The following is a 54976-nucleotide window of genomic DNA, read 5'->3' as shown; positions in this document are numbered from 1 at the left end:
CGAGCTGCATGTTCAGTTCACTACTTTCCGTACTAGTTGCGGCCGCGCAGCGCGCGGTACGTGCTGACCAGGGACTGGGTCGAGGCGTCGAGGCCGGGGACCTCCGCGCCTTCGGTGAGGGCGGGCTCCACGCGCTTGGCGAGGACCTTGCCGAGTTCGACGCCCCACTGGTCGAAGGAGTCGATGTTCCAGATGGCGCCCTGGACGAAGACCTTCTGCTCGTAGAGGGCGATGAGCTGGCCGAGGACGGACGGGGTCAGCTCGCGCGCGAGGATCGTCGTCGTCGGGTGGTTGCCCTTGAACGTGCGGTGGGCGACCTGCTCCTCGGCGACGCCCTCGGCGCGCACCTCCTCGGCGGTCTTGCCGAAGGCGAGGGCCTGGCCCTGCGCGAACAGGTTGGCCATCAGCAGGTCGTGCTGGCCCTTGAGGTCGTCGCTCAGCTCGTCGACCGGCTTCGCGAAGCCGATGAGGTCCGCCGGGATCAGCTTCGTGCCCTGGTGGATGAGCTGGTAGTAGGCGTGCTGCCCGTTGGTGCCGGGGGTGCCCCAGACGACCGGGCCCGTCTGCCACTCCACGCCGCGGCCCTGGCGGTCCACGGACTTGCCGTTGGACTCCATGTCGAGCTGCTGGAGGTACGCGGTGAACTTGGACAGGTAGTGGCTGTACGGCAGCACCGCGTGCGACTGGGCGCCGTGGAAGTTGCCGTACCAGACGCCGAGGAGGCCGAGCAGCAGCGGCGCGTTGGCCTCGGCCGGGGCCGTGCGGAAGTGGTCGTCGACCAGGCGGAAGCCGTCGAGCAGCTCGCGGAAGGCGTCCGGGCCGATCGCGATCATCAGCGAGAGGCCGATGGCCGAGTCGAAGGAGTAGCGGCCGCCGACCCAGTCCCAGAACGCGAACATGTTGGCCGTGTCGATGCCGAACTCGGAGACCTTCTCGGCGTTCGTCGACAGGGCGACGAAGTGCTTCGCGACCGCCGCGTCGTCACCGAGCGCCGCGAGCAGCCAGGAGCGCGCCGCCTTCGCGTTGGTGATCGTCTCGATCGTCGTGAAGGTCTTGGACGCGATGATGAAGAGCGTCTCGGCCGGGTCGAGGTCGCGGACGGCCTCGTGCAGGTCGGCGCCGTCGACGTTCGACACGAAGCGGAACGTCAGGTCGCGGGCGGTGAACGGGCGCAGCGCCTCGTACGCCATGGCCGGGCCGAGGTCCGAGCCGCCGATGCCGACGTTGACGACGTTCTTGATCCGCTTGCCGGTGTGGCCGGTCCACTCGCCCGTACGGATCTTGTCCGCGAAGACGGCCATCTGGTCGAGGACCTCGTGCACCTTCGGCACGACGTTCTCGCCGTCGACCTCGATCACGGCGTCGGCCGGGGCGCGCAGGGCCGTGTGCAGGACGGCGCGGTCCTCGGTCGTGTTGATCTTCTCGCCGCGGAACATGGCGTCGCGCTGCCCGAACACGTCGGTGGCGGTGGCCAGTTCCTGGAGCAGGGCGAGGGTCTCGTCCGTGATCAGGTGCTTGGAGTAGTCGATGTGCAGGTCACCGACGTCGAGCGTGTAGCGCTCGGCACGGGCCGCGTCCTTCGCGAACAGGTCGCGCAGGTGCGTGCCGTTGAACTTCGCGCGGTGGTCCTCAAGGGCCGTCCACTGCGGGCGGCGGGTGAGGAACGGGTTGCTGTCAGGCATGTTGAACGGACTCCTTGGTGACTTTGCCGTGGGCGGCTGCCTGCAGGGCCACGGCGTACATCTCGTCGGCGTCGAGGCGGCGGAGTTCCTCCGCGATCAGCTCGGCGGTGGAGCGGACCTTGAGGGCGAGGGTGCGCTCGGGCTGGCCGGGGAGGGTCAGCTTGGCGAGCGGCCCCTCGGGGCGGTCGATGCGGATCTCGCCGGTCGGCGTGCCGAGGCGGACCGCGGTGACGACGGGCCCGTCCGTGGTGACCCGCTCGACCTTGACGCCGAGCCGGGCGCCGAGCCACCGCGCGAGCAGTTCGGCGCTGGGGTTGTCGGCCTCGGACTCGACGGCCGCGGAGACGATCTCGGCGCGGGCCTGGTCGAGCGCGGCGGCCAGCATGGAGCGCCACGGGGTGAGCCGGGTCCAGGCCAGGTCGGTATCGCCGGGCGCGTAGGACGTCGAGCGCTGGGCGAGCGCGGCGACCGGGTCCTCGACGGCGTACGCGTCGGTGATCCGGCGCTGGGCGAGCGCGCCCAGCGGGTCCTTGGCGGGGTTCTCCGGCGCGTCCACCGGCCACCACACGACGACCGGGGCGTCGGGCAGCAGGAGCGGCAGGACGACGGAGTCGGCGTGCTTGCCGACCTCCCCGTACAGGCGCAGCACCACGGTCTCGCCGGTGCCGGCCTCGGAGCCGAGGCGGACCTCGGCGTCGAGCCGGTTGCCCTGGCGGTCGCGGGGCAGCCGCTTGGTGCGCCGGATGACGACGAGGGTGCGCGAGGGGTGCTCGCGGGACGCCTCCTGGGCGGCCTTCGTCGCGTCGTACGCGTTCTCCTCGTCCGTGACGATGACCATCGTCAGGACCATGCCCACGGCGGGGGTCCCGATGGCGCGGCGCCCTTCGACGAGCGCCTTGTTGACCTTGCTTGCCGTGGTGTCGGTCAGGTCGATCCTCATGGCCTGCGCCAGCTCCGTCCGTCTCGTGCGAGCATCTCGTCCGCTTCCTTCGGGCCCCAGCTGCCCGAGGCGTACCGGGCGGGCCTGCCGACCTTGTCCCAGTGTTCCTCGATGGGGTCGAGGATGCGCCAGGACTCCTCGACCTCTTCCGTACGGGGGAAGAGGTTGGCGTCGCCCAGCAACACGTCCAGGATCAGCCGCTCGTACGCTTCCGGGCTGGACTCGGTGAACGACTCGCCGTAAGCGAAGTCCATGGACACGTCGCGGATCTCCATCGACGTACCCGGCACCTTGGATCCGAAGCGCACCGTCATGCCTTCGTCCGGCTGAACGCGGATGACGATCGCGTTCTGGCCGAGTTCCTCGGTGGCGGTGTGGTCGAACGGGGAGTGCGGGGCGCGCTGGAAGACGACGGCGATCTCGGTGACGCGGCGGCCGAGGCGCTTGCCGGTGCGCAGGTAGAACGGGACGCCCGCCCAGCGGCGGTTGTCGATACCCAGCTTGACGGCCGCGTAGGTGTCGGTCTTCGACGCCCGGTCGATGCCGTCTTCCTGGAGGTAGCCGGGGACCTTCTCGCCGCCCTGCCAGCCGGCCGCGTACTGCGCGCGGACCGTGGACTTCTCCAGGTCGTCGGGGAGCCGTACGGACTTGAGGACCTTGAGCTTCTCGTTGACCAGCGACTCGGCGTCGAACGCGGCCGGCTCCTCCATCGCCGTGAGGGCGAGCAGCTGGAGCAGGTGGTTCTGGATGACGTCGCGGGCGGCGCCGATGCCGTCGTAGTAGCCGGCGCGGCCGCCGATGCCGATGTCCTCGGCCATCGTGATCTGCACGTGGTCGACGTACGAGCGGTTCCAGATGGGCTCGTACATCTGGTTGGCGAAGCGGAGCGCCAGGATGTTCTGGACGGTCTCCTTGCCGAGGTAGTGGTCGATGCGGAAGACCTGCTCGGGCGAGAACACGTCGTGCACGATCGCGTTCAGCTCGCGCGCCGACTCCATGTCGTGGCCGAACGGCTTCTCGATGACGGCGCGCCGCCACGAGCCCTCGGGCGCGTCCGCGAGGCCGTGCTTCTTGAGCTGCTGCACGACCTTGGGGAAGAACTTGGGCGGTACGGAGAGGTAGAACGCGTAGTTGCCACTGGTGCCGCGCTTCTCGTCGAGCTCGTCGACGGACTCACGCAGCTGCTTGAACGCGGTGTCGTCGTCGAAGTCGCCGGGGATGAAGCGCATGCCCTCGGCGAGCTGCTGCCAGACCTCCTCGCGGAACGGGGTGCGGGCGTGCTCCTTGACCGAGTCGTGGACGACCTGCGCGAAGTCCTGGTCCTCCCACTCGCGGCGGGCGAAGCCGAGGAGCGAGAAGCCCGGCGGCAGCAGTCCGCGGTTGGCGAGGTCGTAGACGGCCGGCATCAGCTTCTTGCGGGACAGGTCGCCCGTGACGCCGAAGATGACGAGCCCGGAGGGGCCCGCGACGCGCGGCAGACGGCGGTCGCGGGGGTCCCTCAGCGGGTTCTGCCAAGCGGTGGAGCTCACTTGGACTCAGCCTCCGTCAGACGCGAGGAGACGGTGGAGAGCAGGTCGTTCCAGGCGATCTCGAACTTGGCGACGGCCTCGTCCTCGAGCTGCTGGGTGACCTCGTCGAGCGAGATGCCGAGCGCGTCGACGGCGGCCAGCTCGGCGCGGGCCTGCTCGTAGCGGCCGGTGATGGTGTCGCCGGTGATCTCGCCGTGGTCGGCGGTCGCCTTCAGGGTGCCCTCGGGCATCGTGTTGACGGTGCCGGGCGCGACCAGCTCGTCGACGTACAGGGTGTCCTTGTACGCGGGGTCCTTGACGCCGGTGGAGGCCCACAGCGGGCGCTGCTTGTTGGCGCCGGCGGCCTCCAGCTTGGTGGCGCGCTCGGCGGCGAAGACCTGCTCGAAGGCCTCGTAGGCGAGACGGGCGTTGGCGAGGGCGGCCTTGCCCTTGGCCGAAGCGGCCTCGTCCGTGCCGATCTTGTCGAGGCGCTTGTCGATCTCGGCGTCGACGCGGGAGACGAAGAAGGAGGCGACCGAGTGGATCGTGGCGAGGTCGATGCCGCGCTCGTGGGCCTTCTCCAGACCGGCCAGGTAGGCGTCCATGACGGCCTTGTAGCGGTCGAGCGAGAAGATCAGCGTGACGTTGACCGAGATGCCGAGGCCGATGACCTCGGTGATCGCCGGGAGGCCCGCGAGGGTCGCCGGGATCTTGATCATCACGTTGGGGCGGTCCACGAGCCAGGCGAGCTGCTTGGCCTCGGCGATGGTGGCCTCGGTGTTGTGGGCGAGGCGCGGGTCGACCTCGATGGAGACGCGGCCGTCACGGCCCTGCGTGGCGTCGTACACCGGGCGCAGGATGTCGGCGGCGGCGCGCACGTCCTGCGTGGTCATCATGCGGACGGCCTCGTCGACGGTGACCTTGCGGACGGCCAGGTCGGCGAGCTGCTCCTCGTAGCCCTCGCCCTTGCCGATGGCGGCCTGGAAGATCGAGGGGTTCGTGGTGACGCCCACGACGTGCTGGTCCGCGATGAGCTCGGCGAGGTTGCCGGACTCGATGCGGGTGCGGGACAGGTCGTCCAGCCAGATGGAAACGCCTTCGTCGGACAGCGACTTGAGGGGTGCGACGGCGTTGCTCATGTTCTGCTTCATCTTCTTTCGGTGTGGCTCGGTACGAAGGGGTCAGGCGCGGGCGGCGGCGAGCGACTCGCGGGCCTTGTCGGCGACGTTCTCGGCGGTGAAGCCGAACTCGGCGAAGAGCGTGCCCGCGTCGGCGGAGGCACCGAAGTGCTCCAGGGAGACGATGCGACCGGCGTCACCGACGTAGCGGTACCAGGTCAGACCGATGCCGGCCTCGACCGCCACGCGGGCCTTCACCGACGGCGGCAGGACGGAGGCGCGGTAGTCGGCGTCCTGCTCCTCGAACCACTCGACGGACGGCATGGAGACGACGCGGGTCGCGATGCCCTCGGCCTCCAGCTGCTCGCGGGCGGCGACGGCGAGCTGGACCTCGGAGCCGGTGGCGATGAGGACGACCTCGGGAGTCTCCTTGGACGCCTCGACCAGGACGTAACCGCCCTTGGCCGCGTCGTCGTTGGCCTCGTACGTCGGCAGGCCCTGACGGGAGAGCGCCAGGCCGTGCGGGGCCGGCTTGTCGGTGCCGCGCTTGAGGATCTCGCGCCAGGCGATGGCGGTCTCGTTGGCGTCGGCCGGGCGGACGACGTTCAGGCCGGGGATGGCGCGCAGCGCGGCGAGGTGCTCGACGGGCTGGTGGGTCGGGCCGTCCTCGCCGAGACCGATGGAGTCGTGGGTCCAGACGTAGGTGACCGGGAGCTGCATGAGGGCGGACATGCGGACTGCGTTGCGCATGTAGTCGGAGAACACCAGGAAGGTGCCGCCGTAGATGCGGGTGTTGCCGTGCAGCGCGATGCCGTTCATCTCGGCGGCCATCGAGAACTCGCGGATGCCGAAGTGCACGGTGCGGCCGTACGGGTCGGCCTCGGCCAGCGGGTTGCCCTTCGGGAGGAAGGACGACGTCTTGTCGATGGTGGTGTTGTTGGAGCCGGCGAGGTCGGCGGAGCCGCCCCACAGCTCGGGGACGACCGGGCCGAGCGCCTGGAGGACCTTGCCGGACGCGGCGCGCGTGGCGACCTTCGTACCGGTCTCGAAGGACGGCAGGGCGTCCTCCCAGCCCTCGGGGAGGCGGCCCGCGAGCACGCGGTCGAGGGTCGCGGAGCGCTCGGGGTTGGCGTTCCGCCACTCGGCGAGCTGCTTGTCCCAGGCGGCGTGCGCCTCGGCGCCGCGGTCCAGGGCCTGGCGGGTGTGGGCGATGACCTCGTCCTCGACGATGAAGGACTGCTCCGGGTCGAAGCCGAGGACCTTCTTCGTGGCGGCGATCTCCTCGGCGCCGAGCGCGGAGCCGTGGGAGGCCTCGGTGTTCTTCGCGGTCGGGGCCGGCCAGGCGATGATCGTGCGCATCGCGATGATGGACGGCTTGTCGGTGACGGCCTTGGCGGCGGCGAGCGCCTCGTACAGGGCCTTCGGGTCGACGTCGCCCTCGGCGGTCGGCGTGACGCGCTGCACGTGCCAGCCGTACGCCTCGTAGCGCCCCAGGACGTCCTCGGAGAAGGCGGTCGCGGTGTCGCCCTCGATGGAGATGTGGTTGTCGTCGTAGACGAAGACGAGGTTGCCGAGCTTCTGGTGGCCCGCGAGGGACGAGGCCTCGGCGGAGACACCCTCCTCCAGGTCACCGTCGGAGACGATCGCCCAGATGGTGTGGTCGAAGGGGCTCTCGCCCTCGGGGGCCTCCGGGTCGAACAGGCCGCGCTCGTAGCGGGCGGCCATCGCCATGCCCACGGCGTTGGCGACACCCTGGCCGAGCGGACCGGTCGTGGTCTCGACACCGGCGGTGTGGCCGTACTCGGGGTGGCCCGGCGTCTTCGAACCCTGCGTGCGGAACGCCTTCAGGTCGTCCAGCTCCAGCTCGTAACCGGAGAGGAAGAGCTGGGTGTAGAGGGTGAGGCTGGTGTGGCCGGGCGACAGGACGAAGCGGTCACGGCCGGTCCACTCCGGGTCGGCCGGGTCGTGCCGCATGGCCTTCTGGAAGATCGTGTACGCGGCCGGGGCCAGGCTCATGGCGGTACCGGGGTGTCCGTTGCCGACCTTCTGCACGGCGTCCGCCGCCAGGAGGCGCGCGGTGTCGACGGCACGCTGGTCGCGGTCGGTCCACTCGAAGGGCTTCTCGAAGGGGTCGAGTCCGTTCGGTGTCTGCGTGCTCATCTGTCCAGCTTCCTTCACATCCGTTGTCCTGCCGAGGTACCAAAAGGCACCGCCCGACCGGGACCAAAGTCCCAGGTCGAACCACCTACGAATGTAAAGGTCATACTTTTCGCTCGACAGGTGCCCCCGTGCCAGCGTTCGGTGAAAATGGGACACGCACATCGGTCGAAGTCAAGGAAAGTGGATGACGGAGCAGGACCCCTCACAGACGAGCGCACATCTGCGGGCGCCCGGCGAAAATCGAGCGCACATCCGCACCTATCCGTTCGACCCGAGCGCGAGCCTGTCCGGCGTCGGGATACAGGTCGGGCCGATGGGCTCCGAGGGTCCGTGGGCGGGTGGCGTCGGCCTGTCGCGGCGCGTGCACCGCATCGACTTCCACGTGCTGCTGTTCTTCCGCGAGGGCCCCGTCCGCCACATGATCGACTTCACCGAGTACGAGGTGGGGGCCGGGGACATCCTGTGGATCCGGCCGGGGCAGGTGCACGGGTTCTCGACCGAGGACGCCTATGTCGGCACGGCGTTGACCATGCAGCCGGGGTTTTTGCCCCGTGCGATCGTCGAGGCGACCGGGCTCTACCGGTACGACCGGCCGCCGCTGCTGCACCCCGATCCGGATCAACTCGCCGCGCTGGACGCCTCGTTGGAGCAGCTGCGGCGCGAGTACCTGGACACGGTCACGCTGCCGCTGAGCCTGCACACGTCGGTGCTGCGGCACACCCTGACGGCACTGATGCTGCGCGTGGCACATGTGTCGGCGCAGGCCGCGGCGGAGGCGGAGGACGGGAAGCCGCAGCAGGACACGACGTTCACGCGGTTCCGCACGGCGGTCGAGCACGGGTTCACGTCCAACCACAGTGTGAGCGCGTACGCGGATGAACTGGGTTACTCGCGGCGGACGTTGGTGCGGGCGGTGCGGGCGGCGACGGGGCTCACGCCGAAGGCGTTCATCGATCGGCGGGTGATTCTGGAGGCGAAGCGGATGCTTGCGCATACGGAGTTGCCGGTGGGGCGGATCGGGGTTGCGGTCGGGTTCGCGGACTCGGCGAACTTTTCGAAGTTCTTCCAGCAACACGTAGGGGCTACGCCGGCCGGGTTTCGTGAGGGCACGCTCGGCCGTGGTTGACGACTCGGGGCTCTGCCCCGGACCCCGCTCCTCAATCGCCGGAGGGGCTTAATTTGCTCGATCGCCGCCGAGGGTTGAAGCATTGGCAGAATAAGGGGATGTCACGTAACACCCCCACCTGCCCCTGCGGGCTCCCCTCCCCCTACGAAACCTGCTGCGGTCGCTACCACCGCGGTGACGCGGCGGCGCCCACCGCCGAAGCGCTCATGCGGTCGCGGTATGCCGCGTTCGTGCGGCAGGACGGGGCGTATCTGATGCGGACCTGGCACCCGGACACCCGGCCGCCGGGCATCGACTTCGCCGATGCCCCCCGGTGGACCGGGCTCGAGATCGTGGAGGCGGTCGACGGGTCCGCGTTCCATCAGCACGGCACCGTCACCTTCCGCGCCCGCTACAAGGGCGGCGAGCTGCACGAGCGCAGCCGGTTCTCCCGGGCGGACGGGGCATGGGTGTACGTCGACGGGGACTTCATCGAGTAACCCCGACGCGTAACTCCCCACCCGCACAAGGCGGTTCAGGGCGCCAGGATGTCCAGCTCGTGCAGCGCGCCCACCGCGATCTCGCGCGTGAGTTCCTCCGCGCGCTCCGCGTTCCGCTCCCGTACCGCCTCCGCGACCTTGACGTGCAGGCTGACCGCCGCCGGGTCCGGGTCCTCGAACATGACCTGGTGGTGGGTGCGGCCCGCGAGGACCTCCGCCACCAGGTCACCCAGGTGGGCGAACATCTCGTTGCCGGACGCGTTCAGGACGATCCGGTGGAACTCGATGTCGTGACCGAGGTACGCCTCCAGCTGCTGGCCCCGTGACGTCGCCACCATGCCGAGCGCGCACTCGGTCAGCGCCGCACACTGCTCCGCGCTCGCGCTCCGCGCGGCAAGACCCGCGGCGACCGGCTCGACCGCCGAGCGGAGCACCGTGAGCGAGCGCAGCTGGCGGGGGCGGTCGGCGCCCGCGAGGCGCCAGCGGATGACCTGCGGGTCGTAGACGTTCCACTCCTCGGCGGGCCGCACCGTCACGCCGACCCGGCGCCGCGAGGCCACGAGGTGCATCGACTCCAGGACGCGCACCGCCTCCCGCATGACCGAACGGGACACCTCGAAGCGCTGTGCGAGTTCATCCGTACGCAACACGCTGCCCGCGGGGTACTCGCCCGCGGTGATCGCAGGACCGAGGCTTTCCAGTACGCGGGCGTGCAGGCCCCGGCCCATTGTGGTCATGGGACAACCCTAGCCCGGAGCCCAATGGTCTGACTTATATGTCACACCCTCTTGAATTAATCAGACCTATTGGGTTTCAGTGTGGTGTCACAGCGATGTCGACGAAGACAGCGAAGCGAGGCAGTACCCGATGAGCACCCCCCACGTCGTCGTGGTCATGGGCGTCGCAGGAACCGGCAAGACAACGATCGGTCCCCTGCTCGCCGAACGGCTCGGCGTTCCCTACGCCGAGGGCGACGACTTCCACCCCCAGGCCAACATCGACAAGATGTCGGCCGGCACCCCCCTGACGGACGAGGACCGCTGGCCCTGGCTCGACGCCATCGGCCGCTGGGCGCACAGCCGCGCGGGGCTCGGCGGGGTGGTCTCCAGCTCCGCCCTCAAGCGCAGCTACCGCGACCGCCTGCGGGCCGAGGCCCCCGGCGCCGTCTTCGTCCACCTCACCGGCTCGCGCGAGCTGATCGAGGACCGGATGGGGCATCGCGAGGGCCACTTCATGCCCACGTCGCTGCTCGACTCGCAGTTCGCCACGCTCCAGCCGCTCGCGGCGGACGAGGCGGGCGTGGCCGTCGATGTCGCGGGATCGCCCGAGGAAATCGCGGACCGGGCCACCGCGGCCCTGGCCGAGCTCGACTCCCCCGCCGCGACCGCGTAACCCCCCACACCGGCAAGTTCTCCCCCGTCCCCCCACTCGTTCAAGGGATAAGACCGTGACCAGACTCAGCGTCGAGATGCTGGCAGCGGACACCGTCGAGCCGATCACGTCCGCGGGCCATGCCCAGCTCGGGATCGCCGTGCTCGCGGGAATCGCCGTCATCGTCCTCCTCATCACCAAGTTCAAGATGCACGCCTTCCTGGCGCTGACCATCGGCTCGCTCGCGCTCGGCGCGTTCGCCGGTGCGCCGCTGGACAAGGTGATCGAGAGCTTCAGCGCCGGACTCGGTGACACCGTCGCCGGCGTCGGCGTACTGATCGCGCTCGGCGCGATCCTCGGCAAGCTGCTCGCCGACTCCGGCGGCGCCGACCAGATCGTCGACACGATCCTCGCCAAGGCCGGCAAGTCCGGCGGCAAGGCCATGCCGTGGGCCATGGTGCTCATCGCGGCCGTGATCGGCCTGCCGCTCTTCTTCGAGGTCGGCATCGTCCTGCTGATCCCCGTCGTCCTGATGGTCGCCAAGCGCGGCAACTACTCGCTGATGCGGATCGGCATCCCGGCCCTCGCCGGTCTGTCCGTCATGCACGGCCTGATCCCGCCGCACCCCGGCCCGCTCGTCGCGATCGACGCGGTGGACGCCAACCTCGGGCTCACGCTCGCGCTCGGCATCCTCGTCGCCATCCCGACGGTCGTCATCGCCGGCCCGGTCTTCTCGAAGTACGCGGCCAAGTGGGTCGACGTCCAGGCCCCCGACAAGATGATCCCGGCCCGCGCCTCCGACGACCTGGAGAAGCGTCCGAGCTTCGGCGCCTCCGTGGCGACGATCCTGCTGCCGGTCGTGATGATGCTGTCCAAGGCCCTGGTCGACGTCATCGTGGACAACCCGGACGCCACCGTCCAGCGCGTCTTCGACGTGGTCGGCAACCCGATGATCGCGCTGCTCGCGGCCGTCGTCGTCGCCATGTTCACCCTCGGCCGCCCGGCCGGCTTCACCAAGGGCAAGGTCCTCTCCACCACCGAGAAGTCCCTCGGCCCGATCGCGGGCGTGCTGCTCATCGTGGGCGCGGGCGGTGGCTTCAAGGGCACCCTGGTCGACTCCGGCGTGGGCCAGATGATCATGGATGTCTCCAAGGACTGGTCGATCCCGACGCTGCTGCTCGCCTGGCTCATCGCGGTCGTCATCCGCGTCGCCACGGGTTCGGCGACGGTCGCCACGGTCTCCGCCGCCGGTCTGGTCGCGCCCCTCGCGGCCGACATGACCGACACGCACACGGCGCTGCTCGTCCTGGTGATCGGCGCGGGTTCGCTGTTCTTCAGCCACGTCAACGACGCCGGTTTCTGGCTGGTCAAGGAGTACTTCGGGCTCACCGTCGGCCAGACCGTCAAGACCTGGTCGGTCATGGAGACCATCATCTCCGTGGTCGCGGGTGCGCTGGTGCTGCTGCTGTCCTTGGTGATCTAGCCGAGGACCGACTGACAGCTTCATGCGAAGAGGGCGCCCCCGCCGGTCGGCGGGGGCGCCCTCTTCACGTGGCACGGTCAGGGCTCGTCGAGCCACTCGCCGTGTTCCCGCGCGGCCCAGTCCCGGTCCACGTATCCCGTACGCAGGCCCCTGCGCGCCTCGGGGTCGCCGACCGCCATGCCGATGTGCCCGGCGAGCACGATGCCGAGGGCGAGCGCCAGCCAGTCGTGCACGAAGGTGCTGCCGGTGCGCACGGTGAGCGGGGCGAGGTGCGTGAACCACATGAGCAGGCCGGTGCCGAGCATCACCAGGACGGCGCCTGCGAGCCAGGCCGCCCACAGTTTCTGCCCGGCGTTGAACTTGCCCGCCGGGCGGTGGCCGGGGCGCCGGTGCAGGACGGCGCGGAGCCACGCCTTGTCGTGGAGGTCGAACCGGTTGAGCCGGCCCAGGTCCGCGCGGAAGGCGCGGGAGACGAGGCCGACCAGGAAGGGCGCCGGCAGCAGCAGGCCCGACCACTCGTGCAGCGTGACGACGAGGTCCCGGCGGCCGACGAGTTCGGCGAGCTGCGGTACGTACAGGCAGGCGGCCGTCACGACGCACACGCCCATGAGGACGGCCGTGGCGCGGTGCACCCAGCGTTCGGAGCGCGTGAAGCGGCGGACGGACGCCGTGAGTTGCTCAGTTCGTGGGCTCATCGTCGCGTCCGTTCGAGCGGCCGACCCAGGCGTCGATGTCGTAGCCGCGCTCCTCCCAGTAACCCGGCTGTACGTCGTCGGTGACGGTGATCCCGGAGAGCCACTTCGCCGATTTGTAGAAGTACATGGGGGCCGCGTAGAGGCGGACCGGGCCGCCGTGGGCGTGGGTGAGGTCCTTGTCCTGCATGCGCAGCGCCACCAACACGTCGGCGCGGCGCGCCTGTTGGAGCGTGAGGCTCTCGCTGTACGTGCCGTCGAAGCAGGTCAGGCGTACGGCCCTGGCGGTGGGGCGCACTCCCGCGGCGTCCAGGATCCGCGAGAGCCGTACGCCCTCGAAGGGCGTGTGCGGGACCCGCCAGCCCGTGACGCATTGGACGTCGCGGACGAGGCGGGTCTGGGGCAGCGCGCGCAGTTCGGGGAGGGTGTACGTCGACGGGGTCTCGACCAGGCCGTCGACCTTGAGGCGGTAGGTGTCCGCGCTCTTGTGGGGGACGGAAGCCGCGACCGAGTAGTAGCGGAAGCCGCCGCCGTTGGGCAGTACGCCCGTGAGGCCGGTGGGGTCCTTCTGGGCGACGCGCTCGAAGGCGTGCTGGAGGGCGGGGGCCGCGGCCACGGTGAGCGCTCCCGCGCCCAACATGCCGAGGACCAGCCTTCGTCCTACCGGGGGGCCTTGGTTCGGGGTCACGTTGTGATTCGAGCACCGCGGCGGGCCGGAAGCCAGGGTTTCCGGCCCGCCGTCAGGCTTTCGTCACTTGTGGCCCCGCCCTCGGGGCTCCGTCCGGGACAGAGCCCCGTGAGCGGGGAGCGGGGGGCCTCAGCTGCCGGAGGTGGTGGAACGCTGATCCAACTGGAAGGCCTCGTTGCCCAGGCCGATGCGGGCGTGGGCCTGGGGGGCGCGGCGGCGGAGGATCAGGCCCCACGTCGCGCCCGCCACCGCGGCGAGGACGATGATGCCGGGGAGGATCCAGTTGAGTGGGGAGTCCGGGCCCGAGCCGACCAGGACGTCGAAGTCCTTGACCGTGTAGCCGGCGATCACGAGGAGGGCGAGTCCCGCCACGCCGGACGCCACGAGGCGCCAGGCCTGCGCCGCCGCGGCCCCGCGGCGCGCGAAGAACACGATGACCGCGAGGGACGCCGTGGCCATGAGGAGGATGACGCCGAGCGCGCCCACGTTGCCGCCCCACGTGAACAGGTGCAGGACCGGCGCCGTCGGGTCGCCGAACGGGCCGTCGTCGGCGATCGCGAAGCCGACGACCGCGATCAGCGAGATCACCGACTGCAGCACCGAGCTCTTGCCGGGCGCGCCGGTCGCCGTGTTCGTCCGCCCGAACCCGGCGGGCAGCAGCCCCTCGCGCCCCATCGCGAACGCGTACCGCGCCACCACGTTGTGGAAGCTGAGCAGCGCCGCGAACATGCCCGTCACGAACAGGACATGGACGACGTCCGTGAACGCGCCGCCCAGCCGGTCCTCCGTCAGGCCGAACAGCAGACCCGCCGACTGCTTCTGCGCCGCGCCCACGATGCCCGAGGGCCCCGTCGCCACCGTCATCGCCCACGAACTGAACGCGAAGAACAGGGCGACGCCGCCGACCGCGAGGAACATCACGCGCGGCACCAGGACGTGCGGCCTGCTGGTCTCCTCCGCGTACACGGGGGCCTGCTCGAAGCCGGTGAACGCGGCGATGCAGAAGCACAGCGCCGTGCCGAGCCCGACGCCCGACAGCGTCTCCGGGTTGAAGGCGTGCAGGGACAGACCCTGGGCGCCGGGATCGCCGATGGCCGCGATGTCGAAGACGACCACGACGGCGACCTCGATGAGCAGCAGCACGCCGAGGACCTTCGCGTTCACGTCGATCTTCAGCAGGCCGAGCGCGCCGACGGCGAGTACGGCCACCAACGCCGGTATCCACCACGCCAGTTCGAGGCTCAGATACTGGTCGGCGAGGCCCGCGACCTCGTAGCCGAACAGGCCGAAGATGCCGACCTGGAGCGAGCTGTACGCGACGAGCGCGACGAGGGCCGCCGCGGCGCCTGTGGTCGGGCCGAGGCCGCGGGCGATGTACGCGTAGAACGCGCCGGCGTTGTGCACGTGCCGGCTCAACTCCGCGTAGCCGACGCTGAAGAGGGCGAGCACGACGCCGAGCAGCAGGAAGAGGAGCGGCATCCCGACCACTTCCATCACGGCGAACGTCGTCGGCATGACACCCGCGACGACGAGCAGCGGCCCGGTCGCGGCGAGCACGGAGAGCAGCAGCCCCGCCGTACCGAGCCGCCCGGCGCGCAGGGCGCTCGTCTCGCCCAGATACGTGTGAATGGCCGGATCCGCCGTGGCCTCGGGCGGTCGCTCGCTCGCGCTCATTGGGGGACGTCCCTTCCTTCGTGCGGTGGGGGCTTGGTTGACGACTGCTCTACGCCGAGCCGAGCGCGGCGCTGCGCGCGACCCGGAACGCTTCGTACGGGTCCCGGTCGGGATACGACCAGGGGTACGGCGTGCTGTGCCGGCCGATCCGGTGGAACAGGGCGGCCGCTTCCGCGGGCCGGCCCTCGCAGTACTTCGCGTGCGCGAGGTAGTTGAGGTCGATGCGGCCACGCGGGTGCGAGGCGCCGGACCGATCGCGCGCGGCGCCCCACTCCAGCCACCAGTCGAACGCGGCCTTCAGCACGAGCCGGGCGCGCCGCCCCGACCAGTGCCCGGACGCCTTCGGGTCGCCGGAGAGCACGCCCACGCGCGCGAGCACCCGGTAGCGCTCGGCGTGCGCGACGACCGGGAGCAGCGCCAACGGCGAGTCGGGCGTGACCTGTTCGGCCGCCCAGGACGCGAAGTCGTACACCTCGTGCAGCGGGTCCTGACCGACGTCGGCGCGCCGCTCGGCGAGCCGCGCGACCATCAGGTGGTGCGCGTGGTGGTGCCCGGGATGCCGCAGCCGCACCTCGTCGAAGAGGCGGACGACGTCCTCCTCGCTCCCCAACTCCCGCTCCAGGAGCATGAGTCCGAGCAGGGGCGTCGGATCGTCGGGTACCAGCTCCGACGCCTCGGCGCAGGCCGCGCGTGCCTTCTCGGGGCGGTCGTGGCCCTCGACGGCGCGCAGCACTCTCGCGCAGGCGAGCAGGACGACGGCGTCCGTGGAGTCGGGTTCGGCGAGCAGCCAGTCGCGGGCCCAGACCCGGGCCGTGGGTTCGCCCGCGAGGCCCAGCATGCGGTGGCCGCGCAGGTCCCAGTCGGAGCCGGTGGCGCGGAGCAGGGACCTGACCTCGGTCCAGCGGCCGCGGGCGAGTGCGGAGCGGGCCGCGACGAGTTCGGCGTCGTCGAGTGCGGGGTCGCCGAAGGGAGGGGTGTGCGCGGGCTTCTTGCGGGAGCGCCCGAGCGGAGGCGGAGGTGGGGGCACCGCGGCGGGGTCCTTACGACTGTTCAGATGTGGGTGAGATGGACGGCAAGACGATGATCAAGCACAGCAAACCGGTACGGAGGTGTCCGCGTCAAGGGCCGCCCGTGACGCACCTCACCAACTCGCCGAACCAGCAGGTGAGTTCGGACAAGCGGAAGGTGGGCGCAAGGAGGTGGCGGTCGCTCGCGCGCGGGTGGCCGCGCGGGCCGCTATCGTCGTCAGCGTGTCGGTTGTCGTCCTCGTCCTCTCCGTGAGCGCGGCGTTCTGTCTGGGCATCGGTTTCGTCCTCCAGCAGAACGCGGCGGTGCGGGCCCCGCTCAGCGACTTCCTCTCGCCCCGGCTGCTGCTCGACCTGATGCGCGTGCCGCGCTGGCTCGGCGGGATCGGCCTGATGGTGTGCGGGATGGTGCTGGGCGCGATGGCCCTCGGCCAGGGCGAGGTGACCCTCGTAGAGCCGCTGCTCGCCACGAACCTCCTCTTCGCCCTGCTGCTGTCCCGCCGTCAGACGAGATCGCCGCTCGGCCGGCAGGGCTGGGCCGGACTGCTGCTGCTCGCGGGCGGCGTCACGGCGTTCATCGTGGCCGGTCAGCCGCACGGCGGCAGCGCGGTCACCGATCCGCTGCGGCACTGGCTGATCATCGGCGTGATGGTCGGCGGGGCGCTGTTCCTCGCGGCCCTCGCGGGGCGCTCCCGGCTGAGCGCGGGCCCCGCGCTGCTCGCGGTGGCGGCAGGGCTGCTGTACGGGGTGCAGGACGCGTTGACGCGGGTGAGCGGTCAGCGGTTCTCCGCGGGCGGCTGGCCGGAGCTGTTCACCGGCTGGCAGCCGTACGCGGTGGCGGTGCTGGGGGTCACGGGGCTCGTCCTGGTGCAGAGCGCGTTCGAGACGGCGCCGCTGCGGAGGTCGCTGCCCGCGCTCACCGCGGCGCAGCCGCTGGCCGGGATCGCGTGCGGCGTGGGCTTCCTTGGCGACCGGCTGCGGATGGACACGGGGGCGCTCGCGTGGGAGGCGGTGGGCCTGGCGGGGATCGTGGTGGGCGTGGTGCTGCTCGGGCTGCACCCCGCGATGCCGGGCGCCGCCGCGACCGGGCGGGACCGGGTGGGAGCGCCCCTCTAACCTGCGGGGCATGAACCCCGCTGAGGAAATTCTCGACATCGTCGACGAGCACGACCACGTCGTCCGCCAGGCACCGCGCGGCGAGGCCTACGCGAAGAACCTGCGCCACCGGTGCGCCTTCATCCTCGCCAGGAACCCGGTCGGCGAGATCTTCGTGCACCGCCGCACCCCCACCAAGCTCGTCTTCCCCTCCCACTACGACATGTTCGTCGGCGGGGTGGTCGGCGCCGGAGAGACGTACGACGAGGCGGCGCTGCGCGAGGCGGAGGAGGAGCTGGGGGTGAGCGGACTCCCGCAGCCCACCCCTCTGTTCAAGTTCCTGTACGAGGGCGACGCCGGCCAGTCCTGGTGGTCGTACGTCTACGAGGTCACCTTCGATCTGCCGGTGCGCCCGCAGGTCGAGGAGATCGACTGGCACGCCTTCCTGAGCCCCGAGGAACTGGAGCGGCGGATCGGCGAGTGGGACTGGACGCCCGACGGGCTCGCGGCGTACGAGCGGTGGAAAGCGCACGGGTAATGTGCCGCGGGTGATCGAATTTGTACGCAGTATCCGTCTCTGGTTCGCGCCGGAGCGGATCAGGGACGAGGGTGACACCCCCGACTACCGCTTCTCGCTCGCCAACGAGCGCACCTTCCTGGCGTGGGTGCGCACCGCGCTCGCGCTGATCGGTGGCGGTTTCGCCGTGGACCAGTTCCTGCCGGACCTGCGCTGGGGCTGGCGCGTCGGGCTCGCGCTGGCGCTGCTCGCGGCGGGCGCGCTGTGCTCGCTGCGGGCCGTGGGGCACTGGGTGCGCTGCGAGCTGGCGATGCGGCGCGGTGAGGACCTGCCGGTGTCGAGGTTCCCCGCGGTGCTCGGCGTGGTGGTGGCGCTCGTCTCGGTGGCCATGGTCGTCATCGTGTTCGTGGGGTGGGAGGGGTGAGCGGGGCGGGCGCTCCCGTGCGCGACCCCGGGCTCCAGCCCGCGCGGACGCGGCTCGCTTGGCGGCGTACGACGCTGTCGGGCACGGTCGCCGCGGTGCTCGCGGTGAAGGCGACGCTGAACAGCGGCGTCGGGCCCGCGCGGTTCGTGGCCACGGCGCTGTGTCTGGTGCTGTGGCTCGGCTTCGTGGCGGTCGCCCACCAGCGGATCACCGGGCTCGCCCGGAACGAGGCCGCGCCGCCCGTGATGACCCGGCGGCAGGCGGCGGCCGCCGCGCTGTGCACGGTGGCGATCACGCTGTGCGCGGCGGTGCTCATCGCGTGAGGGCGCGGGGCGCTCCCTCCAGTACATGGGGGCGCTGCGTCACTCGTCCCCGTACATGAGGGCGCGGGGTCACTCGTCCCAGTCGACCGTGACCACCACTTTCCCGCGCGTGCGGCCCGTTTCGATCAACTCGTGGGCCCGCGCCGCCTGCTCCAGCGGGAGCGCCTCGTCCACGTGCACCGTCACCACGTCGGCCTCGGCGAGCTCCGTGAGGCGGGCGAGGTCGGCGGCGTCGGGCCGCACCCAGCAGTACCGGCCGCCGAGCCCGACCACGTCGCCGTCGGCGATGGAGGCGAGCCGGCCGCCGGGGGCCAGCAGTTCCGCGGAGACCCGGAGCGTCTCGCCGCCCACCGTGTCGAACGCCGCGTCGACGCCCTCCGGGGCCAGCGCCCTGACCCGCTCGGCGAGGCCGTCCCCGTAAGTGACCGGCTCCCCGCCGAGTTCCCGTACGTAGTCGTGGTTGCGCTCGCTCGCGGTGCCGATGACGCGCGCGCCGAAGTGCCGGGCGAGCTGCACGGCGAACGAGCCGACGCCGCCGGCCGCCGCGTGCACCAGGACCACGTCCCCCTCCTGCACCTCCAGGCCGCCGGTCAGCACCTGGAGCGCGGTGAGCCCGGCCAGCGGCAGGCCCGCCGCCTCCTCGAAGGTGAGGTTGCGGGGCTTGCGGGCGAGGGTGCGCACGGGCGCGGCCACGTACTCGGCGAAGGTGCCGCGCGACAGGAAGTCCTCGCGTACGTAGCCGATGACCTCGTCGCCCGGCGCGAACTCGGTGACGGCGACGCCGGGTTGGACCACCACGCCCGACACGTCCCAGCCGGGGATCACCGGGAAGACGGGGTCGAGCAGCGCGTCCAGGTGCCCGGCGCGGCAGTGCCGGTCCACGGGGTTCACGGCGGCGGCGCGCACCTTCACCAGGACCGAGTCGGGACCGACCTTGGGGTCGCGGATCTCGCCGTATTCGAGGACTTCGGGGCCGCCGTACGAGCGGTAACTGATCGCCTTCATGGCCGGAGGCTCCCATAACCAAGGATATGGGGCATTCCGGACTAGCCTGGGAGGGTCAGCCCAGGCCGTCCGTCACCGAAGGTGAGCGTCATGACCACCCTCCACCAGGAACACCCCGCCCACGAGCACACGCACGGCCCGTCCTGCGGCCACCAGGAGGTGCCGCACGGGGACCACGTCGACTACGCGCACGACGGGCATCTGCACGCCCAGCACGGCGGACACTGGGACGAGTGCGAGCCCGCGCGGCACGTCGCGCACGAGGGGCACGAGCACCGGCACGGCGCGGACTGCGGCCATGAGTCGGTGACGCACGGCGACCACGTCGACTACCTCCACGACGGCCACCGGCACGCCGAGCACGAGGGGCACTGGGACGACCACTGATCCCGTGCACCGTGCACCACCGAAAGGGTCCGGCGTGTACCGCCGGGCCCTTCGGTCTGCCCGCGCAGGCACGGCGCCGTTGCCCGCGCGGCGCGGCGCCGTAAGAACGATCACGTTTCCGAGAGGCCCTGGACGCCATACCGACTGGTCGGCATGATGGGGCGCACTGTTGGCGGAAGTAGCCCCGGACGCTGCCCGGATTCGCTGCCCGGATTCTCGGAGGACCGCAATGAGCCATCCCCCAGGCCTCGATCTCGACCAGCTGCGCGCCCACCTCGACCGGGAGCGCCCCGGACTGGTCGCAGGGCCGCTGACCGGGCGGCTCATCGAGGGCGGGCGCTCGAACCTGACGTACCAGGTGAGCGACGGCGCCACGAAGTGGGTGGTGCGCAGGCCGCCGCTGGGGCACGTGCTCGCGACCGCGCACGACATGAAGCGCGAGCACCGGGTGATCGCGGGGCTGCATCCCACGAACGTGCCGGTGCCGGAGCCGGTGCTGCTGTGCGAGGACGAGAACGTCATCGGGGCGCCGTTCTACGTCATGGAGTTCGTGGACGGGACGCCGTACCGGACCTCCGACGAGCTGGCCCCGCTCGGGCCCGAGCGCACGCGCGCCGCGGTGCTCGGCCTCGTGGACACGCTGGTGGATCTGCACGCGGTGGACCCCGCCGCGGTCGGGCTCGGTGACTTCGGCCGGCCCGAGGGCTTCCTCGACCGGCAGCTGCGCCGCTGGGGCAAGCAGCTGGACGCGTCCCGCAACCGCGAGCTCCCCGGGATCGACGAGCTGCAGGCGGCGCTCGGCCGTGAGCTGCCGACCTCGCCCGCGCCGACGATCGTGCACGGCGACTACCGGCTCGACAACGTGCTCGTACGACAGGATCCCGACGGCGTCGACCGGATCAAGGCGATCCTCGACTGGGAGATGTCGACGCTCGGCGACCCGCTCACCGACGTGGGCCTGCTGGCGATGTACAGCGCACAGCTCGACATGCCCGACTCGCCCATCTCCACGACCGCTTCGGCGCCCGGCCACCCCTCGCCCGCCGAGCTGATCGAACGCTATGCCGAGCGGTCGGGGCGCGACGTGTCGGCGATCGCCTGGTACACGGCGTTCGCCTGGTTCAAGCTCGCCGTGATCCTCGAGGGCATCCACTACCGCTACACGCTCGGCCAGACCGTCGGCGCGGGCTTCGACCGCATCGGCGAACTGGTCCCGGTCTTCATCTCCCACGGCCTGAACACCCTCAAGGAGGGCTGAGCCGGCACGCCTTACGGCCGGAGCGCCCGCAGCAGCAGGTCCGCCAGTTGGTCGGCCAGTTGCTGCGGGGTCAGGGGGCCGTCGGGGCGGTACCACGTGGACAGATGGTGGATCGAGCCGAAGTGGTAGTCGACCACCAGGTCGGCCGGCGTCTCGGTCGTGAAGACGCCGGTCTTCTGGCCCTCCTCGATCAGCGCCCGGAAACGCTCGTGGTAGCGGCGCCGCTCGGCCCGTACCTGCTTGTTCTTCTCCGGGCTCAGATGGTGCATGGACCGGAAGAAGATCGACGCGTCGTCGAGGTTGTCGATCGTCGTGACGACGACGTCCGCGGCGGCCTCCCGCAGCCGCTTCTCGACCGGCTCATCCCGGTCGGCGAACGCGTCGAGCCGCTCCTGCTGGAGGCGCAGCACGCGCGCGTACACCTCGTGCAGCAGATCGTCCTTCGAGCCGAAGTAGTGGTAGAGGGCGCCCTTCGTGACGCCCGCCGCCTCCACGATCTCCTGCACCGACGTGCGGTCGTAGCCACGGTCGGCGAAGAGCCGGGTGGCGGCCGCGAGGAGTCGTTGCGGGACGGGCGTGCCGTCGCCGTCGGTCGTCCTGGGCACTGCCGCCACCTGCCTTTCCGTCGTGCTCAGCGTTGTCCGTAGGGGGAACGCCGCCCCCTACGGAGGATCTTCCCACTCACCGCCCGCGTCACGGCCTCACTGCCGCAGCTCCCTGCGCAGGATCTTGCCGCTCGCCGTCTTCGGGAGCTCCCCCAGGACCTCGACCTCGCGCGGGTACTTGTACGCGGCGAGGCGCTCCTTGCAGTAGGCCGACAGCTCCTCGGGGCTCGCCTCGGCTTCCGGGCGCAGGCTCACGTAGGCCTTCACGCTCTCGCCCCGGTACGCGTCGGGGATGCCGACGACCGCCGCCTCGCGCACGGCGGGGTGGCCGTAGAGGACGTCCTCGACCTCGCGGGGCCACACCTTGAACCCGGACGCGTTGATCATGTCCTTCTTGCGGTCGACGACGTACAGCCAGCCGTTCTCGTCCATGAAGCCGATGTCGCCGGTGCGCAGCTCCCCGTCCGGGAAGCCCTCCTCGGTCGCCTCCGGGCGGCGCCAGTACCCGGGCACGACCTGCGGGCCGCGCACCGCGATCTCGCCCTGCTCCCCGAAGGGCACGTCCTTCCCGTGGTCGTCGACGATGCGGACCACCGAGTCAGGCCCCGGCACGCCCACCGCGAGCGTCCCCGACGCCGGGTCGACGGGCGCCTCGACGCCCGGCGGCACGGACGCGCAGGGCGCCGTGCACTCGGTCAGGCCGTAGCCGTTGTGGATGTACGGGCCGAAGGCGGCGCGGAACTTCTCCACCAGGGCAGGCGGCACGGGCGCGCCGCCCGAGGAGATCGAGGAGAACGACGCGAAGTGCTCGCGGGTCGCCTGCGGCTGCGCGCCGAGCGCCATGAAGGCCGTGGAGGGGCCGACCGTGTACGCGGGCCGGTGCTCGGCGAACGCGTCGAGGACGACGCCCGGCTCGAAGCGGTAGGCGAGCGCGAGGGTGCCCGCGTTGGCGAAGGAGGCGACGAGCTCGCAGACCATGCCGGTGATGTGGAACAGCGGCGCGAGCGCGAAGTAGACGGCTCCTTCGGGCAGGCCGAGGCCGGTGCGCTGGCGCTCCGCGTTGAAGGTGATGTTGCGGTGCAGGTTGGTGGCGCCCTTCGGGGTGCCGCTGGTGCCCGACGTGTAGCTGATCAACGCGATGTCGTCGCCGGTGAGTTCGCGACCGGCGGGCGCCTTGTGGCCCGCGTGCGCGACCGCGACGAGGTCGTCGGCGTCGGACGCCGCCGGTTCGACCCGCTCGAAGTTCAGCACCCGCTCGTCGTTCCGCGTCTGGAGGTCCAGCTCGCAGGCGGTCAGGGCGATGCGCACGGGAGAGTCGGCCGCCGTCTCGCGCAGATACGACTCCCAGGCCCGGTCCGAGCAGACGAGCCCGGTCACCTCGGCGTCGTGCAGGACGTGCCGCACCTCCCCCGCCTTGTACATCGGGTTCACCGGGACCACGACCGCGCCCGCCTTGAACGCGCCGAGCAGCGCGAGCACGAAGTGCGGCGAGTTCTGCAGCATGATCGCGACGCGGTCGCCGCGCTCCAGGCCGCGGGCGGCGAGGTGGCCGGCCACGGAGTCGGAGAGCGCGTCCACGTCGGCGTACGAGAGGCGGCCGTCGAAGTAGGCGAGGGCCGCGCGGTCCGGGGCGCGGCGCACCGCGTCGGCGAAGGCGTGCACGACGGTGGCGGCCGGGTCGACCGGGGCCTTCTGCGCGTCGTTGAGGACGCCCAGCCAAGGCCTGGCCTCGTAGATCGAAGCGGACTGTCCCTGCGAGCTGTGCACCATCGGTCTCCTTCGAAAGCTCCGGCCTGCCGGGCAGACTAACCAGTCGGTATGTCGCTGCGAAAGAGCTTCGTGGTGTCGGTTCGTTCCCCGGGGCGGATTCCGGGACTAGCGTCGTGGCCACGCCAGTCCCGAAGATCACGGAGGTTCATCCATGGACGTGTCGAGACGAGGGCTGCTCGCGGCGAGTGCGGGCGTCGCGGGCGGCTTGGGCATCGGCGGCGGATCGGCGAGCGCCGCCCCCGGCATCGGCGGCCCCCGCCTTCGCACCGGCTTCGAGCGCCTCGTGGACAGCGGCTACGCGCTGCTCGCGGGCCAGAAGGTCGGCATGGTCACCAATCCGACCGGAGTCACCCGCGACGTACGGCACATCGTCGACGTGATGCACGCCGACGAGCGGGTCGATCTGAAGGCGGTGTTCGGGCCCGAGCACGGCTTCCGTGGGACCGCCCAGGCGGGCGGCTCCGAGGGGAAGACCGAGGACCCGGCGACCAAACTCCCCGTCTACGACACGTACTTGAAGAGCGGTCGGCCGCTCGCCGACATCTTCACGGAGTCCGGCGTCGACACGATCGTCTTCGACATCCAGGACGTGGGCGCGCGCTTCTACACGTACATCTGGACGCTCTACGACTGCATGGAGGCGGCCCAGCTCGCCGGCAAGAAGTTCGTGGTGCTCGACCGCCCGAACCCGGTCACCGGGCGGAACGCCTACGGCCCCATCCTGGACCGGAAGTTCGCGAGCTTCGTGGGCCGCCGCGAGATCGCGCAGGCGCACGGGATGACGGTCACCGAGCTGGCCCGTCTGTTCAACGGCGAGTACCTGGAGCACCCGGTCGAGCTGGAGACCGTGCTGATGAGCGGCTGGAAGCGGCGGGACTTCTACGACGCCTCCGGCCTGCCCTGGGTGCCGCCGAGCCCCAACATGCCGACGCCCGACACGGCCCTCGTCTACTCCGGCACCTGCATGTTCGAGGGCACCCTGCTCTCCGAGGGCCGCGGCACGACCCGTCCCTTCGAACTGCTCGGCGCCGAGGGCATCGACGCGAGCTGGGCGGCCGCGGCCAATGAACTCGCCCTGCCCGGCGTGCACTTCAGGGAGGCGTACTTCGCGCCGACGTTCTCCAAGTTCCAGGGCAAGACGATCGGCGGCGTCCAGATCCACGTCGACGACCGCGAGGCGTTCGACCCTGTCCGCACCGGTATCGGCCTCCTGGTGACGGCCAAGAAGGCCTGGAAGGACTTCGGTTGGCGCCCCGACAACGCGATCGACCGGCTCACCGGGTCCACGCGGGTGCGCACGATGGTCGACGCGGGCGCGTCCACGGACGAGATCGTCGGGGCGTGGCAGGAGGAGCTGGCCGCGTTCCGGGGCGTACGGCGCAAGTACCTCACGTACAAGTAGGCGCCACGTAGGCGTCGTCTCGGGATCCGGGACGGGCATCCCGAGATATTGACTGGACGGTACACGGACAACGACAGTCTGCTCGTGCTCAAAGACGACTCAACCAGGGAAGAACGCGCCGAGGCGGAACCCGCCGAACAGGCGGCGCAGGCTCAGCCGGAGAGCCTGCGCCGCGTGGCCGTGGCCAGCTTCATCGGCACGGCCATCGAGTTCTACGACTTCTACGTCTACGGAACGGCCGCCGCGCTCGTCCTCAACGCCGCGTTCTTCCCGAACCTCACCCCGATCAACGCCACCCTCGCCTCGTTCTCGACGTACGCCGTCGCGTTCGCGGCCCGCCCGATCGGCTCGCTGATCTTCGGCCACTTCGGCGACCGGATCGGCCGCAAGTCGGTCCTGGTGGCCTCGCTGCTCCTGATGGGTCTGTCGACGGCCTTCGTCGGCCTGCTGCCCGGGTACAGCACCCTCGGCCTGTGGGCGCCGATCCTGCTCGTACTGCTCCGGTTCCTCCAGGGCGTCGGCCTCGGCGGCGAGTGGGGCGGGGCCGCGCTGCTCGCCGTGGAGCACGCGCCGCGCGGCAAGCGCGGGTTGTTCGCCGCTTTCCCCCAACTCGGCCCGTCCGTCGGCTTCTTCGCCGCCACCGGCATTTTCTGGCTGCTATCGGAGTCCCTCTCGGACGACGCCTTCAAGTCGTGGGGCTGGCGCATCCCGTTCCTGCTGTCGTTCCTCCTCGTGGCGGTCGGCCTGTTCGTCCGTCTGAAGATCAGCGAGACGCCGGTCTTCGCCAAGGTGATGGCGGAGCAGGAGGCCAGCAAGGCACCGGCGTTCGAGGTGTTCAAGCGGCACCCGAAGGAGATCCTGCTCGGCGCGGGCGGCATGATCATCGCGTACGGGCTCTTCTACACGGCCACGACCTACTGCCTCGCCTACGGCACGACGACGCTCGGCGTCCCGCGCTCCACGATGCTCGCCGTGTCGCTGGTGGCGTGCCTGTTCCTGGCGGCCGGCACCTGGCTCGCGGCGACCCGCTCCGACGCGGGTGGCCGGCGCAAGATGGTGCTCATCGGTTCGAGCCTCGCCATCGTGTGGGGCCTGGCCCTGTTCCCGCTGATGGACACCGAGAAGCCGGTGCTCATCGCCCTCGCGCTCGGCGGCGCCCTGTTCTGCATGGGCGTGGTGTACGGGCCGATGGGCGCGTATCTGCCGGAGCTGTTCGGGGCGAAGGTGCGCTACTCCGGCGCCTCCTTCGCGTACAACCTGGGCGGCGTCCTCGGCGGCGCCGTCTCCCCGCTCATCGCGACGCGACTGCAGAGCGCCCTCGGCTCTTCGTCGGTGGGCTGGTACGTCAGCGCCATGGCCGTCGTGTCACTGCTGTGCGTGCTGGCGCTTCCGGAGACGCGGGAGCGTCAACTCGACTGATACGTCCGTCAATTGACGGCGGAACATCTGGCCAACCCCCGGGTACGGCGGGACGATGCGCGGCACGCGTTGCCGCACGACGCCTACCACGGGGGTTCGCCATGTCCGCACCCAAGCCACGACAAGCACCTGAAGTCCACGTCCGGCCCTACTGGGAGCTGAGGTTCGACGCCGACGGCGATCCGGACCCCGGGCAGCTCGCCACGCTCCTCCGCCAAGCGCACCAGGTGCACGATCTGGTGGTCTTCGCGCACGGCTGGAACAACAGCCGCTCCATCGCGAACCGCCTGTACGACCGCTTCTTCGCGCCGTTCACCGGCCTGGCGCCCGGCGCCTCCCTCGGCTACGTGGGCGTGCTGTGGCCGTCGATGCGCTTCACGGACGAGCAGATCCCTGACTTCGACCGGTCGGCCGCCGCCCAGGCCACAGCCGCCGCCGTCCCGCGGACCACGCTCGACAAGGGCACCCGGCAGGGGCTCACCGAGGCCTTCCCGCGCAGTGAGCCCGTGGTGGACCTGCTGGCGCGGCGCCTGGAGGAGCAGCCGGACGCGGCGTCCGCCTTCGACGAGTTCGGCGGTCTCGTACGGCAGTTGGTCGGTGTCGGGCCCTCGGTGTCCGGCGCCGACACCTCGGAGGACGGCGGGCCGCACAGCACGCCCGCGATGCTCCACGAGGACACCCGGGCCATGTGCCTGGAGTTCGCGGCGGCCCTGGAGACGGCGGCGGGGCCCGGCGCCGCCGCGGCCTTCAAGCTGCCCGGCGGGCTCGCCAAGGCGTGGAAGGGCGCGCACGAACTCCTGCGCCAGGCCACGTATTTCGCGATGAAGCGGCGGGCCGGAAAGGTCGGCAAGGCCGGGCTCGGCCCGGCGCTCGGGCGTCTCGCCGAGGAGGCGCCCGGGGTCCGCGTGCACCTGGTGGGGCACAGCTTCGGCGCGCGGCTCGTCTCCTTCGCGCTCGCCGGGATGCCGAAGGGCGTCCGCAACGTGAAGTCCGTGACGCTCCTTCAGGGGGCCTTCTCCCACTACGCGTTCGCCGACAGGGGCGCGCTGAAGGGGCGGCAGGCGCGGGTGGACGGGCCGCTGGTGGCGTGCTTCTCGCGGTACGACACCGCGCTGAGCGTGATGTACCCGCTGGCCTCACGGCTTGCGGGCGACGACAGGACGCTGGCCGATCTCGGCGAGCGCTGGGGCGCGCTCGGGCACGACGGCTTCCAGGAGGTCGACGGCGCGGTGCGCTTCACGCTGGCGGACGTGCTGCGGGCCGGGGTGCCGGGCGCGGGCTGTGTGAGCGTGGACGCGGCGCAGGTGGTGCGCAATGGGCCCCCGCCCTCGGGGGCCCACAGCGACATCTGCCACGCGGAGTTGGCGCGGGTGGTGCTCGGTGCGGGGCGGGTCACTACGTAGGTGGCCCTGTGGGAGCCCTGTGGGTGTCCGCCCCGCCCCGGTTCACTGGCGGTGTGCCGGGAACTCCACGACCTGCTGGTACGTGGGCCGGTTCTGCCACTGGATGTTGCGGTGCGTGATGCCGCCGACGGCACGGTGTCCGATGCTGTCGGCGCACCACTGGTCGCCCGCCTTGCAGGTGTCGTCACCGGGGTACACCTCGGTGGCGGGCTTGGCGGCGGCCTCGGCCAGCGTGGCGAGGAGGACGTCCCGGCAGGCCGAGAGGTCGCCGGAGCCGCAGTACGTGACGCCGAGCTTCCCCTTCACCGGCTCGCCGAGCACCGACCTGAGATCCTTGTCGGCGTAGCCCCACCAGCCGTACTGGAAGGACGATCCGGCGTGCGAGCCGGTCGGCCCGTGTCCGGCGGACGGCGCCTCGTCGACGGTCAGCTGTGAGGTGAGGGACTTGTAGAGCTCGTCGCCGAGGCCGGGCTTGAACTCGGCCTCCACCATGAGCGGCCACCAGGCGTCCATGATCCGTACGGCGTCGGGGTGCGCGTACGTCTTGGATCCGGCGGACGTCTGGTTGCGTTGGGCGCCCGCCTTCTCCCATGCCTCCAACTGCTGTACCGCCTTGGTCAGTTGCGGGTTGTCGAGGTCGCCGAGCGGTTTGCTGCGGATGACCTTGAGCATCTTTGGCAGCACCTGCTCGCCGCGCAGGTCCGTGACGGCGGCCTCCTCCATGGCCCGGGTGAGCGCGGCCCGGGTGACGCCGCCCCGCTCGGTCAGCTTCTTCACGCGGTCGTTCAGCAGGTCGGCCCGGTGCACGGCGCCCATGCTGAAGTTGGGTGACGAGAAGCCCTTGGCCTGCTTGTTGTTCCAGGAGACGTAGTAGTCCTGGTCGACCGAGTTCGGGTGCTGGGACGGGGGCGTCTCGGCAGACGTGTTGTTCGCCGGGTCGAAGTCCTTCCACTCATAGGCCTGTTCACCCCGCACCGGCAGCGACATGTCGACGTCCTTGGCGCGCACCGGGTTGGTGCCGCTGTTGTAGTACGCGATGTCGCGCGAGTCGGCGTAGAACCAGTTGAACGCGTAGTTGATGTGCTGGGCCGCCTTCTGGAACGACGCGGCGTCCTTGACGTAGGTCGGGTCGTTCAGCATCTGGAACCCGAGGATCGAGTCGGCCTCGTGGCGGTACGTGGAGCGAAGTGCCGTGTAGGCGACCGGTTTTCCGTCCACGGTGGCGCGGTGGCTGACGATCCCGTACTTCGTACGGAAGACCTGCATCCGGTAGGAGCCGGCGGCCGTGGAGTCGGCGATCGTCGGCTTCCAGGCGTTCTTCTTCTCCATCTTCTCCATGGGCGTGCAGGTGCCGCGGTACATGTACGAGGTCGACTGACGGGTGGGCTCGGAGCCGTCGGGCTCGCACAGCGGGACCGCGTACGTGTCGGTGATGTCCTGGGTCGCCGAGGTCGCGGACCACGCGTAGTCCTGGCCGCGGCCGAGTTGGACGTACATGCCGACGCCGGCGAAGGAGACGCCGCGCGCGCTGATGCCGGGGCCCTGGAGCTCCTGCATCATCAGCAGCTGTGGCGCGAAATAGCCGGTCTGCGGGCCGAACACGGCGACCGGGTTACCGGAGGCGGTGTGCTTGCCGGAGACGAGGAGGGCGTTCGACATGCCCTTCTTTGACGCCGACTGCGTGAACAGATTGGAAGGCAGGACGCCGTCGTCGTTCATGCCCTGGAGCGGCTTGAGCTTGGCGGGTGCCTTGACGGGGTCCTTCTTCGCCGCCGACTCCGTCGCCGCCGAGCCCTCCTTGTCGTACACGAGGGGCTCCTTCTCCACCGAGCCCTTGTCGGGGAGCGCCTGCCCGCGCGCGTGCTCCGGCTTCTCGCCGTACGGGAAGCGGGTGCCGTCGTGGATCGTGGTGACGGCCTCCGGGTCCTCGCGGCCGCGGAAGGCCTCCCAGACCTCGGTGCCCTTCTGGACGCCGTACTTGTCCTGCGCCTTGAGCAGCGAGAGCGCCGCGTCGACCTCTCCGCCGCCGCCGTTGCCGAAGAGCCCGCCGACCACGGAGGCCAGCGCGATCATGTCGGTCACCTTGAACGGCTGGATCTCACCCGCGTTGGTGATCGCGTCGACCTTGCCGGTGAGCACGTACTCACCGGGGAAGTAGCGGCCGTTCTTCGACTTCTCCCGATAGGCGTTGAGGCCGTCGATATAGGCCTGCGCGTCCTCCATGGCCTGCTTGCCGCGGGCCCCGCCGGTCTTCTTGATGGACTCGACCTGCTGTTCGAGATCCTTTTCGGTGTACGGGGCCTGCGGCCAGAACTCCTGCTCAAGACCCCGGTTCGCGAGGGCGCCGCCCGCGAACGACGTCAATTCGCCGCGGCCGATGTGACGGAACAGGTCGATCAACCAGAGGCGGTCCTGACCTGCGGCGAAGCCGGCCCCGAATTCTGTTCCGTAGCGCGAGGAACCTTTGATGTGGGGTACGCCGTTCTTCTTGTCACGGGTGATCGTCACATCCTCGCGGGGACGCGTGACGGAACCGACCTGATCGTCCTTGACTCCGAAGGAGGAATCGTTGAAGAAGTTCGTGAGTGTGTCGTCGGTGAGAGACGGATACCCGGACGACAGCGCGTCATAAGGACCGAGTTGATCGTCGGCGTGCGGAGGCTGGGTGCCCAGCAATTTGTTGCCGAGGATCTGGGCGAGTGTGGCGCTGCCGTTCGCTCCGGGCGGCAGGATGTCCGCGCACTGGCCCTCGCAGTAGTCGGCGGCGGTCTCCTGGGCGGGTTCGTCGGCCGCGGTCGCGGTCGACGTCGGCGAGAGCAGTCCGGCGGTGAGCACAAGTGCCGCCACGGCCGTAACTCTCTTCGTAAGGCTTCCCATAAGGCTTCCCATGGCGCCGGAGGTTACCGACGGTTAGCCAAGGACAGAAGATGAACATGCGTCACGTTTTCGGAAAGCAACAGGGACCACTCAGGTACTCCCCGGCCTCAGAAGGTGACCGTGATGGGCCCCATCGGAAATCGGATGGGACTCAGTGGCCTTCAAAGGGATCCGAATCGCGTGTCGATACGTCTACTCGGCGACGTCGCTTCATGGCTGCGGCGACGCCGACGTACGTGTGACGGAGGTGCAGGGCGATGGCCGGATTCCGAAGTCTGGCGAGACAGGTGCGCGATCCGCTGAGCGATCTGGCACTGCGGCGCTATTCACTGCGCAAGTGCCTTGAGAGATTTGCCCCTTATGGGCACCGAGCGACCTGGGACCACCTCTGCTCCCGGGCGGGGTTCGACCCCGAGGACCGCTCCCCCGACCCGGCCCGCCTGGTCGCGGCACTGGAGGAGCTGGAGGAGGCGCGGGCCGTCTGGCTCGCGTACGAAGTCGCCTTCGCCGAGCGAAGGCGCAAGGAGAAGCACGACGGACTTCGAAGCCCGGGCAGCGTGGACGACTGGCACCGGCTGACCTGGGGAGGCTTCGGAGTCGCCTGGTGCGACGACCCCTCCGTGCATCCCTCCGAGCCGCTGGCCGAAGTGCTGCGCAGGCTCATCACGGCACTTGAGCGCGACCCCGGCGCGTGCTGCCCGGTGTGCACGGGCAGCTGCCTGGTCTGGCAGCACGATCTGGCGCACGAACCCTCGTCGGGCCCCGTGTGCACCCACTGCGGCATCGTCGTGCCGCGGCCCGTCCTGACACCCATGGCACTGGCGGAGGCCAGGCTGGCGCGGCTGCTTGTCTCCGCGTAGGCCGGCCCGCCACAACCAGGTGACGTACAGCGCGACGGGGGTGCGGCCCCGAACCCGGCGCACCCCCTGATCCGAACGACAGGCCCTAGCCTGCCGCGCCTTCCAGGCGCTGCCGGTTGAGCAAGTACCGCGGCAGGTACGGAAGATCGGTGCGGACCGGGAAGTCCATGTCGTACGCGAGGCAGGCGAGTGCGAGCGGGCCGAGCGCCACGCGGGCGCGCGGCGCCCCCGAATCGCCCCAGTAACCGGCGTGCTGCACAAGGGATTCCGCGAGCGCCTCGCCGAAGGCCTCGTGGTCGTGCGTGAGCAGCCGGTGGAACAGCGCGACGGGCTGGTAGTCGACGAGGTTGAGGAAGTCCTTCGGCGCGAGCGTCGCGGTGTCGGGGTGCGAGGCCTTGATGGTGGTGACGAGCCGGTCCACCACGTCGTCGACGGGGCGGCGCAGCCAGTGGCTCTGGAGGACGTCGATCCAGTGCGGCACGTAGTCGTCCACCGGGGCGCTGCCGCGCAGCGCGTCGAGCGGTACCTGGCACAGGCGGGTGGTGCGCTCGCGGTCGCGGGTGACGAGGGTGAGGTAGAAGGCGTCGAGCCAGGCGCGGGCGGGGTCGCCCCCTGCTCCCCCTTCCTCCAACTCCCCCTCCTCCGCCGGGGGTTCACCGTCCTTGCCGTGCGCGAACAGGGCGCATCCGCACTGCTGCGCCGCGACCCAGGCGTCCCACGTCTCGACGCGGGCGGCGTCGGGGTCGCTCTCCGCGTGCGCGAGGGCGTGGGCGAGCGCGGCGGCGAAGGACTCTTCGGGGCTTGCGCCCGGCGCGCCCGGGGCGAGTCGGCCCGCACGATCGAGCGCACTCAACGCCTCGATCACGTCCAGGAGTTCGCGCGGCGCCCCCTCCCCGGCACCGAGTGAGGTGAGACGCCCTTCGTGCCACCAGTAGACGCGGGGCGAGAGCGGTCCCGGGCCTTCGTCGTGGGCCCGGACGGCGTACGTGGCAAGGTCGTTCAGGGCGTCGGCCGCGCTGCCGTCGACGATCGGGTGGAAGGCGAGCAGGTGCCGGGTGGGCACGGCGACGAGGGCGCCCGCGTCCGGCATCCGGCGCCCGGTGACCTCCGCGACGACCTCGGGCAGCACGACGGCCTTGGTCGCCACGGAGTGCGCGTCGCCGTACACGGAGTAGAGGACGGGGTGCCCGTCGAGCCGGACCTCCTCGTGCCGCATCGGCGCCCGGATCAGGGCGCGCTGCGCGGCGCCCCACAGCGCGTCGGCGCCGGCCCGCGCCACGTCCTCCTCGGTCAACAGGCGTACGGAGTCGGGCCCGTCGAGCGCGAGCGCGAGGCGCAGCCCCTCGGCGACCTCGCGCGCGTGCACCGGCGCCGCCGGGCCGGCGGCGTCCGCGGGCACGAGCCGCAGACACGTCCCCGCGAGCAGTTCCTCGGCGCCCTCGCCGCCTTGCGAGGCGTCCGCGAGGGCCGCGAAGTGGGCGTCGACGAGCGCGGGCCAGTCGCCCTCGGACGCCTCCGCGCACCGCAGCGCCAGGTTCACCAGCGGGAAGAGGTGACCGTCGCGCTCGACCGCGTCGCCGACGAGGACCAGGCCCTCCTCCGCCCCGAATCGCGCCCGCACGCTCTCGGCGACGAGCGACCTGAGCCGCTCGGCCTGCGGCGTCGCGAGCATGGGCAGATGCGAATCCGGAGCCTCGTTCTCAATCACGGTGGCGACTCTACGAGGCGTGGGGCGCGCGTGACGGACGAGTGGGAAAACGCCCCCCGACCGCGTCAGGGCGTGATCACGTCCGTCTGGATCGCCAGCTTGAACTCGGCCAGCGTGATCGGCACCTTCAGCGGGCTGTCGCCCGCGCGGGCCGAGACCTTGAAGCCGACCGGAGTCCTCGGGTGCACGAACATCTGCCAGGTGTACGAGCGGAACTGCCCGCCGCCCGTGGGCGAGATGTCGGTGGTGGCGGTCGAGTCGTAGCCCGTGGCGAGGCCCAGCGGATCGCGCACGAAGCGGGCGCGGTACTCGGTCGCCCGGGTGCTGGCGCCCCAGAAGACGAGCGCGGACAGCGTGCCCCAGCCGTCGTGGCTGGGCCAGATCAGCCCCGAGCGCGCGTCCGGATACCTGGACGAGCCGCCACCGCCCGCCGGGTCGTGCATGGCCCACGGGTCGTACGACTCCTCGGCCTCCGCGTACGGGAAGCGCACGAGGTGGTAGCCGTCGTCGTCGTAGTCCAGCGTCTGCGGGCCCGTGCGGGCGGACTCGTACTTGAGTGAAGTGATCGCCACTGCCATGCCGTTCGGCCTCCCCGTCGTGACTCGTGCGACGCATGGTCGCGCCAACCACGGCCACCGACAAGGGGTGTTGCGGACTACTGTGCGGACCGCTGCGCGAACTATTGCGCGGCGACCCCGACGATGAGGACCCGCGTTCCCGGCTCCAACGGGCGCCAGCGGTGGGCGAGTCCGGCCGCGCAGTACAGCGTGTCGCCGCGCTCCAGGACGTAGTGCGTGTCGTCCACCTCGGTCTCGATCGAGCCGTCGGCGACGTACATGACCTCGTCCCCCGCGTGCCGGAACACCCGGTCCCAGTCGTGGTCGCCGGTGAACTCCAGGGCGTGCAGACGCTGTTCGCCCCGGACGAGGGGGCGCGCGCCGTCGGCCATCGCGGGCTTCTCCGCCGCGCGCACCACGTCGACCGGGCGGGGCGGCTCGGCGGACGCGAGGAGTTCGACGGCGGTGGTGTCGAGGGCGTCGGCGATGCGCTGCAGCGAGCCCATGCTGGGGCGCGAGCGCCCGTTCTCGACCTGGCTGAGGAACGGGACGGAGACCCCGGCGCGGCGGGCCACCTCGGCGAGCGTCAGCTCCAGGCCGCGGCGCCTGCGTCGAATGCCCGGTCCCACGTTCATGAACTTGTAACGCCCTTTCGCTTCGTCCCCTGTTCCCCGGCAGCCTACCGTCGTGGTTAACTACTTAACCAGTACTTAAAAAAGTTAACCACTGAATGGAGGGCCTCCATGGCTCGTGTCGACCAGAACCAGCGCCGCCGCCGCGGCACCGGACTCCTCGCCCTCGACGAGGACGCCGCGTACCAGGGCTACACGCTCTTCGCCCCGCTGACCGGCACCGGCGAGGTGTACCTGATCGACCTGCACGGCGAGGTCGTCCACCAGTGGAACCTGCCGAACCGCCCCGGCCGGCACGCGCGGATCCTCGCGAACGGGAACCTCGCCTACAACGGCGTACTGCCCGACGAGCCCGCCCTCTTCCCCATGTGGCACAAGTACCGCGGCGGCCTCATGCAGGAGATCACCCCCGACGGCACGGTCGTGCGCGAGCACCGCGATCCGCTCCAGCACCACGACGCCCACCACTACGGCGACGGCCGCATCCTCTACACGGCGCTCGAAGCACTGACCGGTGACGCGGCGGCCGCCGTTCGCGGTGGCGTGCCCGGCTCCGAGGCGAGCGGCCAGGACGGCGACACGATCTGGGCGGACACGATCGTCGAGGTCGACGCCGAGGGGAACACGACCTGGGAGTGGAAGGTCTCCGAGCGCCTCGGCCGCGAGGACTTCCCGCTGCACCCGGACTACGCCCGCGAGCACTACCCGCTCATCAACAGCGTGCTGCCGCTCGCCGACGGGAACATCCTCGCGAGCTTCCGCTCCGTGTCGGCCGTCGTCGTCATCGAGCGCGCCACCGGCGACATCATCTGGCGTTCGGAGCCGGGCGTCGTCTCGCAGCAGCACTGCCCGACCGAGCTGGAGAACGGGAACTTCCTCGTCTTCGACAACGGCGTCTTCCGGCCGCACTGGGACGTGCCGTTCAGCCGCGTCATCGAGATCGAGCGCTCCAGCGGCAAGATCGCCTGGGAGTACCACGACCCGGCGCGCGAGTCGTTCTTCGCGCCGTTCATGGGCAGCGCCCAGCGCCTCCCGAACGGCAACACCCTGGTCACGGACTCCCCCGCGGGCCGCCTCTTCGAGGTCACGGCCGACGGCTACCTGTGCTGGGAGTACATCGTCCCGTTCTTCGGCGGCTACTCCGAGGAAGAGGTCCGCAAGCTCTTCCCGTCGGAGCCCAACGCCGTGTTCCGCTCCTACCGTTACTCCGCGGCCGAGCTGCCGTGGCTGAACCGGTGACCGCGACCGAGGCACCACCGGTCGCACCGGTCGACGAGCGGCTGCCCCTGAAGCGGCTCGCCCCGCTCGCCTGCCAGCACGTGCTGGCGGGCGTGGCCGCGCCCGTCTCCTCCGTCATCCTCATCGCGACGACGCTGAAGCTGTCGACGACGCAGACGGCCTCTCTGCTCAGCGCGACCCTCGTGCTGTGCGGCGTGGGCGCGCTGCTCCAGTCGCTCGGTGTCGCGGCGCTGCGGGTGGGTGCCCGGCTGCCGTTCCTGATGCTGCCGGGCGGCGCCGCGGTCGCGATCTTCCTCCAGATCGCGCAGGAGTACGGCCCGGCGACGGCCTCGGGCTCCGTCCTGGTCGCGGCCGCGTTCCTGCTCTGCGTCCTGCCCTTCTACGGACGCCTGGTCCGGCTGTTCCCGCCCCTGGTCATGGGCACGACGGTCGTCCTCATCGGCATCAACATGATCAAGGTGACCGCGCCCATGGTCGCCTCAGGGCCGGGCCTCGGCTTCGCGACGCTCGGCGTGATCGCGGTGTTCTTCCTCGTCCTGCGGGGTGTGTGGCGGCAGATGGCGGTGCTGCTCGGCCTGGTCTGCGGCACGGTGATCGCCGCGCTCATGGGCACCGACATCGAGGTGGCGCACGGCGGCACCTTCGCGCTGCCCGACCCCTTCCCGTACGGCGCCCCGCACTTCGATCTGCTCGCCGCCATCCCGCTCCTCGTCTTCGCCCTCGCCTCGCTCGCCGAGGCCACCGGGCAGACGGTCCTCAACAGCGAGGCCGTGGGCCGGGCACCCGATCCGGGCCGCGACGTGCCGCGCATCGCCCGCGCCGACGCACTCGTCTCCCTCTTCTCCGGCCTCTTCGGTACGTCCCTGATGGTGACGAGCGCCGAGAACATCGGCATCGTCCAACTCACGCGCGTACGCAGCCGGTTCGTGACGGCGGCGGCCGGTGTGCTGCTGATCGTGTGCGGGCTGATCACTCCGCTGACCCGGGTGCTCGCGGCGATCCCGGAGCCGGTGGTCGGCGCGGCGGGCCTCGTCATCTACGCGGTGATCGCGGTCATGGGCTTCGGGATGCTCTCCCGTACGGACCTGTCGCACGGCACCGACAGCATCGTCATCGCGCTCGCCCTCGTGATCGGCATGCTGCCGATCGTGTCTCCGGAGATGTACGCGGAGCTGCCGACGTGGGCCCGCACGTTGTTCGGCAGCGGGGTCGCGGCCGGGGCGATCGCGGCGGTCGTGCTCAGCGCGGTCTTCCGGGCGCTGGGCCCGAGGCTCACGCCTCCGCGGCCGGACGCTCCCGGCGCTCCCCCATCAGACGGGAGCCCGTGAGGCGCTCGCCGAAGACGTCGTCCGGGTTGGACAGCACACAGTTCTCCAGGGAGAGACACCCGCACCCGATGCAGTCGGTCAGGTGATCCCGCAGCCGCCCCAACTGCTTGATCCGCTCGTCCAGTTCGGACCGCCAGACCTCCGAGAGGCGCGCCCAGTCGTCCCGGTTCGGGGTGCGCTCCTCGGGGAGTTCGGCGAGGGCGTCACGGATCGTGGCGAGCGGGATGCCGACGCGCTGCGCGGCCCGGATGAAGGCGACGCGGCGCAGGGTGTCACGACAGTATCGGCGCTGGTTGCCGGAGGTGCGGCGGCTGGTGATCAGGCCCTTGGACTCGTAGAAGTGGAGCGCGGAGACGGCGGCGCCGCTGCGCGCCGACACCTGGCCGACGGTGAGCTCGTGGATCTTCTCCGGAATCTGTGGCACCCACCCGAGAGTAGACGACCCTAGTGCGGGCGCGGCGGCGTTGTTAGAGTGCCGAGTGATCTGAGCAAGCGCTTAGAAAACTCTCCTGGGAGGTCACTGAACATGGCGGAGCCGCGCGTTTTCAAGGACGTCGACGACCTGAAGGGCGCCGTCGGCGAGCAGCTCGGGTACAGCGACTGGGTCGAGATCGAGCAGGGCCGCATCGACCAGTTCGCCGAGGCCACGGGCGACCACCAGTGGATCCACGTCGACCCGGAGCGCGCGAAGGAGGGCCCGTTCAAGACGACCATCGCGCACGGCTACCTCACCCTGTCGCTGCTGCCCCTCTTCGGCCCGCAGCTGATGAAGGTCGAGGGCATGAAGATGGGCGTCAACTACGGGACGAACAAGGTCCGTTTCCCCGCCCCCGTCCCGGTCGGCTCGCGGCTGCGCGCCACCGCGAAGGTCACGGACGTGGCGGACGTGGCGGGCGGCGTACAGGTCACCGTGGCGTTCAGCGTGGAGCGCGAGGGCGGCGACAAGCCGGTGTGCGTCGCGGAGTCGGTGTCCCGCTACTACCTCTGAGTCACCTCGGGGCACTCACCATGCGCAGTACGAGGTCGGCGTAGAGAGCGCCGACCTCGTCCGGTGTGCGGGGGCCTTCCGCGTTGAACCAGCGGGCGACGTCGATGCAGAGGGAGAGGATCGCGACGGTCGTGCCCGGCACGTCGGGGACGTCGAACTCGCCCGCCTTCACCCCGTCGTTGATGATCTCCCGCACCGCGGCGTCGCTCTGCCGGCGCAGCGCGACGATCTCGGGACGGTTTTCCTCGCCCAGCGAGTCCAGCTCGTACTGGACGACGCGCGCGGTCATGTGGTGCCCGGCGTGCCAGCGGACGAAGGTACGGACGGCCTCGGCGAGCCGCTCGGCGGCCGTGCCCTCGCTCTCGACCGCCCGGCGCAGGATCGCCAGCGCCTTGTCGTGGCCGATCCGGCTGATCCTGAGGAGCAGCTCTTCCTTGGTCTTGTAGTGGATGTAGAGCGCGGCCGGGCTCATGCCGGCGCGGCTCGCGATGTCGCGGGTCGTGGTCGCGTGGTAGCCGCGCTCGGCGAACGCCTGCACCGCCGCGACGAGCAGCCGCCGGGCCGCGTCGGGTGTGACATCGGCCCACGGCATCTCGTCCGTGACCTCGTCCGCACCGCGCTCGTCCTGCGTCATCGCTGCACTCACATCCTCCCGTGGGGCCGGTGCCACACCCTACCCTCCGGGGTGAGCGAGCGCTTAGAGCCCGGTTCCCGGGAACGGGACGCGATTCATCCGGCGTCCGCCTCCACCATGTCCCCCGCCATGTCTGCCAGGATCGTACGCACCGTGTCCAGGCCGAGGTCCGGGTGGAGGAAGGCGAAGCGGGCCACCGTCTCGCCCTCCCACACCGTCGGCACCACGAAGGCGAGCTGCCGCTCCAGGAGCCGGCGCGACCAGGCGTCGTAGTCCGCGGGCCCCCAGCCAGTGCGGCGCAGCAGCACGACCGAGAGTTCGGGCTCGCGCAGCAGTTCCAGGCCGTCGGTGGCGCGGATCAGCTCCGCGGTCTCCTCGGCGAGCCGCCGCCCGGCCTCGACGGCCTCCCGGTAGGCCTCCGTGCCGTGCACCGCGAGCGAGAACCAGAGCGGAAGGCCCCGGGGGCGGCGCGTGAGGTGGTACGCGTAGTCGCTCGGGTTCCATTGCTGCGGGGCGTCGGTGTGGATGCAGTCCAGGTAGGAGGCGTCCTGAGTGTGGACGGCGCGGGCCAGGGCGGGGTTGCGGTACAGGAGGGCGCCGCAGTCGAACGGCGTGAACAGCCACTTGTGCGGGTCGATGACGAGGGAGTCGGCGTGCTCGATGCCGGCGAACCGCTCGCGCAGCCGCGGCGAGAACAGGGCGCCGCCGCCGTAGGCCGCGTCGACGTGGAACCACAGGCCGTGGTCGCGGGCCGCGTCGGCGATGCCCGCCAGGTCGTCGATGATGCCGGCGTTGGTGGTGCCGGCGGTGCCGACGACGGCGACCACGCTCTCGGGGTCGCCGTCGGCCGCGAGCGCGGCGCGCACCGCGTCGCCGGTCAGCCGGTGGTCGTCGGTGGGCACCACGAGCGCCTCGACGCCCATGATCCGCAGCGTGCTGCCGATCGACGAATGGGCCTGGTCGCTGACCGCGATCCGGGGCCGCTCCACGGGGCGCCCTTCGGAGGTACGGGCGGTGTCCCTGGCCACCAGGAGTCCGGACAGGTTGCCCGCGGACCCGCCGCTGACGAAGCAGCCGCCCGCCCCGCCCGGCATCCCCGCGAGATCGGCGAGCAGCCGCAGCACCTGGTTCTCGGCGGCGACAGCGCCGGACGCCTCCAGCCAGGAGACGCCGTGCAGCGAGGACGCGGACAGCACCATGTCGAAGAGGGCGGCGGCCTTGGTCGGGGCGCCGGGGATGAACGAGAGGAAACCCGGGCTGTCGCAGGAGACGACGGTCGGTTCTATGTGCTCGGTGAACAGCCGCAGCACGTCGTCCGGGGCGGACGGGCCGCCGCCCAGGGCGCCCTTGAGGGCGGCTTCGAGCTCGGCCGCGTCACCGAGCCTGCCGAGCGGCGCCGGGTCGAGGCGCAGCCGGTGCTCGACGTGGTCGAGGACCGTGCGGGCGAGGGCTTCGTCATGGCTGTGCAAGGTGCCGTACCTCCAGGAACGGGGGTGCCGGGGGTTTCCCGGGGGCACGGTTCGCTAATTGGATTCGACCGGACCCATTTCGGAGGCTAACCACAACCGGCGTCACTGGTCAACGAGTTCGCCCCTCGGGGGGCGCCAGCTCCCGGAAGGCCCCTCAACCCCCGCCGTTCGCCTCGAAGTGGTCGAGCAGCGCGAGGAACTGCCGGCCCGAGTCCTCCAGGTGCTCGCGCATCCGGGCCTCCGCGGTCTCCGCGTCACCGGCCAGGACGGCGAGCGCGATGGCCCGGTGCTCCTCGCAGAACACCCGCGAGAGGTCCCGGTCCGGCGGGTAGACGAGGGTCCAGTCGCAGTCCAGCCAGAGCGCGTTGCCACGGACGAACATCTCGGCGCGTGCCCGTTCCACCGCCTCGCCGAGGACCTCGTTGCCTGCCGCGGCGGCGACCGCCAGATGGAAGCGCGAGTCGACCTGGTGATAGGCGGCGAGGTCGGCGACCTCCTCGTCGAGCATCCGCACCAGGGCCCGCCGGTCGGCGGTGGAGCCGCGCCGCGCGGCAAGAGCGGCCGAGAAGGGTTCGATCGCCGTCCGGTACTCCATGTAGTCGCGGATGGTGGCCCTGAAGTCGGCGGCCACGGCGGCCCGTTCACCCTCGACCGCCGGGGCGGGCCGGACCCGTGTCCCGCCGGAGCGGCCGAGCGTGGTGACCACGAGGCCCTCCTCGGCGAGCCTGCGCACCGCCTGGCGGACCGTGTTGCGCCCGACGCCCAGCGAAGCGGCGAGCTCACGCTCGGCCGGGAGCCTGCTGCCCGGCGCGAAGCCGCCCAGGGCGATGCGCTTGCGCAGGATCTCGGTGACCATGTCGCGCGAGGGCCTGCGCTGCCCCGGCCGCTCCAGCGGATCGGGGTGGCGCGCCCCCGCGCCCGCGCCGTCGGTCCCGCTCCCGGCTCCCGCCTTCACCACGCGTCCTCCCGGTCGTCCTCGTCGCCATCGGATGGCCTCCGGACGCGAACTCGCCCGTCCCGAAGCCTTATTGGATTCGGCGCGAACCCTATTGACAGGGCTTCTCCGCCGCTCGTAGCGTCCCGGTACCACTTTATGGGTCCCATCGAATCCATAGTCCTTGGCCCTTGTCATCCGGTCGGCCGTCCCCGCCCCCGCGCTCCCCCCGCGGGCCCGCCGTCCTGCCCTCAGAAGGAGCCCCGGTACATGACGCCTCCCCCAGCCCGACCACCCGCGGACGCGGACGGCCCACCCGGGGCCGAAGGCGGACGCAGCCCGTTGCGCATCGCCACCGCCACACTGATCGGCACCACTGTCGAGTGGTACGACTTCGCCATCTACGGCACGGCCGCCGCCCTGGTCTTCCCCAAGCTGTTCTTCCCCGAGATGAGCCCCGCGCTCGGCGTGCTCAGCTCCTTCGCCACCCTCGCCGTGGGCTCCCTCGGCCGGCCGCTCGGCGCGCTCCTCTTCGGGCACATCGGCGACCGCTACGGACGCAAGCACGCCCTCATCGGCTCCCTGCTCCTGATGGGCGCGTCCACGTTCCTGATCGGACTGCTGCCCGGCTACGCGGTGGCCGGGGCGCTCGCCCCCGTACTGCTGCTGATCATCCGCGTCCTTCAATCGCTCGCGGTCGGCGGCGAATGGGGCGGGGCGGTCCTCTACGCGGTGGAGAACGCGCCACCGCACCGCAAGGCGCTGTACGGGTCCTTCCCCCAGGTCGGCGACGGCCTCGGCTTCTTCCTCGCCACCGGCGTCTTCACCCTCGCCTCGCTGCCGGGCCACGACGCGCTGCTCGCCTGGACCTGGCGCATCCCCTTCCTGCTGTCGAGCGTGCTCGTGGTCACCGGCCTGATCATCCGCAGCCGCCTGGAGGAGGCGCCGGAGATCAAGGAGGCGCTGCGCGAGGAGCGGGAGTCGGGCGGGGCCGCCGCCAAGCTGCCCGTGCTCGACGTCGCGCGCGGTTCGTGGCGCACCTGGCTGCTCGCCACGGGGGCCTTCCTCGTCACCGTCGGCGGCTTCTACGTGATCGTCACGTTCATGTCGGCCTACGCTGTGTCCCAGTTGGGCTTCACGGAGGCGCAGACATCGGCCGCGGGGATGTTCGCCTCGGTCGTGGTGATCGTCTTCACCCCGCTCACCGCGCTGTTGGGCGACCGGTTCGGCGTCCGGCGCGTCACGCTCGTCGGGATGGCGGCCCATCTGGTCGTGGCGTTCCCGATGTTCTGGCTCGCCGGATCGCACACCCTCGTGGGCCTGTGGGCGGGCATGGGGCTCGGCATGCTCGCCAGCACCATCGCGTACGCCACCGTGGGCACGATGGTCACCGAGTGGTTCCCGCCGCGCGTGCGCTACACGGGGCTCTCGCTCGGGTACCAGATCGCCGGCCTGATCGGCGGCGGCGCGGTGCCGCCGCTTGCGCAGTGGCTGGCCGGTTCCTCGGGCGCCTCCTGGACGCCCGTGGCGGTCCTGTTCATCGTGATGGCGCTGGTCAGCATGGGCTGCGTGGCCCTCCACCGGCGGATGGCCGCACCGGATTCCGCCGCATCTGAATCCACCGCGTCCGATTCCGCCCCGTCTGGTTCCGCCCCGTCTGGCTCCGCCCCGTCCGTCGCCGACACCGCGCCGCAGGAGATCCGATGACCGACGCCACCGCCGCTCCTGCCGCTCCCGCCGCGAGTGACGCGGGGCGCGCCCATCTCGAGCGGATCGCCCGGCGGGCGGCCGACGCAGCGGTCTCGGCGCCCGCCTGGTCCTCCCCGTACGAGGGGGCGGGCCCCGAGGTGCACACCCGGATCGACGCCGAAGTCGAGGGGCTCGGCGCGGAGTTGCTCGGCCTCGGCCGCGCCCTGCACGCGGACCCCGAGCCGGGCTTCGAGGAGCATCGCGCCGTCGCCCGCGTCGCCGACCTGCTGCGGGCCCACGGCGTCACGGCCCAGGTCGGGGCGCACGGGCTGCCCACCGCGCTGCGGGCGTCGGCCGGTTCGGGCGACGGGCCCACCGTGGCGGTGCTGGCCGAGTACGACGCGCTGCCCGGCATCGGGCACGGCTGCGGGCACCACATCATCTGCGCCGCGGCCGTCGGCGCCTTCCTCGCGCTGGTCCCCGTCCTGGAGCGGACCGGCGGCACGGCGGTGCTGCTCGGCACGCCCGCCGAGGAGAACGGCACGGGCAAGGAACTCCTCGCCCGCGCCGGGGCGTTCGACGGGATCGACGCCGCCGTGATGATCCACCCCTCGTCGGGGCCCGACCTCTCCGACGCGCCCTTCCTCGGGCTTCGCGAGGTGGTCGTCGAGTACACGGGGCTCGCCGCCCACGCCTCCGCCGCCCCGTTCATGGGCCGCAACGCCCTGGACGCGGTGGTCGCCGCCTACCAGGGGGTCGCCGCGCTGCGCCAGCACATCCTCCCGGACGACCGGGTGCACGGCGTGATCACCGACGGCGGCTCGCGCCCCAACGTCGTACCCGAGCGCGCGGCGGCCCATTTCTATCTGCGCGCGGCCACCGTGGAGTCGCTTGCGGAGCTCTCCGACCGGGTCCAACGGATCTTCGAGGGCGCCGCGTCGATGACCGGCACGACCGTCGCCACCCGCTGGGACGACTGCCCGCCCTGCGTCCCCGTCCGGCACAACGACGTCCTCGCGGCGCGTTTCGCCCAGCACCTGACGAGCCGGGGCCGCACGGTGCTGCCCGGCAGCGCCGCACCCGACTCCGCGCTCGGCTCCACGGACCTGGGCAACGTGAGCGTCCGCATCCCGGCCATCCATCCCATGCTGTCCGTCGCCCCGGCCGGAACGGCCCTGCACACCGCCGACTTCGCGGAGTGCGCGCGGGGCGCCGAGGCCGACCGGGCGGTCCTCGACGGCGCGGCGGCGCTGGCCCGCACGGCCGCGGACCACCTCGCGGACGCGGCCCTACGGGCAGCGGTGGAACGGGAGTTCACGGAGGCGGGCGGCGCACTGGACGTCCCGAAGCTGCTGTCCGCCCCGGCGTCCGCCCGACCGCGTCACGCTGCCGGCGTCACGCCACCGGCTTGAACGGGTCGTGGTCCGCCAGGATCTTCTCCAGGCGGGCCTGGTCGACGCGGCTCACGATCTGGCCCGCCTCCTGGCGGTCCCGGATCACCTTGGCCAGCGTGAAGGCCGAGGTCGTGAGGTAAAGGACGGCGATCGCCAGGAACGCGCGGATCCAGCCGCTGACGTCGAGGCTGTAGATGCCGATGGCCGTCGCGGCGAGAGCGACGACGAAGGATGCGACGGCCTGTCCGTAGAAGGCCACGGTGTTCTGCTGCTTGACCGGTGTGTCACTCATGCCGCACAGCATGGAGCGGATGGGGGCCCGCCCCCATCCGCTCCCGTACTCAATCGCGTACTCAGAACGCCGAAACGCCCGTCAGCGCGCGGCCGATGATCAGCTTCTGGATCTGGCTCGTGCCCTCGTAGAGGGTCATGACGCGGGCGTCGCGCAGCAGCTTGCCGACGGGGTACTCGTCGATGTAGCCGTAACCGCCGAAGACCTGGAGGGCGTTGTTCGCCGCGCGGACCGCCGCCTCGGACGCGAACAGCTTCGCCTTCGACGCCGCCGTCGCGAAGTCCTCGCCGCGGTCGATGAGATCGGCGACGCGCCAGGTCAGCAGCCGGGCCGCGTCCACGTCGACGGAGATGTCCGAGATCAGCTCCTGCACCAGCTGGTACGAGGCGATGGACTTGCCGAACTGCTCGCGCTCGCCCGCGTATCCGACGGCCGCGTCGAGGGCGGCCTGGGCGATGCCCACGCACCCTGCGGCCACCGACATCCGGCCCTTGGCGAGCGCGGACATGGCGATCGAGAAGCCCTTGCCCTCCGGGCCCATCATCGCGGAGGCGGGTACGCGGACGTCCTCCAGGACCAGCTCGGCCGTGGTCTGGCCGCGCAGTCCGAGCTTGCCGTGGATGGTGTTGCGGGTCAGGCCCGGGGTGTCGGTCGGGACCAGGAAGGCGGAGATGCCCTTGTGGCCCGGGGTGTCGTTGGTACGGGCGAAGAGGAGAACGACATCGGCCCAGGTGCCGTTGGTGATGAAGATCTTCGTGCCGTTGATCACGTAGTCGTCGCCGTCGCGGACCGCGCGGGTCTGGAGGTCCGCCGGGTTCGAGCCGTGCCCCGGCTCGGTCAGGCCGAAGCAGCCGAGCGCCTCACCGGCCGTCAGCTTCGGGATCCAGTGCCGCTTCTGCTCCTCGTTCGCCCACTGCTGGATCGGCTTGGTGACCAGGCCGAGGGAGACCGAGACGATGCCGCGCACCGACGAGTCCCCGCGCCCCAGCTCCTCCGTGACCAGCGTGTACGCGAGGTGGTCGCCGCCCGAGCCGCCGTACTCCTCGTCGATGGTCAGGCCCAGGAAGCCGACCTCGCCGAGCTTCTTGACGATGCCCCGGTCGACCTCCTCGGACCGGTCCCACGCCACCACGTTCGGCGCGATCTCGCGGTCCACGAAGTCCTTGGCGAGCCGGCGCACCGCCGTCTGCTCCTCGCTCAGCTCCAGGTTCATGGCCACTCCCGCGTGAATCGAATCGTAAGGCAGTTGATTGGCGAGTTAATTAGCACTGCTAGTTTTTGGCTCGCAGCCCTACTATGTGCCGCATGGCCCGACCGCGCAAGCCCCTTCTGAGCAGAGATCGCATCGTCGACGCGGCCCGCACCCTCGTCGACACGGAGGGCCTCGCCGCCGTCTCGACGCGTCGGCTCGCCGCCGAGCTCGGGGTGAGCGGGCCCTCCCTGTACAACCACTTCCGTACGAAGGACCAGATCCTGGAGGCGGTCGCCGACTCGGTGAGCGCGCAGGTCGACCTGTCGATGTTCGAAGCCGACGACGACCGGGACTGGCGCACCGCGCTGCACGACTGGGCCGTCTCCTACCGGGCGGCGCTGCGCGCACACCCGAACATCGTCCCGGTGCTCGCGCAGGGACCCGGCCGCCGCCCTGCCGGACTGCGGCTCGCCGACGCGGTGTTCGGCTCGATGGTCGACGCCGGGTGGCCGCCGCCGCAGGCCACGTCCATCGGCGCGCTCATGCGGTACTTCGTGACGGGATCCGCGCTCGGCTCGTTCGCGGGCGGCTTCCCCGACGACGAGGCGGCGTACGACCCCGCCGACTATCCGCACCTCGGCCAGGCGCACCTGCTCGCCGAGCGGCAGGAGATCGTCGACGACCGGGCCTTCGAGACGGGGCTCACGGCGCTGCTCGACGGGCTCGCGGTGCAGTACGAGCAGGTGGCGGCGGCAGCGTCCACGGACCGCTGACGTTTCGGCGGCCGCCGAAGCGTGCCGGGGTCATCCTTGACGCATGGCCGCCTCGAAGGAACCCGGCGCTCCGCGCCTCGCCGCCCTCGCCTCGCTGATCGCCGACGAGACGCGGGCCGCCTGTCTGCTCGCGCTGCTCGACGGCCGGGCCTGGACGGCGGGCGAGCTGGCCCGGCACGCGGGCGTCGCGGCGTCGACCGCGAGCGAGCACCTCGGCAAGCTCGTCGCCGGCGGGCTGCTCGCCGAGGAGCGGCAGGGCCGCCACCGGTATCTGCGGCTCGCCGACGCGCAGGTCGCGCAGCTCCTGGAGGGCCTCGCCGGGTACGCCGTGCCGGGCGGCGGCGAGCGGCCTCCCACGCTGCGGGCCGCGTCGGCGCGGACCGCGATGGCCCGCGGGCGGACCTGCTACGACCACCTCGCGGGCCGGCTCGGGATCACGGTCACCGATGCGATGGTCGGGCGGGGGCTGCTGCGGGCCGACGCCGAACCCGGCGGATCGGGCGGATCCGGCGACTCCCCCGCCCCCTCCACCTTCACGCTCACCGACGCCGGGCACGGCTGGTTCCGGGCGCTCGGGGCGCCGCTGGAGCCCGGCTCGCGGCGACCGTTGACGCGCGGCTGCCTCGACTGGACGGAGCGCCGTCTCCACCTCGCCGGACGGGCGGGCGCCACGCTGTGCGCCCACGCCTTCGAGGCGGGCTGGGTCGAGCGGGTCGGCTCCGAGCGGGCGGTGCGGGTGACCGGGGCCGGGGAGCGGGCACTGCGGGCGGAGCTGGGAGTGCCCGCGCTGCGCTGAGCGGGCCCCGTGGCGCGTTCCCGCCCCCGGCCAGGCCCTTCCCCGGAAGTAGCTGTAACGTACATTCGCCGGGCCGGGAAACATCTTCGTAACACGGGAGCGGCGCATGGCGCAGACGGCGGATGCCGCGATTCACCAGGAAATCGGGCAGAGTTGGGCGACCGGTTGTAGACAGTTCGCGCTGCGCGTGCTGCGCGGGATCGGGCAGGTGACGTTCCTGCCGCGCGCGCTCACCGGCGCGCTGTTCGCCGCGGCCCTGTTCTCCGCCGGATGGGAGTACGGGCTCTACGGGGTCGGGGGCGCGGCCGTCGGCACGCTGGTCGCGGCGCTGCTCGGCGTGGAGAAGGAGCGGCTCACGCAAGGCATGGAGGGCTTCAACGCCTGCCTCGTGGGCGTGAGTTGTGCCGTCTTCCTCAACCCCGACCAGCTGTCCTCGGTGCTCGTCGCCCTGCTCGGCTGCGCCGCCGCCACCGTGGCCACCGCCGCCGCGGGGCGGGCCCTCGGTGCGTGGGGGCTGCCCGCCCTGACGCTGCCGTTCTGCCTCGTGGCGAGCGTCATCACGCTGGCCGCGCCCGGGTTCGCGCGGGTGTGGACCGGCGGGGGCGGCATCGCCGCGTTCCCGCAGGCGGTGTCCGGGGCCAGGACGGGACTCCAACTCGACGATGCCGTACGGGGGTTCCTCGCCGGATTCGGCCAGATCTTCCTGATGCCGCAGTGGTACGCGGGGGCGCTGGTGCTCGCCGGGCTGCTGGTGGCCGGGCCGCGGGTCGCGGGTGTGGCCTGCCTCGGGAACGTCGCGGGCATGGCGACCGCGTGGGCCCTCGGTGAACCCGCCGCGCAGCTGGCCGACGGTACGTCCGCGTACAACGCGGTGCTGGTCGCGCTCGCACTGTGCGGGGTGTTCCTCGAGGCCACTCGGCGTACGGTGCCGTATGCCGTGGCGGGGGCGGTCGCCGCGACGGTGTGCGCCCCGGCGTTCGGGGCGCTGGCGGCGCCGGTGGGCGGCCACATGTTCACGTGGCCGTTCGCACTGACGACGTTGGTGTTCCTGGTGGCGGCGAGGTCGTTCCCTCGGTTGACCAGCTCACGCCCCTGCGCCGGTTGAGCGATTCAAGCCCCGCCGTCGGACGAGAGGCAGCGGGGTCCGGGGCGGAGCCCCGATCTTTCAGGCCGACTCGAGAGCCGCGACGTCCAGTTTGCCCATTTTCATCATCGCGGCCAGCACCCTCGCGGAACGCTCCTCGTCCGGGTCGGCGAGGAGCTCGACGAGCCGGCGCGGCACGATCTGCCAGGACAGCCCGAACTTGTCCTTGCACCAGCCGCACGGCCCGCCCTCGCCGCCGTCCGCCGTGATCCGCTCCCACAGCCGGTCGACCTCGGCCTGGTCGGCGCAGTCGACGGAGAACGACACCGCTTCGTTGAACTTGAACTCGGGGCCGCCGTTGAGCGCCTGGTACTCGGTGCCCGCGAGCCGGAACTCCATGGTGAGGACGGAGCCGGGCACGCCGGGCCCCTCCTTGCCCCAGCGCTGGACCTCCAGGATCTCGGAGTCGGAGCCGGGGAAGAGCGACATGTAGAAGTCGACGGCCTCTTCGGCGTTGCCGTCGAACCACAGACAAGGGCGGATCTTCTGAGCGGTGGCGGGCATGGTGGGCCTCCTGGTTCCCGAACCGGCGCGGTGCCGGCCTGTATCAGGCTTCTCCTCCTACAGACCGGCCGCCAGCCGGGAACTCATCGGCCGCGGCACCGCCGAAATCACGGCATCGCCAAGACCGCACCACCGCTAGAACACGACGAGCGCCCGGCCGCCCTTGCCCGCCACCATGTTGTCGAACGCCGCCGGGATCCCGTCCAGCGCGATCCGCTCGGTCACCAGCGTGCCCAGGTCGAGGCGGCCCTCGCGGATGTGCTCGGCGAGCACCGGGAGGTCCTGCGCCGGGTCGCAGTTGCCGTAGACGCAGCCGGACAGCGTGCGGCCCCAGTGGAAGATCTCCAGGGCGTTGAAGGTGACCTGCTGGTCCTTGCCGCCGATGCCGACGACGGTGGTGCGGCCGCCGCGCCGGGTGGACTCCCAGGCGGTACGGATCGTGACGGCGCGGCCGACGCACTCCACCGCCACGTCCACGCCCTGCTTGTCCGTGAGCCCCCGGATCTCGCGCGCGGTCGTCTCGGAGGCGACCACGTAGTCCGTGGCGCCCGCCGCGCGCGCCAGCGCCTCCTTCTCCGGGGAGACGTCGACCGCGATGATCTTCGAGGCGCCCGCGATGCGCGCGGCCTGGAGCGTGGCGAGGCCGACGCCGCCGACGCCGTACACCGCGACGGTCTCCCCCTCCCGTACGCGGGCGGAGTGGTGCACGGCGCCGTAGCCGGTGAGCACGGCGCAGCCGAGCAGGGCCGCGTCGATGAGCGGGACGCCGTCCGGCACCGGCAGGACGCAGTTCGCGGCGACGACCGTCTCCTCGGCGAACGCGGCGACGTTCAGGCCGGGGTGCAGGTCGCTGCCGTCGGACGCGCGCTTCGCGTGGATGTTGGCGGCGCCCGTGAGCGCGTTGGCGCACAGCCACACCTCGCCGAGCGCGCAGGCGTGACAGCTGCCGCAGGAGGGCGCCCAGTTGAGGACGACGCCGTCACCGGGGGCCACGTGCGTGACGCCGTCGCCGACGGAGACGACGGTGCCCGCGCCCTCGTGGCCGAGGACCGCGGGGACCGGGAGCCGCATGGTGCCGTTGGTCAGGGACAGGTCGGAGTGGCAGACACCGGCGGCGGCCAGCCTGACCCGGACCTGGCCGGGCCCCGGTTCGGGCAGGTCGATGTCGGCGATCTCCAGCGGGGAGCCGACGGCGGGCAGTACAGCGGCGCGGACCATGATGGGCACAACTCCCTGAGCGAGTGCGGGGTGTCACGTACGTGCCGAGCCAAACTAGCGTCGCTAGTTTCTCGGGTCCAGTGTGCGCCGGACACGAGGTCAGTGCCGCTGGTGATCCTTCTCGCGTCGACGGAGCCTGGGCGCCCATGCCCTCCCCTGCGCGGGACGGCCTCCGGAGCCGCCCCTGACCCCGAGACCCGCCGCCACGAACAGCAGCCCGCCCAGCATCACGAACGGCGCCGCCGTCCCCGCCACGCCCGCGATCAGGCCCGCCGACGCGGGCGCCGCGACCTGGCCGAGGCGGTTGCCGGTCAGCCGGAGGGCGAGCGCGGTGGAACGGGCCTCGGCGGGGGCGGCCTGGACGACCGTGGTCATGGAGAGCGGCTGACCCACCCCGAGGCAGAAGCCGAGCACGATCAGCATCGCGCCGAGCGCCCACACCGGCACGGGCAGCGCGATGCCCGCGCACAGCACCGCCGCGAGCAGACACGTGGTGGCGATCAGGGCCGTCCTGCCGAGCCAGTTGATGAGCGGGGTCATCACGAGGCGGCAGGCGACCGTCGCGCCCGCGCGCAGGCTCAGCAGCACGCCGACCACGGACGGCGCGATCCCCCGGTGCTCGCCGACGACCGGCAGGTACGCCGTGAGGATGTCGGTGGCCGACAGGACGGCGAGGCTGATGAAGATGCCGCCGGGCACGCCTCGGGTGCGCAGGATGCGGTGCACGGGGACCCTGGAGGTCTCCTTCGTGCGCGAACCCGGCTGCGTACGACGGGACTCGATGCGCCACAGGGACGTCACGGCCAGCGCGCAGACGCCCGCCGACACGAGGAGCGCGAGCGCGCTCGTGCCCACCATGTCCTGGCCGTCGATCAGGGCACCGGCGGCGATCGGCCCGACGAGCTGGCCGAGGGAGGCGCCGATGGTGAAGTGGCCGAAGTTGCGGTCCTGGTCCTCGGGCGCGGACTGCCGGGCCACGATCGACTGGGCGCCGATGACGAAGCACAGATGCCCGAGCCCCATGACACCGCTCCAAGCGGCCATCGCCACAAGGGAGTTCGCGAGTCCGCTCAGCGCGCAGCCGCCCGCGATGAGGACGACGCCCACCGGGAGCAGCGGCGCGCACCGGCCGTGGTCCGTGCGCCGCCCGAGCGGCACGGCGGCGAACAGCGGGAGCAGCGCGTAGACCCCCGCGATGACGCCGACGGCACGCTCGTCGGCGCCGAGCGCGAGGGCCCGGTAGGAGACCGCGGGCCGCGCCATCGACACCGCCCCCTGCGCGAAGCTGAAGGCGATGACGAGACGGAGCAGCCAGGCACGAGTCGTACGGTCACGGCTCATGAGGTCACGGGATTCATCGGGTCACACGATTCCGAACAGCAGACCGGCGCCGAGGACGACCAGCGCGGTCAACGCCGCCCATTTCACGGTGAACTTGGTGTGGTCGCCGAACTCGACCTTAGCCATGCCCACGAGCACGTAGACCGCCGGGACCAGCGGGCTCGACATGTGCAGCGGCTGTCCGGCGAGCGAGGCGCGGGCGATCTCGAGGGTCGAGACACCGTGCGCGTTCCCGGCCTCGGCGAGCACCGGCAGGATGCCGAAGTAGAAGCCGTCGTTGGACATGAAGTACGTGAACGGGATGGACAGCACGCCGGTGACGAGTGCCATGTGCGGGCCCATCCAGTCGGGGATGCCGCCCACGACCCACTTCGCCATGTGGTCGACCATCCCGGTGCCCTGGAGCACGCCCGTGAAGACGGCGGCGGCGAAGACCATGCCCGCGACGTTGAGGACGTTCTCGGCGTGCGCGCCGATCCGGGCCTTCTGGTCGGCCATGTGCGGGTAGTTGACCGAGAGCGCGAGCGCGGCGCCGAGCATGAAGAGCACCGGGATCGGCAGCAGCTCCATGATCATGGAGGCCAGGAGCACCACCGTGAGCAGGGCGTTGAACCAGTAGAGCTTGGGGCGCAGGGTGGCCCGGTTCGGGTCGAGCCCGGAGAACGTCTCGCCTTCCTCGTTCTCGTACGAGGGGGTGGCGGCGGAACCGCCGCCGGTACCCGCACCGGTCCCCTTGCCGCCGCTCCCGGCACCGACGAGCACCTTCTCCTCGACGGTCTCGGTGACCGCGAGGTCCTCGTCCAGGGAGAGATAGCCGAGCCGCTTGCGCTCGCGGCGACCGAGCACGTACGAGAGGGCGAACACGAAGAGCAGCCCCACGCCGAGCGCCGGGATCATCGGCACGAAGATGTCGCTGGCATCCACCTTCAGCGCGGTCGCGGCGCGGGCCGTCGGGCCGCCCCAGGGCAGCGTGTTCATCACGCCGTTGGCGGTCGCGGCGACACCCGTCATCACGACGAGGCTCATCTTCAGGCGCTTGTACAGCGGGTACATCGCCGAGACGGTGATCATGAAGGTGGTGGAGCCGTCGCCGTCGAGCGAGACGATCGCGGCGAGCACGGCGGTGCCGACGACGATGCGGACGGGGTCGGCCTTCGCGAACTTCAGGATGCCGCGCACGATCGGGTCGAAGAGGCCGACGTCGATCATCACGCCGAAGTAGACGATCGCGAACATCAGCATGGCGGCGGTCGGCGCCAGGTCACCGATGCCGGCGATCACGTAGTCGCCCAGACTGGCGCCCTTGCCCACCAGTACGCAGAACAGCGCCGGTATGAGCACGAGCGCCGCGATGGGCGACACCTTTTTCATCATGATCAGCACCAGGAAGGTGGCGATCATGCCGAAACCGAGGATGGTCAGCATGGGGAGGGGCCCTCTCACGTCTACGTTCGCCTTCGAACAGCCGCCGTGGGGGAGGCAGCCAGCGAGACGCTAGGTGGGCCGAACAAGCGTTAACAAGATGTTGACACGCGAGCAATAAGCGCAAAACTCCAGGTCACGAGCGGTTCACCCGCGTGCTGTGCGCGAACGGCGTCAGTCGAGCACGCGCGCCAGGTACGCCCGCAGCAGCTCGCGCACCTCCCCGATCACCGCCGCGTCCCCGCGCTCCGGGTCGATCCGGAACGCGAGTCGTACCAGGGCGTCGGCGGATTCGACGGCGACCAGGAACGCGCGGCGCAGCGCGGGGTCCGGGGTGCGGCCGAGGCGTGGGGCGAGGAGGTCGGTGAGGGTGTCGGCGACGCGGTGGTTGGGGTCGGCGTCCGGGGCGCCCACGGGGAGCTGGGTGCCGAAGTCGACCAGGGAGAAGCCCGGCGCCGTGCGCTTCATCGCGAGGTACTCGTCGAGCACCGCGTCCATCGCGGCCCGCCAGTCGCCGGCGGGGACGTCCCTGAGGCGCGCGGTGACCCGCCGCACGTACCGGTCGAGATTGCGCTCGGCCAGCGCCTCGACCAGGGCCCGCTTGTTGCCGAAGAAGCGGTAGACCGAGCCGATGGGGACCTCGGCGCGGTGCGCGACGGCGCGGGTGCTCAGCTCGTCGTATCCCGTCTCGTCGAGAAGTTCGGCGCAGGCGTCGAGTATCCGGGTCAGACGCTCGGCGCTGCGCCGCTGAACGGGCTTGCGGCGCAAGGGCGTTGGATGGGCCATGAAGGCCAGACTACGGTGACGCGGTCAGGTCCGCGGTGGCCTCGACGGGCTTGTCCGCGACCGCCCACACCGTGTGGTCGTCGGCGTAGAGGCGGGCGGTGAGGTGGTGGGTGCCGCGGTGCAGGCGGGTGCCGGGCAGGCGGTAGTCGACGGCGCGCAGCCGGGCGAGGCAGCGGCCGTCCAGGTAGAGCCGGGCGTAGCCGCGGCGCTCGACGGCCCGGGCCGGGGTGCCGTGGGGGCTGAGGCGGAAGCGGCGTACCCAGATGCGGACGTCCCAGCCGCCCGCGGGGCCCGTCCGCGGCTTCACGATCAGGCCGATCTCGGGTGCGCCCTCGGCGGGGACCCGGCGGTAGTGATGGCCCTCGGCGTCGGTGCGCGAGAGAACCTCCCCGGCCTGCCGCTGTCCGTCGCCGCCGGACCCGCAGCCCACGGCGCCCGCGAGCAGGACGCAGGTCAGCAGCGCCGCGGCGGCCGCGCGCAGGGCAGGAAGGCTGGGCATGTTGGGGACGGTAGAGGACCGGTGACGTCCGGCGGATCCCTCGCGGGGAGGACGCTCGCGGGCCTCCCCTCGGCCGCTGGTACCGCCGCGCGTCAGCCATACGACGGACGGTGATGGTCTTGCGCCGGCCACCCGCGAATCCTACGGTGAAGCATAGGAATCATTGACCAGGGAGCGATGATGAGCGGGGACGTACGCAAGACCGCCGAGGGGCTGACCTACCTCACCGGCTTCGGGAACGAGCACGGGTCCGAGGCCGTGCCCGGGGCCCTGCCCGAGGGGCGCAACTCGCCGCAGCGCGCGCCGCTCGGCCTGTACGCGGAGCAGCTCAGCGGCACCGCGTTCACCGAGCCGCGGGCGCACAACCGCCGCTCGTGGCTGTACCGGATCCGCCCGTCGGCGGCGCACCCGGAGTTCAGCCGTGTCGACAACGGCGGGGTGCGCACGGCCCCGTTCACCGAGACCGTTCCCGATCCCAACCGCCGTCGCTGGAACCCGCTGCCCGAGCCCGCGCCCGGCACTGACTGGCTGGCCGGCCTGTGGACGCTGGGCGGCAACGGCGACGCGACGCAGCGCACCGGCCTGGCCGTGCACCTGTACCACGCCAACTCCCCCATGAACGACCGGGTGTTCAGCGATGCGGACGGTGAGCTGCTGATCGTTCCGGAGCGCGGCGGGCTGCTGCTGCGCACGGAATTCGGGGTGCTCGCCGCCGAACCGGGCGAGGTCGCGCTGATCCCGCGCGGCGTGCGCTTCCGGGTCGAGCTGCTCGACGCTGTGTCCGATGGCGGGCAGAGCCCGACCGCGCGCGGGTACGTGTGCGAGAACTACGGCGCCCCGTTCCAGCTGCCCGACCTCGGGCCGATCGGCGCCAACGGCCTGGCGAACGCGCGGGACTTCAGGGCGCCGGTCGCCGCGTACGAGGACGACGACCGCCCTGTGGAGGTCGTCAACAAGTTCTGCGGCAACCTCTGGTCCGCGACGTACGACCACTCCCCGCTCGATGTCGTCGCCTGGCACGGCAACCACGTCCCGTACGTGTACGACCTGCGCCGCTTCAACGTCATCGGGACGATCTCGTACGACCACCCGGACCCGTCGATCTTCACGGTGCTCACGTCACCCTCCGACACCCCGGGTCTCGCG

The 54976-nt window shown here is 71.3% G+C and carries 53 protein-coding genes (2 of these 53 only partly in view); 23 read left to right on the top strand and 30 right to left on the bottom strand.

The window, feature by feature from the left end; translation table 11 throughout:
- The 6 genes in view from gnd to tkt are tightly spaced (at most 30 nt apart) and all read right to left on the bottom strand, a layout consistent with a single transcriptional unit that may run on beyond the window.
- On the bottom strand, nucleotides 1–10 hold the start of the coding sequence (gnd, locus tag ACOKM3_RS32280) for a phosphogluconate dehydrogenase (NAD(+)-dependent, decarboxylating) (RefSeq protein WP_327664141.1). 866 nt of this gene lie to the left of the window's left edge; the window shows 10 of its 876 coding nt (coding positions 1–10); it begins with the start codon at nucleotides 8–10; its stop codon lies beyond the left edge, outside the window.
- 22 nt (nucleotides 11–32) lie between these two features.
- A complete protein-coding gene (gene pgi, locus ACOKM3_RS32275; protein ID WP_426904762.1) occupies nucleotides 33–1682 on the bottom strand; it encodes a glucose-6-phosphate isomerase in 1650 nt (549 codons plus the stop codon).
- Complete coding sequence (opcA, locus tag ACOKM3_RS32270) at nucleotides 1675–2622, bottom strand: glucose-6-phosphate dehydrogenase assembly protein OpcA (RefSeq protein WP_426904760.1); 948 nt, start codon at nucleotides 2620–2622, stop codon at nucleotides 1675–1677. The genes pgi and opcA overlap by 8 nt, the downstream gene beginning before the upstream one ends.
- Nucleotides 2619–4151, bottom strand: coding sequence for a glucose-6-phosphate dehydrogenase (gene zwf, locus ACOKM3_RS32265; RefSeq protein WP_426904758.1), 1533 nt, complete (start codon nucleotides 4149–4151; stop codon nucleotides 2619–2621). Before zwf ends, opcA begins: the two co-directional genes overlap by 4 nt.
- Nucleotides 4148–5281, bottom strand: coding sequence for a transaldolase (gene tal, locus ACOKM3_RS32260; protein WP_426904756.1), 1134 nt, complete (start codon nucleotides 5279–5281; stop codon nucleotides 4148–4150). Before tal ends, zwf begins: the two co-directional genes overlap by 4 nt.
- 30 nt (nucleotides 5282–5311) lie before the next feature.
- Nucleotides 5312–7408 (bottom strand): transketolase, encoded by a 2097-nt coding sequence (tkt, locus tag ACOKM3_RS32255; RefSeq protein WP_426904754.1) that lies wholly within the window; start codon nucleotides 7406–7408, stop codon nucleotides 5312–5314.
- A gap of 184 nt (nucleotides 7409–7592) precedes the next feature.
- Here tkt and ACOKM3_RS32250 point away from each other — a divergent pair, with 184 nt between their 5' ends.
- Together ACOKM3_RS32250 and ACOKM3_RS32245 are read left to right on the top strand one after the other, a co-directional pair.
- Nucleotides 7593–8534, top strand: coding sequence for a helix-turn-helix domain-containing protein (locus ACOKM3_RS32250; RefSeq protein ID WP_426904752.1), 942 nt, complete (start codon nucleotides 7593–7595; stop codon nucleotides 8532–8534).
- Between the two features lie 98 nt (nucleotides 8535–8632).
- The gene (locus ACOKM3_RS32245) at nucleotides 8633–9013 is read left to right on the top strand and encodes a YchJ family protein (RefSeq protein WP_426904750.1); all 381 of its coding nucleotides are present in this window, start codon (nucleotides 8633–8635) and stop codon (nucleotides 9011–9013) included.
- Between the two features lie 35 nt (nucleotides 9014–9048).
- On the opposite strand, the gene ACOKM3_RS32240 is transcribed toward ACOKM3_RS32245, so the two are convergent.
- Nucleotides 9049–9750: a FadR/GntR family transcriptional regulator gene (locus ACOKM3_RS32240; protein WP_426904748.1), complete on the bottom strand. Its 702-nt coding sequence runs from the start codon at nucleotides 9748–9750 to the stop codon at nucleotides 9049–9051.
- A gap of 130 nt (nucleotides 9751–9880) precedes the next feature.
- Here ACOKM3_RS32240 and ACOKM3_RS32235 point away from each other — a divergent pair, with 130 nt between their 5' ends.
- Nucleotides 9881–10405 carry a gluconokinase gene (locus ACOKM3_RS32235; RefSeq protein ID WP_426904746.1) on the top strand — a complete coding sequence of 175 codons (525 nt, stop codon included), beginning with the start codon at nucleotides 9881–9883 and terminating at the stop codon, nucleotides 10403–10405.
- A 55-nt stretch (nucleotides 10406–10460) separates the two neighbouring features.
- On the top strand, nucleotides 10461–11867 hold the full coding sequence (locus tag ACOKM3_RS32230) for a GntT/GntP/DsdX family permease (RefSeq protein ID WP_426904744.1): 1407 nt from the start codon (nucleotides 10461–10463) through the stop codon (nucleotides 11865–11867).
- 77 nt (nucleotides 11868–11944) lie between these two features.
- On the opposite strand, the gene ACOKM3_RS32225 is transcribed toward ACOKM3_RS32230, so the two are convergent.
- From ACOKM3_RS32225 to ACOKM3_RS32210, 4 genes are all read right to left on the bottom strand, one after another.
- Complete coding sequence (locus tag ACOKM3_RS32225) at nucleotides 11945–12562, bottom strand: cytochrome b/b6 domain-containing protein (RefSeq protein WP_426904742.1); 618 nt, start codon at nucleotides 12560–12562, stop codon at nucleotides 11945–11947.
- Entirely contained in the window at nucleotides 12546–13199 is a 654-nt protein-coding gene (locus tag ACOKM3_RS32220; protein WP_426904740.1) for a molybdopterin-dependent oxidoreductase, read from the bottom strand. Before ACOKM3_RS32220 ends, ACOKM3_RS32225 begins: the two co-directional genes overlap by 17 nt.
- A 177-nt stretch (nucleotides 13200–13376) precedes the next feature.
- Complete coding sequence (locus tag ACOKM3_RS32215; protein WP_426904738.1) at nucleotides 13377–14921, bottom strand: APC family permease; 1545 nt, start codon at nucleotides 14919–14921, stop codon at nucleotides 13377–13379.
- Between the two features lie 49 nt (nucleotides 14922–14970).
- A complete protein-coding gene (locus tag ACOKM3_RS32210; protein WP_426904736.1) occupies nucleotides 14971–15948 on the bottom strand; it encodes a hypothetical protein in 978 nt (325 codons plus the stop codon).
- A gap of 223 nt (nucleotides 15949–16171) precedes the next feature.
- Here ACOKM3_RS32210 and ACOKM3_RS32205 point away from each other — a divergent pair, with 223 nt between their 5' ends.
- From ACOKM3_RS32205 to ACOKM3_RS32190, 4 genes are read left to right on the top strand one after another with little or no spacing between them, the layout of a single operon-like run.
- Nucleotides 16172–17062, top strand: coding sequence for a DMT family transporter (locus ACOKM3_RS32205; RefSeq protein WP_426904734.1), 891 nt, complete (start codon nucleotides 16172–16174; stop codon nucleotides 17060–17062).
- 10 nt (nucleotides 17063–17072) lie between these two features.
- Nucleotides 17073–17579: an NUDIX hydrolase gene (locus ACOKM3_RS32200; RefSeq protein ID WP_426904732.1), complete on the top strand. Its 507-nt coding sequence runs from the start codon at nucleotides 17073–17075 to the stop codon at nucleotides 17577–17579.
- A 10-nt stretch (nucleotides 17580–17589) separates the two neighbouring features.
- Complete coding sequence (locus ACOKM3_RS32195) at nucleotides 17590–17982, top strand: YidH family protein (protein WP_426904730.1); 393 nt, start codon at nucleotides 17590–17592, stop codon at nucleotides 17980–17982.
- On the top strand, nucleotides 17979–18305 hold the full coding sequence (locus tag ACOKM3_RS32190) for a DUF202 domain-containing protein (RefSeq protein ID WP_426904728.1): 327 nt from the start codon (nucleotides 17979–17981) through the stop codon (nucleotides 18303–18305). Before ACOKM3_RS32195 ends, ACOKM3_RS32190 begins: the two co-directional genes overlap by 4 nt.
- A gap of 69 nt (nucleotides 18306–18374) precedes the next feature.
- Here ACOKM3_RS32190 and ACOKM3_RS32185 read toward each other — a convergent pair whose 3' ends face one another.
- Nucleotides 18375–19310 carry an NADP-dependent oxidoreductase gene (locus ACOKM3_RS32185; RefSeq protein ID WP_426904726.1) on the bottom strand — a complete coding sequence of 312 codons (936 nt, stop codon included), beginning with the start codon at nucleotides 19308–19310 and terminating at the stop codon, nucleotides 18375–18377.
- A gap of 90 nt (nucleotides 19311–19400) precedes the next feature.
- On the opposite strand from ACOKM3_RS32185, the gene ACOKM3_RS32180 reads away from it, so the two are divergent.
- Both ACOKM3_RS32180 and ACOKM3_RS32175 read left to right on the top strand, forming a co-directional pair.
- Nucleotides 19401–19697, top strand: coding sequence for a hypothetical protein (locus tag ACOKM3_RS32180; protein ID WP_426904724.1), 297 nt, complete (start codon nucleotides 19401–19403; stop codon nucleotides 19695–19697).
- Between the two features lie 229 nt (nucleotides 19698–19926).
- A complete protein-coding gene (locus ACOKM3_RS32175) occupies nucleotides 19927–20955 on the top strand; it encodes a phosphotransferase family protein (protein ID WP_426904722.1) in 1029 nt (342 codons plus the stop codon).
- Nucleotides 20956–20966: 11 nt separating this feature from the next.
- Here ACOKM3_RS32175 and ACOKM3_RS32170 read toward each other — a convergent pair whose 3' ends face one another.
- On the bottom strand, nucleotides 20967–21560 hold the full coding sequence (locus ACOKM3_RS32170) for a TetR/AcrR family transcriptional regulator (protein ID WP_426904720.1): 594 nt from the start codon (nucleotides 21558–21560) through the stop codon (nucleotides 20967–20969).
- A 96-nt stretch (nucleotides 21561–21656) separates the two neighbouring features.
- Nucleotides 21657–23330: a class I adenylate-forming enzyme family protein gene (locus ACOKM3_RS32165; protein ID WP_426904718.1), complete on the bottom strand. Its 1674-nt coding sequence runs from the start codon at nucleotides 23328–23330 to the stop codon at nucleotides 21657–21659.
- A 151-nt stretch (nucleotides 23331–23481) separates the two neighbouring features.
- On the opposite strand from ACOKM3_RS32165, the gene ACOKM3_RS32160 reads away from it, so the two are divergent.
- The 3 genes from ACOKM3_RS32160 to ACOKM3_RS32150 all read left to right on the top strand — a co-directional run bounded on the left by ACOKM3_RS32160 (nucleotide 23482) and on the right by ACOKM3_RS32150 (nucleotide 27554).
- Complete coding sequence (locus ACOKM3_RS32160) at nucleotides 23482–24732, top strand: exo-beta-N-acetylmuramidase NamZ family protein (protein WP_426904716.1); 1251 nt, start codon at nucleotides 23482–23484, stop codon at nucleotides 24730–24732.
- A gap of 165 nt (nucleotides 24733–24897) precedes the next feature.
- Entirely contained in the window at nucleotides 24898–26151 is a 1254-nt protein-coding gene (locus ACOKM3_RS32155; protein ID WP_426906957.1) for an MFS transporter, read from the top strand.
- Nucleotides 26152–26252: 101 nt separating this feature from the next.
- Nucleotides 26253–27554, top strand: a complete 1302-nt coding sequence (locus ACOKM3_RS32150) for an alpha/beta hydrolase family protein (protein ID WP_426904714.1) — start codon at nucleotides 26253–26255, stop codon at nucleotides 27552–27554.
- Nucleotides 27555–27596: 42 nt separating this feature from the next.
- On the opposite strand, the gene ACOKM3_RS32145 is transcribed toward ACOKM3_RS32150, so the two are convergent.
- Nucleotides 27597–30443 carry a penicillin acylase family protein gene (locus ACOKM3_RS32145; RefSeq protein WP_426904712.1) on the bottom strand — a complete coding sequence of 949 codons (2847 nt, stop codon included), beginning with the start codon at nucleotides 30441–30443 and terminating at the stop codon, nucleotides 27597–27599.
- A 245-nt stretch (nucleotides 30444–30688) separates the two neighbouring features.
- On the opposite strand from ACOKM3_RS32145, the gene ACOKM3_RS32140 reads away from it, so the two are divergent.
- Entirely contained in the window at nucleotides 30689–31291 is a 603-nt protein-coding gene (locus tag ACOKM3_RS32140; protein ID WP_426904710.1) for a hypothetical protein, read from the top strand.
- Nucleotides 31292–31376: 85 nt separating this feature from the next.
- Here the strand turns inward: ACOKM3_RS32140 and ACOKM3_RS32135 are convergent, their stop codons facing one another.
- The 3 genes from ACOKM3_RS32135 to ACOKM3_RS32125 all read right to left on the bottom strand — a co-directional run bounded on the left by ACOKM3_RS32135 (nucleotide 31377) and on the right by ACOKM3_RS32125 (nucleotide 34191).
- The gene (locus ACOKM3_RS32135; protein WP_426904708.1) at nucleotides 31377–32999 is read right to left on the bottom strand and encodes an immunity 49 family protein; all 1623 of its coding nucleotides are present in this window, start codon (nucleotides 32997–32999) and stop codon (nucleotides 31377–31379) included.
- Between the two features lie 65 nt (nucleotides 33000–33064).
- Nucleotides 33065–33577, bottom strand: coding sequence for a hypothetical protein (locus tag ACOKM3_RS32130; RefSeq protein WP_426904706.1), 513 nt, complete (start codon nucleotides 33575–33577; stop codon nucleotides 33065–33067).
- Nucleotides 33578–33678: 101 nt separating this feature from the next.
- Nucleotides 33679–34191 (bottom strand): helix-turn-helix domain-containing protein, encoded by a 513-nt coding sequence (locus tag ACOKM3_RS32125; protein WP_267071006.1) that lies wholly within the window; start codon nucleotides 34189–34191, stop codon nucleotides 33679–33681.
- A 108-nt stretch (nucleotides 34192–34299) separates the two neighbouring features.
- On the opposite strand from ACOKM3_RS32125, the gene ACOKM3_RS32120 reads away from it, so the two are divergent.
- Nucleotides 34300–35427, top strand: coding sequence for an aryl-sulfate sulfotransferase (locus ACOKM3_RS32120; RefSeq protein WP_426904704.1), 1128 nt, complete (start codon nucleotides 34300–34302; stop codon nucleotides 35425–35427).
- Nucleotides 35424–36755: a uracil-xanthine permease family protein gene (locus ACOKM3_RS32115; RefSeq protein ID WP_426904702.1), complete on the top strand. Its 1332-nt coding sequence runs from the start codon at nucleotides 35424–35426 to the stop codon at nucleotides 36753–36755. Before ACOKM3_RS32120 ends, ACOKM3_RS32115 begins: the two co-directional genes overlap by 4 nt.
- Here ACOKM3_RS32115 and soxR read toward each other — a convergent pair.
- The gene (soxR, locus tag ACOKM3_RS32110) at nucleotides 36700–37179 is read right to left on the bottom strand and encodes a redox-sensitive transcriptional activator SoxR (protein WP_426904700.1); all 480 of its coding nucleotides are present in this window, start codon (nucleotides 37177–37179) and stop codon (nucleotides 36700–36702) included. The two genes, ACOKM3_RS32115 and soxR, sit on opposite strands and share 56 nt — an antisense overlap.
- 102 nt (nucleotides 37180–37281) lie before the next feature.
- Here soxR and ACOKM3_RS32105 point away from each other — a divergent pair, with 102 nt between their 5' ends.
- Nucleotides 37282–37743, top strand: coding sequence for a MaoC family dehydratase (locus ACOKM3_RS32105; protein ID WP_426904698.1), 462 nt, complete (start codon nucleotides 37282–37284; stop codon nucleotides 37741–37743).
- 1 nt (nucleotide 37744) lies between these two features.
- Here the strand turns inward: ACOKM3_RS32105 and ACOKM3_RS32100 are convergent, their stop codons facing one another.
- The 3 genes from ACOKM3_RS32100 to ACOKM3_RS32090 all read right to left on the bottom strand — a co-directional run bounded on the left by ACOKM3_RS32100 (nucleotide 37745) and on the right by ACOKM3_RS32090 (nucleotide 40804).
- Entirely contained in the window at nucleotides 37745–38377 is a 633-nt protein-coding gene (locus ACOKM3_RS32100; RefSeq protein WP_426904696.1) for a TetR/AcrR family transcriptional regulator, read from the bottom strand.
- 95 nt (nucleotides 38378–38472) lie between these two features.
- Nucleotides 38473–39846 (bottom strand): pyridoxal phosphate-dependent decarboxylase family protein, encoded by a 1374-nt coding sequence (locus ACOKM3_RS32095; RefSeq protein ID WP_426904694.1) that lies wholly within the window; start codon nucleotides 39844–39846, stop codon nucleotides 38473–38475.
- A 154-nt stretch (nucleotides 39847–40000) separates the two neighbouring features.
- On the bottom strand, nucleotides 40001–40804 hold the full coding sequence (locus ACOKM3_RS32090) for a FadR/GntR family transcriptional regulator (RefSeq protein WP_426904692.1): 804 nt from the start codon (nucleotides 40802–40804) through the stop codon (nucleotides 40001–40003).
- Between the two features lie 246 nt (nucleotides 40805–41050).
- On the opposite strand from ACOKM3_RS32090, the gene ACOKM3_RS32085 reads away from it, so the two are divergent.
- On the top strand, nucleotides 41051–42487 hold the full coding sequence (locus ACOKM3_RS32085; protein WP_426904690.1) for an MFS transporter: 1437 nt from the start codon (nucleotides 41051–41053) through the stop codon (nucleotides 42485–42487).
- Nucleotides 42484–43881 carry a M20 family metallopeptidase gene (locus ACOKM3_RS32080; RefSeq protein ID WP_426904688.1) on the top strand — a complete coding sequence of 466 codons (1398 nt, stop codon included), beginning with the start codon at nucleotides 42484–42486 and terminating at the stop codon, nucleotides 43879–43881. The genes ACOKM3_RS32085 and ACOKM3_RS32080 overlap by 4 nt, the downstream gene beginning before the upstream one ends.
- Here the strand turns inward: ACOKM3_RS32080 and ACOKM3_RS32075 are convergent.
- Together ACOKM3_RS32075 and ACOKM3_RS32070 are read right to left on the bottom strand one after the other, a co-directional pair.
- Nucleotides 43865–44155, bottom strand: coding sequence for a YiaA/YiaB family inner membrane protein (locus ACOKM3_RS32075; RefSeq protein WP_327664110.1), 291 nt, complete (start codon nucleotides 44153–44155; stop codon nucleotides 43865–43867). The genes ACOKM3_RS32080 and ACOKM3_RS32075 overlap by 17 nt on opposite strands.
- A 61-nt stretch (nucleotides 44156–44216) precedes the next feature.
- On the bottom strand, nucleotides 44217–45368 hold the full coding sequence (locus ACOKM3_RS32070) for an acyl-CoA dehydrogenase family protein (RefSeq protein WP_426904685.1): 1152 nt from the start codon (nucleotides 45366–45368) through the stop codon (nucleotides 44217–44219).
- Nucleotides 45369–45460: 92 nt separating this feature from the next.
- On the opposite strand from ACOKM3_RS32070, the gene ACOKM3_RS32065 reads away from it, so the two are divergent.
- From ACOKM3_RS32065 to ACOKM3_RS32055, 3 genes are all read left to right on the top strand, one after another.
- Entirely contained in the window at nucleotides 45461–46120 is a 660-nt protein-coding gene (locus ACOKM3_RS32065) for a TetR/AcrR family transcriptional regulator (protein ID WP_426904683.1), read from the top strand.
- A gap of 43 nt (nucleotides 46121–46163) precedes the next feature.
- Nucleotides 46164–46916: an ArsR/SmtB family transcription factor gene (locus tag ACOKM3_RS32060; RefSeq protein ID WP_426904681.1), complete on the top strand. Its 753-nt coding sequence runs from the start codon at nucleotides 46164–46166 to the stop codon at nucleotides 46914–46916.
- Between the two features lie 106 nt (nucleotides 46917–47022).
- Nucleotides 47023–48021: an urea transporter gene (locus ACOKM3_RS32055; RefSeq protein ID WP_426904679.1), complete on the top strand. Its 999-nt coding sequence runs from the start codon at nucleotides 47023–47025 to the stop codon at nucleotides 48019–48021.
- Nucleotides 48022–48081: 60 nt separating this feature from the next.
- Here the strand turns inward: ACOKM3_RS32055 and ACOKM3_RS32050 are convergent, their stop codons facing one another.
- The 6 genes from ACOKM3_RS32050 to ACOKM3_RS32025 form a co-directional block, all read right to left on the bottom strand.
- On the bottom strand, nucleotides 48082–48564 hold the full coding sequence (locus tag ACOKM3_RS32050; RefSeq protein ID WP_426904677.1) for a VOC family protein: 483 nt from the start codon (nucleotides 48562–48564) through the stop codon (nucleotides 48082–48084).
- A gap of 135 nt (nucleotides 48565–48699) precedes the next feature.
- Nucleotides 48700–49782 carry a Zn-dependent alcohol dehydrogenase gene (locus tag ACOKM3_RS32045; RefSeq protein WP_426904675.1) on the bottom strand — a complete coding sequence of 361 codons (1083 nt, stop codon included), beginning with the start codon at nucleotides 49780–49782 and terminating at the stop codon, nucleotides 48700–48702.
- A gap of 99 nt (nucleotides 49783–49881) precedes the next feature.
- The gene (locus ACOKM3_RS32040; protein ID WP_426904673.1) at nucleotides 49882–51123 is read right to left on the bottom strand and encodes an MFS transporter; all 1242 of its coding nucleotides are present in this window, start codon (nucleotides 51121–51123) and stop codon (nucleotides 49882–49884) included.
- A 21-nt stretch (nucleotides 51124–51144) separates the two neighbouring features.
- Entirely contained in the window at nucleotides 51145–52548 is a 1404-nt protein-coding gene (locus tag ACOKM3_RS32035) for a CitMHS family transporter (RefSeq protein WP_426904671.1), read from the bottom strand.
- 171 nt (nucleotides 52549–52719) lie between these two features.
- The gene (locus tag ACOKM3_RS32030; protein WP_426904669.1) at nucleotides 52720–53331 is read right to left on the bottom strand and encodes a TetR family transcriptional regulator; all 612 of its coding nucleotides are present in this window, start codon (nucleotides 53329–53331) and stop codon (nucleotides 52720–52722) included.
- A gap of 10 nt (nucleotides 53332–53341) precedes the next feature.
- Nucleotides 53342–53830, bottom strand: a complete 489-nt coding sequence (locus ACOKM3_RS32025; RefSeq protein WP_426904667.1) for a hypothetical protein — start codon at nucleotides 53828–53830, stop codon at nucleotides 53342–53344.
- Nucleotides 53831–54010: 180 nt separating this feature from the next.
- Between ACOKM3_RS32025 and hmgA the strand changes: the two genes are divergently transcribed.
- Nucleotides 54011–54976, top strand: partial view of a homogentisate 1,2-dioxygenase gene (hmgA, locus tag ACOKM3_RS32020; RefSeq protein WP_426904665.1) — the 5' portion only. 372 nt of this gene lie beyond the right edge of the window; only the first 966 of its 1338 coding nucleotides appear in the window; the start codon lies at nucleotides 54011–54013; its stop codon lies beyond the right edge, outside the window.

The organism is Streptomyces nidicola (assembly GCF_050106155.1).
Taxonomy (GTDB): Bacteria; Actinomycetota; Actinomycetes; order Streptomycetales; family Streptomycetaceae; genus Streptomyces.
Note: the sequence above shows the minus strand (reverse complement) of the source record. Positions and strands in the feature narration are given on the sequence as shown.

Excerpts from the sequence above, each read along its gene's own strand:
- pgi (WP_426904762.1), bottom strand. The coding sequence starts at position 1,682 with ATGCCTGACAGCAACCCGTTCCTCACCCGCCGCCCGCAGTGGACGGCC.
- opcA (WP_426904760.1), bottom strand. The coding sequence starts at position 2,622 with ATGAGGATCGACCTGACCGACACCACGGCAAGCAAGGTCAACAAGGCG.
- tal (WP_426904756.1), bottom strand. The coding sequence starts at position 5,281 with ATGAAGCAGAACATGAGCAACGCCGTCGCACCCCTCAAGTCGCTGTCC.
- tkt (WP_426904754.1), bottom strand. The coding sequence starts at position 7,408 with ATGAGCACGCAGACACCGAACGGACTCGACCCCTTCGAGAAGCCCTTC.
- ACOKM3_RS32250 (WP_426904752.1), top strand. The coding sequence starts at position 7,593 with ATGACGGAGCAGGACCCCTCACAGACGAGCGCACATCTGCGGGCGCCC.
- ACOKM3_RS32245 (WP_426904750.1), top strand. The coding sequence starts at position 8,633 with ATGTCACGTAACACCCCCACCTGCCCCTGCGGGCTCCCCTCCCCCTAC.
- ACOKM3_RS32240 (WP_426904748.1), bottom strand. The coding sequence starts at position 9,750 with ATGACCACAATGGGCCGGGGCCTGCACGCCCGCGTACTGGAAAGCCTC.
- ACOKM3_RS32235 (WP_426904746.1), top strand. The coding sequence starts at position 9,881 with ATGAGCACCCCCCACGTCGTCGTGGTCATGGGCGTCGCAGGAACCGGC.
- ACOKM3_RS32225 (WP_426904742.1), bottom strand. The coding sequence starts at position 12,562 with ATGAGCCCACGAACTGAGCAACTCACGGCGTCCGTCCGCCGCTTCACG.
- ACOKM3_RS32220 (WP_426904740.1), bottom strand. The coding sequence starts at position 13,199 with ATGTTGGGCGCGGGAGCGCTCACCGTGGCCGCGGCCCCCGCCCTCCAG.
- ACOKM3_RS32215 (WP_426904738.1), bottom strand. The coding sequence starts at position 14,921 with ATGAGCGCGAGCGAGCGACCGCCCGAGGCCACGGCGGATCCGGCCATT.
- ACOKM3_RS32200 (WP_426904732.1), top strand. The coding sequence starts at position 17,073 with ATGAACCCCGCTGAGGAAATTCTCGACATCGTCGACGAGCACGACCAC.
- ACOKM3_RS32185 (WP_426904726.1), bottom strand. The coding sequence starts at position 19,310 with ATGAAGGCGATCAGTTACCGCTCGTACGGCGGCCCCGAAGTCCTCGAA.
- ACOKM3_RS32180 (WP_426904724.1), top strand. The coding sequence starts at position 19,401 with ATGACCACCCTCCACCAGGAACACCCCGCCCACGAGCACACGCACGGC.
- ACOKM3_RS32175 (WP_426904722.1), top strand. The coding sequence starts at position 19,927 with ATGAGCCATCCCCCAGGCCTCGATCTCGACCAGCTGCGCGCCCACCTC.
- ACOKM3_RS32165 (WP_426904718.1), bottom strand. The coding sequence starts at position 23,330 with ATGGTGCACAGCTCGCAGGGACAGTCCGCTTCGATCTACGAGGCCAGG.
- ACOKM3_RS32160 (WP_426904716.1), top strand. The coding sequence starts at position 23,482 with ATGGACGTGTCGAGACGAGGGCTGCTCGCGGCGAGTGCGGGCGTCGCG.
- ACOKM3_RS32150 (WP_426904714.1), top strand. The coding sequence starts at position 26,253 with ATGTCCGCACCCAAGCCACGACAAGCACCTGAAGTCCACGTCCGGCCC.
- ACOKM3_RS32145 (WP_426904712.1), bottom strand. The coding sequence starts at position 30,443 with ATGGGAAGCCTTATGGGAAGCCTTACGAAGAGAGTTACGGCCGTGGCG.
- ACOKM3_RS32140 (WP_426904710.1), top strand. The coding sequence starts at position 30,689 with ATGGCCGGATTCCGAAGTCTGGCGAGACAGGTGCGCGATCCGCTGAGC.
- ACOKM3_RS32130 (WP_426904706.1), bottom strand. The coding sequence starts at position 33,577 with ATGGCAGTGGCGATCACTTCACTCAAGTACGAGTCCGCCCGCACGGGC.
- ACOKM3_RS32125 (WP_267071006.1), bottom strand. The coding sequence starts at position 34,191 with ATGAACGTGGGACCGGGCATTCGACGCAGGCGCCGCGGCCTGGAGCTG.
- ACOKM3_RS32120 (WP_426904704.1), top strand. The coding sequence starts at position 34,300 with ATGGCTCGTGTCGACCAGAACCAGCGCCGCCGCCGCGGCACCGGACTC.
- ACOKM3_RS32105 (WP_426904698.1), top strand. The coding sequence starts at position 37,282 with ATGGCGGAGCCGCGCGTTTTCAAGGACGTCGACGACCTGAAGGGCGCC.
- ACOKM3_RS32100 (WP_426904696.1), bottom strand. The coding sequence starts at position 38,377 with ATGACGCAGGACGAGCGCGGTGCGGACGAGGTCACGGACGAGATGCCG.
- ACOKM3_RS32085 (WP_426904690.1), top strand. The coding sequence starts at position 41,051 with ATGACGCCTCCCCCAGCCCGACCACCCGCGGACGCGGACGGCCCACCC.
- ACOKM3_RS32080 (WP_426904688.1), top strand. The coding sequence starts at position 42,484 with ATGACCGACGCCACCGCCGCTCCTGCCGCTCCCGCCGCGAGTGACGCG.
- ACOKM3_RS32075 (WP_327664110.1), bottom strand. The coding sequence starts at position 44,155 with ATGAGTGACACACCGGTCAAGCAGCAGAACACCGTGGCCTTCTACGGA.
- ACOKM3_RS32070 (WP_426904685.1), bottom strand. The coding sequence starts at position 45,368 with ATGAACCTGGAGCTGAGCGAGGAGCAGACGGCGGTGCGCCGGCTCGCC.
- ACOKM3_RS32065 (WP_426904683.1), top strand. The coding sequence starts at position 45,461 with ATGGCCCGACCGCGCAAGCCCCTTCTGAGCAGAGATCGCATCGTCGAC.
- ACOKM3_RS32060 (WP_426904681.1), top strand. The coding sequence starts at position 46,164 with ATGGCCGCCTCGAAGGAACCCGGCGCTCCGCGCCTCGCCGCCCTCGCC.
- ACOKM3_RS32055 (WP_426904679.1), top strand. The coding sequence starts at position 47,023 with ATGGCGCAGACGGCGGATGCCGCGATTCACCAGGAAATCGGGCAGAGT.
- ACOKM3_RS32050 (WP_426904677.1), bottom strand. The coding sequence starts at position 48,564 with ATGCCCGCCACCGCTCAGAAGATCCGCCCTTGTCTGTGGTTCGACGGC.
- ACOKM3_RS32045 (WP_426904675.1), bottom strand. The coding sequence starts at position 49,782 with ATGGTCCGCGCCGCTGTACTGCCCGCCGTCGGCTCCCCGCTGGAGATC.
- ACOKM3_RS32040 (WP_426904673.1), bottom strand. The coding sequence starts at position 51,123 with ATGAGCCGTGACCGTACGACTCGTGCCTGGCTGCTCCGTCTCGTCATC.
- ACOKM3_RS32035 (WP_426904671.1), bottom strand. The coding sequence starts at position 52,548 with ATGCTGACCATCCTCGGTTTCGGCATGATCGCCACCTTCCTGGTGCTG.
- ACOKM3_RS32030 (WP_426904669.1), bottom strand. The coding sequence starts at position 53,331 with ATGGCCCATCCAACGCCCTTGCGCCGCAAGCCCGTTCAGCGGCGCAGC.
- ACOKM3_RS32025 (WP_426904667.1), bottom strand. The coding sequence starts at position 53,830 with ATGCCCAGCCTTCCTGCCCTGCGCGCGGCCGCCGCGGCGCTGCTGACC.